Source organism: Massilia cavernae (assembly GCF_003590855.1).
Classification (GTDB): domain Bacteria; phylum Pseudomonadota; class Gammaproteobacteria; order Burkholderiales; family Burkholderiaceae_D; genus Telluria_A; species Telluria_A cavernae.
The window spans coordinates 1-57,284 of the sequence record NZ_QYUP01000119.1 but is presented as its reverse complement, the minus strand read 5'-3'; the positions used below and the strand labels follow the sequence as shown (position 1 = coordinate 57,284).

Annotated in this window: 54 protein-coding genes (1 of these 54 running past the window's edge); 21 read left to right on the top strand and 33 right to left on the bottom strand. The window is 63.5% G+C overall.

What is annotated here, in order from left to right; translation table 11 throughout:
• The 5 genes from fba to D3872_RS14050 form a co-directional block, all read right to left on the bottom strand.
• On the bottom strand, positions 1-876 hold the 5' portion of the coding sequence (gene fba / locus D3872_RS14070) for a class II fructose-bisphosphate aldolase (RefSeq protein ID WP_119811363.1). The gene continues 189 nt to the left of window position 1, outside the view; 876 of the gene's 1,065 nt are visible here — the first part of the coding sequence; the start codon lies at positions 874-876; the stop codon falls past the left edge of the window.
• Between the two features lie 124 nt (positions 877-1,000).
• On the bottom strand, positions 1,001-2,449 hold the full coding sequence (gene pyk / locus D3872_RS14065) for a pyruvate kinase (RefSeq protein WP_119811362.1): 1,449 nt from the start codon (positions 2,447-2,449) through the stop codon (positions 1,001-1,003).
• Between the two features lie 46 nt (positions 2,450-2,495).
• Positions 2,496-3,701, bottom strand: a complete 1,206-nt coding sequence (locus D3872_RS14060) for a phosphoglycerate kinase (protein ID WP_119811361.1) — start codon at positions 3,699-3,701, stop codon at positions 2,496-2,498.
• Between the two features lie 70 nt (positions 3,702-3,771).
• Positions 3,772-4,104 (bottom strand): AzlD domain-containing protein, encoded by a 333-nt coding sequence (locus tag D3872_RS14055; protein WP_119811360.1) that lies wholly within the window; start codon positions 4,102-4,104, stop codon positions 3,772-3,774.
• Positions 4,097-4,846 (bottom strand): AzlC family ABC transporter permease, encoded by a 750-nt coding sequence (locus D3872_RS14050; protein WP_119811477.1) that lies wholly within the window; start codon positions 4,844-4,846, stop codon positions 4,097-4,099. Before D3872_RS14050 ends, D3872_RS14055 begins: the two co-directional genes overlap by 8 nt.
• Positions 4,847-5,064: 218 nt before the next feature.
• Here D3872_RS14050 and D3872_RS14045 point away from each other — a divergent pair, with 218 nt between their 5' ends.
• The 4 genes from D3872_RS14045 to D3872_RS14030 are packed head-to-tail and all read left to right on the top strand — an operon-like array spanning position 5,065 to position 7,280.
• Positions 5,065-5,259 carry a zinc-finger domain-containing protein gene (locus D3872_RS14045; protein ID WP_119811359.1) on the top strand — a complete coding sequence of 65 codons (195 nt, stop codon included), beginning with the start codon at positions 5,065-5,067 and terminating at the stop codon, positions 5,257-5,259.
• A gap of 21 nt (positions 5,260-5,280) precedes the next feature.
• Positions 5,281-5,703, top strand: coding sequence for a YybH family protein (locus D3872_RS14040; RefSeq protein ID WP_119811358.1), 423 nt, complete (start codon positions 5,281-5,283; stop codon positions 5,701-5,703).
• A 7-nt stretch (positions 5,704-5,710) separates the two neighbouring features.
• Positions 5,711-6,700 (top strand): YheT family hydrolase, encoded by a 990-nt coding sequence (locus tag D3872_RS14035; RefSeq protein WP_119811357.1) that lies wholly within the window; start codon positions 5,711-5,713, stop codon positions 6,698-6,700.
• Positions 6,693-7,280, top strand: coding sequence for a DUF2946 family protein (locus D3872_RS14030; protein ID WP_119811356.1), 588 nt, complete (start codon positions 6,693-6,695; stop codon positions 7,278-7,280). The genes D3872_RS14035 and D3872_RS14030 overlap by 8 nt, the downstream gene beginning before the upstream one ends.
• A gap of 53 nt (positions 7,281-7,333) precedes the next feature.
• On the opposite strand, the gene D3872_RS14025 is transcribed toward D3872_RS14030, so the two are convergent.
• A complete protein-coding gene (locus tag D3872_RS14025) occupies positions 7,334-8,854 on the bottom strand; it encodes a M48 family metallopeptidase (protein WP_370660969.1) in 1,521 nt (506 codons plus the stop codon).
• Positions 8,855-9,013: 159 nt separating this feature from the next.
• On the opposite strand from D3872_RS14025, the gene moaC reads away from it, so the two are divergent.
• Positions 9,014-9,520, top strand: a complete 507-nt coding sequence (gene moaC, locus D3872_RS14020; RefSeq protein ID WP_119811355.1) for a cyclic pyranopterin monophosphate synthase MoaC — start codon at positions 9,014-9,016, stop codon at positions 9,518-9,520.
• Between the two features lie 108 nt (positions 9,521-9,628).
• On the opposite strand, the gene D3872_RS25285 is transcribed toward moaC, so the two are convergent.
• The 12 genes from D3872_RS25285 to recA all read right to left on the bottom strand — a co-directional run bounded on the left by D3872_RS25285 (position 9,629) and on the right by recA (position 19,537).
• The gene (locus D3872_RS25285; RefSeq protein WP_147373883.1) at positions 9,629-10,057 is read right to left on the bottom strand and encodes a hypothetical protein; all 429 of its coding nucleotides are present in this window, start codon (positions 10,055-10,057) and stop codon (positions 9,629-9,631) included.
• Between the two features lie 230 nt (positions 10,058-10,287).
• Complete coding sequence (locus tag D3872_RS14015; protein ID WP_147373882.1) at positions 10,288-10,704, bottom strand: hypothetical protein; 417 nt, start codon at positions 10,702-10,704, stop codon at positions 10,288-10,290.
• A gap of 45 nt (positions 10,705-10,749) precedes the next feature.
• Positions 10,750-11,007 (bottom strand): hypothetical protein, encoded by a 258-nt coding sequence (locus D3872_RS14010; protein WP_119811353.1) that lies wholly within the window; start codon positions 11,005-11,007, stop codon positions 10,750-10,752.
• An 8-nt stretch (positions 11,008-11,015) separates the two neighbouring features.
• Entirely contained in the window at positions 11,016-11,312 is a 297-nt protein-coding gene (locus D3872_RS14005) for an ArsR/SmtB family transcription factor (RefSeq protein ID WP_119811352.1), read from the bottom strand.
• A gap of 371 nt (positions 11,313-11,683) precedes the next feature.
• Positions 11,684-12,130, bottom strand: coding sequence for a pilin (locus tag D3872_RS14000; protein ID WP_274381721.1), 447 nt, complete (start codon positions 12,128-12,130; stop codon positions 11,684-11,686).
• A gap of 189 nt (positions 12,131-12,319) precedes the next feature.
• Positions 12,320-12,892 carry an FHA domain-containing protein gene (locus D3872_RS13995; protein WP_119811350.1) on the bottom strand — a complete coding sequence of 191 codons (573 nt, stop codon included), beginning with the start codon at positions 12,890-12,892 and terminating at the stop codon, positions 12,320-12,322.
• 196 nt (positions 12,893-13,088) lie between these two features.
• Positions 13,089-13,970, bottom strand: a complete 882-nt coding sequence (gene sucD, locus D3872_RS13990) for a succinate--CoA ligase subunit alpha (RefSeq protein ID WP_119811349.1) — start codon at positions 13,968-13,970, stop codon at positions 13,089-13,091.
• 15 nt (positions 13,971-13,985) lie between these two features.
• Positions 13,986-15,155: an ADP-forming succinate--CoA ligase subunit beta gene (gene sucC / locus D3872_RS13985; RefSeq protein ID WP_119811348.1), complete on the bottom strand. Its 1,170-nt coding sequence runs from the start codon at positions 15,153-15,155 to the stop codon at positions 13,986-13,988.
• An 84-nt stretch (positions 15,156-15,239) separates the two neighbouring features.
• On the bottom strand, positions 15,240-15,809 hold the full coding sequence (locus D3872_RS13980; protein WP_119811347.1) for a DUF2889 domain-containing protein: 570 nt from the start codon (positions 15,807-15,809) through the stop codon (positions 15,240-15,242).
• 191 nt (positions 15,810-16,000) lie between these two features.
• The gene (locus D3872_RS13975) at positions 16,001-17,641 is read right to left on the bottom strand and encodes a methyl-accepting chemotaxis protein (RefSeq protein WP_119811346.1); all 1,641 of its coding nucleotides are present in this window, start codon (positions 17,639-17,641) and stop codon (positions 16,001-16,003) included.
• Positions 17,642-17,998: 357 nt separating this feature from the next.
• On the bottom strand, positions 17,999-18,448 hold the full coding sequence (gene recX / locus D3872_RS13970) for a recombination regulator RecX (protein WP_119811345.1): 450 nt from the start codon (positions 18,446-18,448) through the stop codon (positions 17,999-18,001).
• 6 nt (positions 18,449-18,454) lie between these two features.
• On the bottom strand, positions 18,455-19,537 hold the full coding sequence (gene recA, locus D3872_RS13965) for a recombinase RecA (RefSeq protein WP_119811344.1): 1,083 nt from the start codon (positions 19,535-19,537) through the stop codon (positions 18,455-18,457).
• Positions 19,538-19,725: 188 nt separating this feature from the next.
• Between recA and D3872_RS13960 the strand changes: the two genes are divergently transcribed.
• The 7 genes from D3872_RS13960 to D3872_RS13930 all read left to right on the top strand — a co-directional run bounded on the left by D3872_RS13960 (position 19,726) and on the right by D3872_RS13930 (position 29,703).
• Positions 19,726-20,436 (top strand): response regulator, encoded by a 711-nt coding sequence (locus D3872_RS13960; protein ID WP_119811343.1) that lies wholly within the window; start codon positions 19,726-19,728, stop codon positions 20,434-20,436.
• Positions 20,433-21,956, top strand: coding sequence for a sensor histidine kinase (locus tag D3872_RS13955; protein WP_370660968.1), 1,524 nt, complete (start codon positions 20,433-20,435; stop codon positions 21,954-21,956). The genes D3872_RS13960 and D3872_RS13955 overlap by 4 nt, the downstream gene beginning before the upstream one ends.
• The gene (locus D3872_RS13950; protein ID WP_370660967.1) at positions 21,953-22,270 is read left to right on the top strand and encodes a DUF4212 domain-containing protein; all 318 of its coding nucleotides are present in this window, start codon (positions 21,953-21,955) and stop codon (positions 22,268-22,270) included. Before D3872_RS13955 ends, D3872_RS13950 begins: the two co-directional genes overlap by 4 nt.
• The gene (locus tag D3872_RS13945; RefSeq protein ID WP_119811342.1) at positions 22,267-24,315 is read left to right on the top strand and encodes a VC_2705 family sodium/solute symporter; all 2,049 of its coding nucleotides are present in this window, start codon (positions 22,267-22,269) and stop codon (positions 24,313-24,315) included. The genes D3872_RS13950 and D3872_RS13945 overlap by 4 nt, the downstream gene beginning before the upstream one ends.
• A 63-nt stretch (positions 24,316-24,378) precedes the next feature.
• The gene (locus D3872_RS13940) at positions 24,379-26,409 is read left to right on the top strand and encodes an alpha/beta hydrolase family protein (protein WP_119811341.1); all 2,031 of its coding nucleotides are present in this window, start codon (positions 24,379-24,381) and stop codon (positions 26,407-26,409) included.
• An 11-nt stretch (positions 26,410-26,420) separates the two neighbouring features.
• Entirely contained in the window at positions 26,421-28,427 is a 2,007-nt protein-coding gene (locus D3872_RS13935) for a S9 family peptidase (RefSeq protein ID WP_119811340.1), read from the top strand.
• A 61-nt stretch (positions 28,428-28,488) separates the two neighbouring features.
• Positions 28,489-29,703: a 6-phosphofructokinase gene (locus D3872_RS13930; RefSeq protein ID WP_119811473.1), complete on the top strand. Its 1,215-nt coding sequence runs from the start codon at positions 28,489-28,491 to the stop codon at positions 29,701-29,703.
• A 308-nt stretch (positions 29,704-30,011) separates the two neighbouring features.
• On the opposite strand, the gene purM is transcribed toward D3872_RS13930, so the two are convergent.
• Positions 30,012-31,055, bottom strand: a complete 1,044-nt coding sequence (gene purM, locus D3872_RS13925; RefSeq protein WP_119811339.1) for a phosphoribosylformylglycinamidine cyclo-ligase — start codon at positions 31,053-31,055, stop codon at positions 30,012-30,014.
• 263 nt (positions 31,056-31,318) lie between these two features.
• Between purM and hda the strand changes: the two genes are divergently transcribed.
• The 6 genes from hda (at position 31,319) to thpR (ending at position 35,977) form a co-directional block, all read left to right on the top strand.
• Complete coding sequence (hda, locus tag D3872_RS13920; RefSeq protein ID WP_119811338.1) at positions 31,319-31,990, top strand: DnaA regulatory inactivator Hda; 672 nt, start codon at positions 31,319-31,321, stop codon at positions 31,988-31,990.
• Positions 31,987-32,661, top strand: a complete 675-nt coding sequence (locus D3872_RS13915; protein ID WP_119811337.1) for a histidinol-phosphatase — start codon at positions 31,987-31,989, stop codon at positions 32,659-32,661. The genes hda and D3872_RS13915 overlap by 4 nt, the downstream gene beginning before the upstream one ends.
• On the top strand, positions 32,654-34,018 hold the full coding sequence (pcnB, locus tag D3872_RS13910; protein WP_119811336.1) for a polynucleotide adenylyltransferase PcnB: 1,365 nt from the start codon (positions 32,654-32,656) through the stop codon (positions 34,016-34,018). The genes D3872_RS13915 and pcnB overlap by 8 nt, the downstream gene beginning before the upstream one ends.
• On the top strand, positions 34,015-34,488 hold the full coding sequence (gene folK / locus D3872_RS13905; protein ID WP_119811335.1) for a 2-amino-4-hydroxy-6-hydroxymethyldihydropteridine diphosphokinase: 474 nt from the start codon (positions 34,015-34,017) through the stop codon (positions 34,486-34,488). The genes pcnB and folK overlap by 4 nt, the downstream gene beginning before the upstream one ends.
• A gap of 103 nt (positions 34,489-34,591) precedes the next feature.
• A complete protein-coding gene (gene panB / locus D3872_RS13900; RefSeq protein WP_119811334.1) occupies positions 34,592-35,458 on the top strand; it encodes a 3-methyl-2-oxobutanoate hydroxymethyltransferase in 867 nt (288 codons plus the stop codon).
• 9 nt (positions 35,459-35,467) lie between these two features.
• On the top strand, positions 35,468-35,977 hold the full coding sequence (thpR, locus tag D3872_RS13895) for an RNA 2',3'-cyclic phosphodiesterase (protein ID WP_119811333.1): 510 nt from the start codon (positions 35,468-35,470) through the stop codon (positions 35,975-35,977).
• Here thpR and D3872_RS13890 read toward each other — a convergent pair.
• Together D3872_RS13890 and D3872_RS13885 are read right to left on the bottom strand one after the other, a co-directional pair.
• Positions 35,974-37,452 (bottom strand): aldehyde dehydrogenase, encoded by a 1,479-nt coding sequence (locus D3872_RS13890; RefSeq protein ID WP_119811332.1) that lies wholly within the window; start codon positions 37,450-37,452, stop codon positions 35,974-35,976. The genes thpR and D3872_RS13890 overlap by 4 nt on opposite strands.
• A 193-nt stretch (positions 37,453-37,645) precedes the next feature.
• Positions 37,646-38,692, bottom strand: coding sequence for an RNA-guided endonuclease InsQ/TnpB family protein (locus D3872_RS13885; protein WP_119811331.1), 1,047 nt, complete (start codon positions 38,690-38,692; stop codon positions 37,646-37,648).
• A gap of 122 nt (positions 38,693-38,814) precedes the next feature.
• Here D3872_RS13885 and D3872_RS13880 point away from each other — a divergent pair, with 122 nt between their 5' ends.
• Positions 38,815-40,251, top strand: a complete 1,437-nt coding sequence (locus tag D3872_RS13880) for a high affinity choline transporter 1 (RefSeq protein WP_119811330.1) — start codon at positions 38,815-38,817, stop codon at positions 40,249-40,251.
• Here the strand turns inward: D3872_RS13880 and D3872_RS13875 are convergent.
• The 4 genes from D3872_RS13875 to acnA all read right to left on the bottom strand — a co-directional run bounded on the left by D3872_RS13875 (position 40,248) and on the right by acnA (position 46,814).
• The gene (locus D3872_RS13875) at positions 40,248-41,687 is read right to left on the bottom strand and encodes an aspartate aminotransferase family protein (RefSeq protein ID WP_119811329.1); all 1,440 of its coding nucleotides are present in this window, start codon (positions 41,685-41,687) and stop codon (positions 40,248-40,250) included. The two genes, D3872_RS13880 and D3872_RS13875, sit on opposite strands and share 4 nt — an antisense overlap.
• Positions 41,688-41,713: 26 nt before the next feature.
• A complete protein-coding gene (locus D3872_RS13870) occupies positions 41,714-43,084 on the bottom strand; it encodes a glutamine synthetase family protein (RefSeq protein ID WP_119811328.1) in 1,371 nt (456 codons plus the stop codon).
• A 120-nt stretch (positions 43,085-43,204) separates the two neighbouring features.
• Positions 43,205-43,966, bottom strand: a complete 762-nt coding sequence (locus tag D3872_RS13865) for a gamma-glutamyl-gamma-aminobutyrate hydrolase family protein (RefSeq protein ID WP_119811327.1) — start codon at positions 43,964-43,966, stop codon at positions 43,205-43,207.
• 211 nt (positions 43,967-44,177) lie between these two features.
• Positions 44,178-46,814, bottom strand: a complete 2,637-nt coding sequence (gene acnA / locus D3872_RS13860) for an aconitate hydratase AcnA (RefSeq protein ID WP_119811326.1) — start codon at positions 46,812-46,814, stop codon at positions 44,178-44,180.
• A 71-nt stretch (positions 46,815-46,885) separates the two neighbouring features.
• Between acnA and D3872_RS13855 the strand changes: the two genes are divergently transcribed.
• Together D3872_RS13855 and D3872_RS13850 are read left to right on the top strand one after the other, a co-directional pair.
• Positions 46,886-47,629 carry an ABC transporter substrate-binding protein gene (locus D3872_RS13855; protein ID WP_119811325.1) on the top strand — a complete coding sequence of 248 codons (744 nt, stop codon included), beginning with the start codon at positions 46,886-46,888 and terminating at the stop codon, positions 47,627-47,629.
• Between the two features lie 20 nt (positions 47,630-47,649).
• A complete protein-coding gene (locus D3872_RS13850) occupies positions 47,650-48,750 on the top strand; it encodes an ABC transporter substrate-binding protein (protein WP_119811324.1) in 1,101 nt (366 codons plus the stop codon).
• A gap of 400 nt (positions 48,751-49,150) precedes the next feature.
• Here D3872_RS13850 and D3872_RS13845 read toward each other — a convergent pair whose 3' ends face one another.
• From D3872_RS13845 to D3872_RS13810, 8 genes are all read right to left on the bottom strand, one after another.
• Positions 49,151-49,882 (bottom strand): hypothetical protein, encoded by a 732-nt coding sequence (locus tag D3872_RS13845; RefSeq protein ID WP_119811323.1) that lies wholly within the window; start codon positions 49,880-49,882, stop codon positions 49,151-49,153.
• A gap of 24 nt (positions 49,883-49,906) precedes the next feature.
• Positions 49,907-50,458: a cytochrome b gene (locus D3872_RS13840; protein WP_119811322.1), complete on the bottom strand. Its 552-nt coding sequence runs from the start codon at positions 50,456-50,458 to the stop codon at positions 49,907-49,909.
• Positions 50,459-50,490: 32 nt separating this feature from the next.
• The gene (locus D3872_RS13835) at positions 50,491-51,282 is read right to left on the bottom strand and encodes a hypothetical protein (RefSeq protein WP_147373881.1); all 792 of its coding nucleotides are present in this window, start codon (positions 51,280-51,282) and stop codon (positions 50,491-50,493) included.
• A gap of 151 nt (positions 51,283-51,433) precedes the next feature.
• Entirely contained in the window at positions 51,434-52,477 is a 1,044-nt protein-coding gene (gene astA, locus D3872_RS13830) for an arginine N-succinyltransferase (RefSeq protein ID WP_119811320.1), read from the bottom strand.
• Between the two features lie 7 nt (positions 52,478-52,484).
• On the bottom strand, positions 52,485-53,513 hold the full coding sequence (locus D3872_RS13825) for an arginine N-succinyltransferase (protein ID WP_182915807.1): 1,029 nt from the start codon (positions 53,511-53,513) through the stop codon (positions 52,485-52,487).
• A 138-nt stretch (positions 53,514-53,651) separates the two neighbouring features.
• Positions 53,652-55,424, bottom strand: a complete 1,773-nt coding sequence (locus D3872_RS13820; protein ID WP_119811318.1) for an ABC transporter ATP-binding protein — start codon at positions 55,422-55,424, stop codon at positions 53,652-53,654.
• Positions 55,424-56,248, bottom strand: a complete 825-nt coding sequence (locus tag D3872_RS13815) for an ABC transporter permease (RefSeq protein ID WP_119811317.1) — start codon at positions 56,246-56,248, stop codon at positions 55,424-55,426. The genes D3872_RS13820 and D3872_RS13815 overlap by 1 nt, the downstream gene beginning before the upstream one ends.
• 326 nt (positions 56,249-56,574) lie before the next feature.
• Positions 56,575-57,284 (bottom strand): ABC transporter permease (locus D3872_RS13810; RefSeq protein ID WP_147373880.1); only part of this gene is annotated, 710 nt, incomplete at its 5' end.

Genomic DNA, 57,284 nt, shown 5'->3' with positions numbered 1-57,284 from the left:
CAGGTACTTGCGGATCGCAGCCGTCATCGCCAGGCGGATGTCGGTGTCGATGTTGATCTTGCGGACGCCGTGGCGGATGCCTTCCTGGATCTCTTCGACCGGCACGCCGTAGGTTTCCTTCATGTCGCCGCCGAATTCGCGGATGATCGCCAGCAGTTCCTGCGGCACCGACGAGGAGCCGTGCATCACCAGGTGGGTGTTCGGGATGCGTGCGTGGATTTCCTTGATGCGGTCGATCGCCAGGATGTCGCCGGTCGGCTTGCGCGAGAACTTGTAGGCGCCGTGCGAGGTGCCGATCGCGATCGCCAGCGCGTCGCACTGGGTGCGCTGCACGAAGTCGGCGGCCTGGGCTACGTCGGTCAGCAGCTGTTCGCGGGTCATGGTGCCGTCGGCGCCGTGGCCGTCTTCCTTGTCGCCCTTCATGGTTTCGAGCGAACCGAGCACGCCCAGTTCGGCTTCGACGGTCACGCCGATCGAGTGCGCGAACTTGACCACTTCACGCGACACTTCCACGTTGTAGTCGTAGGAAGCGACGCTCTTGCCGTCGGCTTCGAGCGAGCCGTCCATCATCACCGAGGTGAAGCCGGAGCGGATCGCCGCCATGCAGACCGCCGGCGACTGGCCGTGGTCCTGGTGCATGACGACCGGGATGTGCGGGTAGGATTCGACAGCGGCGTCGATCAGGTGGCGCAGGAAAGCTTCGCCGGCGTATTTGCGCGCGCCTGCCGACGCTTGCATGATGACCGGGGAACCGACCGCGTCGGCGGCAGCCATGATGGCCTGCACCTGTTCGAGGTTGTTGACGTTAAATGCCGGCAAGCCATAGCCGTTTTCGGCGGCATGGTCCAGCAGCTGACGCATGGATACGAGGGACATGGTAGTACTCCAAACAATAGAAAAAACTGTGTTGGCCAACTGCGGTGAGAAAAATCGGGGTCAGACCCCAATCAAGCAAAATCGGGGTCTGACCCCAATTTTTCCCACCTCTGCGGCGCCGTCTCTAATCGAATTCTCCAACACGCACGATCTTCAGTGCGTTGGTGCCGCCAGCCTGGCCCATCGGCGAACCCCAGGTGACGACGATGGTGTCGCCCTTGCGCACGACGCCGTGTTTCATCAGCAGTTCCTCGGCGTGGCGCAGCACGGCGTGGCTGCCGCCTTCCTGTAGCAAATGATAAGCCTGCACGTTACGATACAGCGATGCCTTGCGCTGCGTCGCTTGCGACGGGGTCAGCGCGAAAATCGGGGTGTCGATGCTGTGGCGGCTCATCCACAGCGCGGTCGAGCCGGATTCGGTCAGCGCCACGATCGCCTTCACGCGCAGGTGGTGCGCGGTGAACAGCGTGCCGTAGGCGATCGACTGGTCGATGCGGGTGAATTGCACGTTCAGGAAGTCGGCGTCGAGCTTGTTGTATTCGGATTGCTCGGCTTCGGCACAGATCGCGGCCATCATTTCCACCGTCTCGATCGGGTATTTGCCCGACGCGGTTTCGGCCGAGGTCATCACCGCGTCGGTGCCGTCCAGCACCGCGTTGGCCACGTCCGATACTTCGGCGCGGGTCGGCACGGCGTTGACGATCATCGATTCCATCATCTGGGTGGCGGTAATGGCCAGCTTGTTCGATTCGCGCGCCATGCGGATCATGCGCTTCTGCAGCGCCGGTACCGCGGCGTTGCCCACTTCAACGGCCAGGTCGCCGCGCGCGACCATGATGCCGTCGGAGGCGTCCAGGATTTCCTGCAGTACAGGAATCGCTTCGGCGCGCTCGATCTTGGCGATCATCATCGGCTTGTGGTGGAACGGCTCGCCGGCGATGTTGGCCAGCTGGCGCGCCATTTCCATGTCGGTCGCGCTCTTCGGGAACGAGATCGCGAGGTAATCGGCCTGGAAGGACATCGCGGTCTTGATGTCTTCCATGTCCTTCGAGGTCAGCGCCGGCGCGGTCAGCCCGCCACCCTGGCGGTTGATGCCCTTGTTGTTTGACAGCTCGCCGCCGATCTTGACGGTGGTGAAGATCTCGTGGCCGGCCACGCGGTCGACGACCAGCACGATCAGGCCGTCGTTGAGCAGCAGCTTGTCGCCGGGACGCACGTCGCGCGGCAGCGCCTTGTAGTCGAGGCCCACGCGTTCCTGGTTGCCCAGCTCGCCGTTGTCGCCCCACTTGGCGTCCAGGATGAAGCGGTCGCCGTTGTTCAGGAATATCTTGCCCTCTTCAAACTTGCCGACGCGGATCTTCGGACCCTGCATGTCGGCCATGATCGCCACTTCCTTGCCGCACTCGGCGGCGGCGCGGCGTACCAGGGTGGCGCGGTCGATGTGGTCCTGCGCTTTGCCGTGCGAGAAGTTCAGGCGGACGACGTCGACGCCTGCGCGGATCATCTTGACGAGGATGTCGAAGTCGGTCGAAGCCGGTCCGATGGTTGCAACGATCTTGGTGCCACGATACATGGTTGTCCTTGAAGAAAAAGCGCAGCCGGTAGGGCTGCGCTGGTTGTTACTTCGAGCTGCGTTGCAACAGGATGTCTACGGCAGGCAGGGTTTTACCTTCGAGGAATTCGAGGAAGGCGCCGCCGCCGGTAGAGATATACCCGATTTTATCGGTAATGTCGTATTTTGCAATCGCCGCCAGGGTGTCGCCGCCGCCTGCGATCGAGAAGCCCTTCGAGCCGGCGATGGCCAGCGCCAGCGTCTTCGTGCCTTCGCCGAACTGGTCGAACTCGAACACGCCGACCGGGCCATTCCAGACGATGGTGCCGGCCGCCTTGATCTGTTCCGCCAGCATGGCCGCCGTTTTCGGGCCGATGTCGAGGATCATGTCGTCGTCGGCCACGTCGGCCACGTCCTTGGTGGTGGCAGCCGCGGTCGGCGAGAATTCCTTCGCGCACACCACGTCGACCGGAATCGGCACCTGGGCGCCGCGCTCGGCCATCATGTCGATGATGGCTTTGGCCTCGCCTACCAGCTCGGCCTCGACCAGCGACTTGCCGATGTTCAGGCCAACTGCCTTCATGAAGGTGTTGGCGATGCCGCCGCCGACGATCAGATTATCCACCTTACCGGCCAGCGCCTTCAGGATCGACAGCTTGGACGACACCTTGGAGCCTGCCACGATGGCCAGCAGCGGACGCGCCGGGGCGCCCAGCGCCTTGCCCAGCGCATCGAGTTCAGCGGCCAGCAGCGGGCCGGCCGCAACTACCGGCGCGAACTTGGCGATGCCGTGGGTGGTGGCTTCGGCGCGATGCGCGGTGCCGAAAGCGTCGTTGACGTAGACGTCGCACAGCTTGGCCATCTTCTGGGCCAGTTCGTCGGAATTCTTCTTTTCGCCCTTGTTGACGCGGCAGTTTTCCAGCAGCACGACCTGGCCCGGCGCCACGTCGACGCCGTCAACCCAGTTCTGTTTCAGTTCGACCGGCTGGCCCAGCAGCTCGGACAGGCGCGCGGCGACCGGCGCCAGCGTGTCTTCCGGCTTGAACTCGCCTTCGGTCGGACGACCAAGGTGGGAAGTGACCATGACGGCGGCGCCGGCCTTGACGGCGGCGGCAATGGCAGGCACCGAGGCGCGGATGCGCGTGTCTTCGGTGATGTTGCCGGCGTCATCCTGCGGTACGTTCAGGTCGGCGCGGATGAACACGCGCTTTCCCTGCAGGGCGTTTTGGTCGATCAGGTCTTGCAGTCGGGTAAAGTTGAGAACGGAGTGCATGGCTGCCTAAACGGTCGAAGGTAAAAGAAGATCGCTATTTTAACTCATGAACAATACAGCTTCGCCACCGTCATTGCTGGAGCCACAGTCTCAGACCGGTAAAGAACAGCATGCCGAAGATGATGGTTTCCAGCATGCTGCGGCGCCAGAGGTAATAGCCGACAGCGGCGACGCCTGCCACCAGCCGCAGGTTGGTGAACGAAAGCTGCAGGTCGCCCTGGGTTCCCAGCAGCAGGTCGGGCGCGATGATCGCCGCCAGCGCGCACGACGGCGCGTAGCGCAGCATCTCCTGCACCCGCTTCGGGATGTTGATGTGGTGGCCGACCAGCCAGAAGGTGCTGCGGGTGGCGGCGGTGGCCACAGCCATCACGATGATCGTGATCCAGATTTCCAGGTCAGACATGGCTGCCCTTCCGGCGTTCCAGCGATTCCTCGACGAACATCGCCGTCACCATGCCGGCCAGCACGGCCGCGAGCAGGCCCAGCTTGTAGGGCAGCCCGTAGGCCAGCACCGCCGTGGCCGACGCCACCACTACCCCGCACAGCGCGGCGCTGTTGATGACCATCGGTACCGTGATGCAGATGATGGCCAGGGTGCCGGCAAAGCCAAGGCCCCATTCGGGCGGAACGGCGCTGCCCAGGAAGATGCCGGCGATCGAGCCGACCTGCCACGCGGCCCAGTTCGGATACAGCAGGCCCTTCAGGTAGGACAGCTTGCCCAGCGCCGGCGCTTCGGTCGGGAAACGCTGCAGGAACAGCGCCACCGTCATGTCGCCGGACACATAGCCCAGCGCGAGGCGCTGTTTCCACGGCAGGTGGGAAAAGTGCGGCGCCAGCAGTGCGGAGAAGATAACGAAACGCAGGTTGACCACCAGCGAGGTGGCGAACACGACCCAGATCGGGGCGCCGGCGGCAATCAGCGGCAGCGAAGCCAGTTGCGCGGAGCCGGCGAACACCAGCAGCGTCATCGCCAGCGATTGCGGGACGGTCAGCCCGGTCTTGACCATGGCGATACCGACCACCAGGCCCCAGGCGCCGATGCCGAAAAGGGTGGGAATGCCGACCTTGAAGCCTTCGCGGTAAATCGCGGGATCTTCATCCGCAGGAAGGACGTGGGCTTGCGCGCCCGGTGCGCCGCCGCTCATGTTGTTTTCTTGCCACAGCATGCGTGTGGAGTCGCGGCGGGGAGTACGGGGCGGTCGGCCATGAAGCGCAATTCTTTGTGAGGCGCCGCGGCCTGTCTTCGGGGGAAAACTTCGGGCACGGCCGGGATGGTCAAGCCGCTATTTTAGCGGCCATTTCGGATGCCTGCCCGAATCCGCTAAAATCGAGGTCTTGACCCATAGCGTTATTCGGAGAATTCATGAATCACAAGAAAGTGCCTGCTGTCGAACTTGAAGCGAAAGACCTGCCGGCCCACTGCCCAAACCCGGCAATGCCGCTGTGGTCGTCGCATCCGCGCGTGTTCCTCGACTTCGGCCACGACGGCTTGGCCAAGTGCCCGTACTGCGGCACCGAGTACATGCTCAAGCCGGGCACCGTGGTGTCGCATCACTAATTCCGAACCTGGCGACAGGCCATGAAAAGCAAGCTACACCTGGGAACCGCTGCGGACGTCGAAGCTGCCTTCTATGACGCCCTCAATCGGGGCGACGTCGACGCGCTGATGGACCTGTGGGCAGATGACGACGAGATCTACTGCATCCACCCGGGCGGCCCGCGCCTGTGCGGCCACGCCGCCATCCACGCCTCGTGGCAGGCGATCCTGGAGCGCGGCGGCTTGCAGATCCGGCCTTCGCAGCTGCACGAAACCCACAACATGATGTGCGCCGTGCACAGCATGGTCGAGGGCGTGACTTCCAGCGCCGAAGAACCTGCGCACCTGGTCGCCACCAATATCTACATGAAGACGCCGCAAGGCTGGCGCATCGCCTCGCGCCATGTGTCGGTGGCGCCGGGCCCGGCCAGCGCCGGTGCAGCCATGCCCTCGAACCTGCATTAAGGCCCCGATGCACTACACGGCCCCGCTCTGGCTGCCCAGCGGACACCTGCAGACGATCTACCCCGCGATTGCGATACCCAAGCCGCCGGTAAAGTTCCGCCGCGAGCGCTGGGATGCGGCCGACGGCGACTTCGTCGACGTCGATTTCGTCGACGGCGACCCGGGCAAACCTTTCCTGGTGATGTTCCACGGACTGGAAGGGTCGTCGAGCAGCCACTATGCGCGCGCGATGATGGCCGCCGTCGCCGCGCGCGGCTGGTCGGGCGCGGTACCGCACTTTCGCGGCTGTTCGGGCGAGCCGAACCTGGCGCCGCGCTTCTACCATTCAGGCGACGCCCAGGAAATCGACTGGATCATCCGGCGCCTGCGCCCGCGCGCCCAGGACAAGTTTTATGCGGTCGGCGTTTCGCTTGGCGGAAATGCATTGTTACGCTGGCTGGGAGAATCGCAGCACCAGGCCGAGATTGTTGACGCAGCCGTATCAATCTCTGCTCCGCTCGACCTGGCGCGTGGTGGCGAGTCGCTGGGGGCCGGCCTCAATATGCTGTACACGCGCATGTTCCTGCGCTCGCTGAAGCCCAAGTGCCTGGCCAAGCTGGACCAGCATCCCGGTCTGTTCAACCGCGACGCGATGATGGCCGCGCGCGACCTGTACGACTTCGACAACGTGGTGACGGCGCCGCTGCACGGCTACAAGGACACCGACGACTACTGGAACCGCGCCAGCGCCAAGCACATCCTGCAAGACATCACGGTGCCGACCCTTGTACTCAATGCGCAGAACGATCCCTTCCTGCCCGGCCGCTACCTGCCGCGCAAGGCCTCGCCGTACGTCACCCTGGAGTATCCCGCGCATGGCGGCCACGTCGGCTTTGCCACCGGCGGCATGCCCGGCCGGCTGGACTGGCTGCCGCAGCGCGTGATGCATTTCCTCGAAGGCGGCAATTCTGTGCGGGCGACAGCGCCCGAATTGTGCGAAGCTGGCGACCATGGATGACATTGTTAAACAGGCCATCGCGAAATGGCCCAACGTACCGCACTGCTACGGCTGGCTGGCGCTCGACGCGCGCGGCGCGTGGCGCATGCGCGACGAACGCGCGCAGCAGCTGAACCTCCCGGGCGACAAGCTGAACCAGCCCGCCCTGCTTGGCTTCATCAACCGCAACTACGCGGCGGACGAGCGCGGCTGCTGGTATTTCCAGAACGGTCCGCAGCGGGTTTACCTGAATTTGGAAGCGACGCCCTTCATCGCGCGCACCGATCCGCTGCAGGGGCTGGTGGTGCAGACAGGTGAGCCGCTGGGGACCATTGAACGGGCGGCGCTGACGGAAGCGGGCGAGCTGATACTGGCTAGTGATGGCAAGGTCGCGCAGCTTGACGACCGCGATATGACGCAGCTGATGGATGCGATGGAGATTGACGGACATCGTGCGTCCGACGATGCCTTGATGGCGTGGCTTGAGGGTGGCGCAGGAAAACTGACACTGCGCACCGGCGGCGCCGAGGTGGCGGTGGAGCGCGTCCATCGCGACGAAGTCAACGCGACATTCGGCTTCCAGCGAATTCCTCATCCGTAGGGCGGACAAGGTCGAAGACCGCCTCCGCGCGATCCGCCAGCGACGCCAACGGACTAATTCTTCTTAGCCTCTTCCAACTCTTCCCTGCGCTTGGCCTGCCACTCCCGCTCGCGCGCATCGATCAGCGACATGTCATAAAACGACGCATCCTTCGACTTGCGCGCGATATTCAACTGGTCCAGCGCCGCCAGCATGCTGCCCCCAAGCGCATACGACTCCGCCAGCGCGATGTGCTGCAACGTGATCTTCCCCTGCGCCGCATAAGTCCGTGCCAGCAAATCATGCAGCTTCGGCTCCTCCCGATACAACTGCGCCTGGTCGCGCAAGAACTTCGCCGCATCATCCAGCTTGCCATTGACGATCATCGCATCCGCATACTGCCGCGCGATGCCACGCGACAGCGGGAACTGCAGATGCGCCAGTTCCGCATCCTTCAAGCCCTGCAGCTTCATTTCCGCACTCTGCGATGGCGCCAGCTTGATTTCGATGCCAAGGCTGGCGAACATCGCCGCACCGTTGCTGTCCTTGTGCGCGGCCGACAACACGCCCTTTTCGGGCGGCTTGAGCGTGGCGCGCGCCTTGTCCAGCCACGCCTGCGCCTTGGCGGGGTCACCACGCTTCAGTTCAAGGAAGGACAAACCGTATTGCGCCCCAGCCTTCTGCTGGCGACTCAACTGATTGAGCTGACTTTCGAACGCCGCGTAAGTATCGCGCAAGCCCTGCGTGCTCTCGTCCTGCAGCACGCGCACGCGGGCACGTACCAGGTGGAACTCGATGCTGTCCACGCGCTGCTTGTACGGCGTTTCGCGGATGCGCGACTGGATGTCCGAAATGCGTTCCGAGGTCAGGGGGTGGCTGCGCAGGTAGGCCGGCATGAGATCGGAATAGTTGCGGCTGGCCGACTGCAAGCGCTGGAAGAATTCCACCATGCCGGTAGTGTCGTAGCCGCCCTTGCCCATGATCTGGAAGCCAACCCGGTCGGCCTCGCGCTCGGCGTCGCGCGAGAAGTCGAGTTGCCGCTGGATGGCCAGGCCCTGGCCGCCCATGAACACGCCCATGGCCGCATCGGTGCTGGCCTTGGATGCCAGCGCGGCCAGCAGCATGGCGGCCAGCGGGATCAAGGCATCCTGTTTCTGCTTCCCCAGCATGCGCGCGATGTGGCGCTGCGTGACGTGGCCAATTTCGTGCGACATGACTGAGGCCAGTTCGGACTCGCTCTGGGCCGCGATCAGCAACCCGGAGTGCGCACCGATGAAGCCGCCCGGAAGCGCGAACGCATTGAGCAGCGGGTCGCGAACGGCAAAGAAGTAAAAGTCGGCATTGGTCTCGCCGCGCGCGCCGGGATAGGCGGCGACCAGCGCATTGCCAAAATTGTTCATGTACTCGAGGACGGCGTCGTCGTCGAGAAAATCCTTGTCGCGCCGGATATCGCGCATGATTTCCTCGCCAAGCTTGCGCTCGAACACGGGTGAAAGGTCTTCGCGGGCGGCGTCGCCGAGCGTGGGCAAGCTGGGCGAACCGGTGGCCTGAGCATAGCCGGCGGGCGTGGCCGCCAGCAGGGATGCGATGGCCACGACGGAAACGGCCGTGAAGGTGCGCCGCACGCGGACTGTGAGCCGCCGAAGAGCTGGAGCTGGATTCGTTTTCACGATGCTATGATACCTGCATCCGCAGAACCTGCATCAGTGCCCGTGGAATGAAACATTTTGTTACCACCTATCAATTCCCTACCTATGACGACAAGCGATACCCCTGCCGGCTCCGGCGGCCTGACCCATTTCGACGCCGGCGGCCAGGCACATATGGTGGACGTAGCCGCCAAGAACGAGACCCACAGGATTGCGGTGGCGGCCGGCACGATCCGGATGAAGCCGGAAACGCTGGCCCTGGTGGTGTCCGGCACGGCGAAGAAAGGCGATGTGCTGGGGATCGCGCGCATCGCGGCCATCATGGCAGCCAAGCGGACCAGCGACCTGGTGCCCTTGTGCCATCCGCTGGCGCTGACGCGGGTGGCGGTCGATTTCGAGGTCGATGAGGCGGGGTCGAAGGTACATTGCCGCGCGCAAGTCGAGACTGTCGGCAAGACCGGCGTGGAGATGGAGGCACTGACTGCTGTGCAGGTTGGGCTGCTGACCATCTACGATATGTGCAAGGCCGTCGACCGGGGCATGGTGATGACCGACGTCAGGGTGCTCGAAAAGCATGGCGGCAAGTCGGGAGATTGGTCGGCTGACGTGTAAGCGGAACCATAGCTTGGCCCACCAAGTCCATTTTTCGGTTTTCCACTTCAGGGAGAGGCGCCCGCGACATCACCGCTCAAACGGGACCAGACCAAGAGCTGTCGGTGATCAGGAAGGATTAGTTTCAATGTGACAACTGACTTCCCATTCACCCTGCGCCATTTCCTCGAATACTCGGGAGGAAGTCTTGTACTCGATTGAGAACACGTGACCATTTACGCACCATACTCGGGCTCGTAACTTCGTTGCACTTCTCTTTGCCATGAGATCGACCACAGCGACTTTGAATTCGCCGTCCTTTTCAAAGCATAATTCGCGAGGGAACTCTGACTTACCATTACGCATCACAAACAAATTCACTTCGCGTTTGTCTGGACTTCGGTGAATCTTATTGATGACTTGGAGCTGCTTTGCCCAAAGTTCAGCATCCGGAGTCGACAGCTTCACCCGTACCGCGTCGAAAATAACCCGCTCAAGCGGTGACAACTTAGCGCTTGGGAGAAGTAAGCATTTTAGTGCATCAATCAGCGACGACATTCGCACTCCGCCTGTCCAGCACCGCCGGCTCCATATGCAGCACCGGACGAGTCCGTTGCTGGCGCTCTTGAGACGCCCGCGGTCGTTGTAGACATAAGTGTTCACGCCGTCGCCAACAAGATTGCCGGCCGCGTCGTAAGCATTACTGGTACTTTGATCGGGTCGTGCCGTGATCATCAGCCGGTTGCTGGTCGGGCTGATCGAGTTTGCGTAAGGAATAGCGCCCAATTTTAGCTGGGTGCGGTTTTCGCTGGCGTCGAAGGTGCCTTGAAGTAATGGCGAAGTATGTAACCAAACGGCAGCACCAGCGGAACAAGGATCACGCCCATGGCGGTGGCGAACAAGGTTTCGCTGGCGTAGGCATCGAGGCCGGGCCCCATCCACATTGGCAAAGCGAACGCGACGATCCAGATGACTTTCCAGACCAGCTCGAACATCAGTAACGGGAGCATCTGGAGGGGATAGCGCAAGCCAAGCAAGGACATCAGCGCGAGCGCGCCGAGCAGCGAGCGGACCACCGTGCTCGAATTGGCGGTGACGGACGGCGGGAAGATGATCGATGGCCAAATGCTCAGGGCCAGGCCCACCGCGATTAACAGATACATGGCTCTCAACAGATAGAGCCTCAAGGTGCTGACTTCAGACACGGCATCACTTCCTTTCCGGTTAGTTAGACGGTAGACGGCCAAGTACTACTCAACTTCGCGCAGCATCTTTTCCACTGCCGCCAGGCGGGTCTTGAGGTCCGCGAGCGTTGCATTGACGGCAGCCAGCGTCGCCGCGGTTTCAGCCTGTGCCGCTACCGCTTTTGCTGCGATATCGCGGTAGGCCTCATCTCTCGCACTGCGCGCCTTGGCCTGCTGGATGGCCGAGAAATACTTCATGCCGAAGATGAGCAAGATCGTGCCGAAGAAGATACTGAGGGTGATGAAGAACACATGTTCAGGCATAGGAACTCCTACTTCTCAAGGTTGATGGTCAGGGTCTTCACGGCTTCCGCGATGGCGGTTGGCGTGAGCTCGAAATTGAAGTTGCTTACTTCGAAGTAGTTAAACGCTTTGCCACCGTCCGACAGTTCAAGCTGGCTGGTGACGAGGCCGACGTTCTGGAGCTTTTGCAGGTGCAAATGCAAAAGCGGCCGGCTGATGCCGATCTCGCGCGCAAGCTGGCTGACGTAGTTGCGTCCGCCCTCCGCCAGCGCCGCGATGATGCGCAGCCGGTGCGGATTGGCAAGCGCCGACAGCATCGCCAGCATTTGATCTCCTTCGGGTGGTTGGGGTTTTACTTTCACGTGTAAAGAATAGTTTACACGTGAAAGGAAGTCAAGAGCGACCTCGCTCCAGTCGGGTCATCACGATAGCGGCGAGCGGCTGGTTGAAGCCGTTACCTGCTGACTTCATCAGCAAATGGCGTGCCAGCAATTTGTGGAATCGCTCTGCCTTTACGGATGGCCATATCGCCAATTCTCGTCGCCGACATAACATTTTTTGTCGGTATCGCGGCCAAATTTCCGCACGTCGTGGTTGCAAGATACGCCGAACATCAAAAACCGTTCGCCCATAGAAAAATCCCGCGTGTTTGCGCACGCGGGATTTTCAGGATGGCTGCGTGAGCAGCGGGCTGATATTAGCCGTTGGCGGTGCAGACAGCTGCTGGGCCGATGATCTTGGTCTGGTCTGCAGCCAGGACGTTAGCTGCGCAGGTCCATGCGCCAGCAGCCGTACGGGTCAGGGTGATAACCTTGGTTGCGACAGCAGTTGGACCGCCGACGATCGTGCACGTGAGGCCGCCATTTGCAGCAACAAGTGCCAGGGTGCAGTTAGCGGTCGATGCCTGGACTGGCAGATCGCCGATTGCAGCGGGTCCCGCGCCGTCGTTCATCATGACATCGAACGGAGTCTTGGCCGCCGAGACTTCACCCAGTGCTGCAGCGAACTTCGACTTGGCGACGTAGTTCTGGTATGCAGGAATTGCTACCGCTGCCAGGATACCGATAATTGCAACAACGATCATCAGTTCGATCAGGGTGAAGCCGGCTTGTGCTTGTTTCTTCATCATTTTCATCGATTTCATGGTGGTCTCTCCGTCAGGGGTTAATTTGTGTTGTGCAGTGCTACCGCTCTTCCATATGAGCAATTGGCGTGCCAGCTCGTTTCAACCCGTTTTTATTAGCTCGGCGATATCAAAACCGATCAAAACCGCCATTTTTCGTCCGGTTTACTGACATTTTTTGTCAGTTGCCGAGGCGCAATTTGTCACGGATCAAGATGTGACAGAAAATTTCATCTGGGTTCCGGAGAGATCAATCGTATCTCCGTCGAGAAGCTCGCGTTGCTCAGTGGGCAGCCCATTGACGAGCAGCGCTGCAGTACCTTCGACCTGGTCGACAAAAAATCGTTCCGCCTGGCGGCCAATCACTGCGACCATTACCCCGGGGGTGCCGAGGGTGGTAAGTGGTTTCACCAGTTTCAGGGTTTTGCCGGCGTTGGGGCCGTTCATAACCTCGACCGACGCCTTCAGCGGGGCAGCAGGGGCTTGCGGGGGAGCTGCGGTGCCGACATAGCTCAAGGTGTGCAGTGCCAAGGTAATAACGTCGCGGTCGGCCAGGGTCTGGCGCGCGATCCGCTGGCCATTGACCAAGGTTCCATTGGTGCTGCCCAGGTCTTCTACCTGTGTAACGCCGCCATCGAAAGTAATGGCGGCATGCTGGCCGCTGATGGCGCGGTGGTCGATCACGATGTCGTTGTGAGGATGGCGTCCGATGGTCATGCGCGGCTTGGTCAGCTCGACCTCCTGCTCCACTGTGTCGCCGTGCGAGATGATGATTTTGGGCACTTCAGGTCTCCAAGGGCCGGGCGCCATGCTGTGTCTTTCGCAAGCGCTACTACATAGCAGTCTCAGCATGGGCTCCCGCGTGCGCGGGAACGACGGAATAACGTGTAGCAATTCAGTTCACACATACCGACACAGAAAAAACGGGGAGCGAAAACGCTCCCCGTTATTATTGACTACCTTTGTACCTGGTTACAAATTACAGCATTGCTTTCAGCAGCTTCGCCATTTCCGACGGGTTCTTGGTGGTCTTGATGCCGCAGGCTTCCATGATGTCCAGCTTGGCTTGCGCGGTGTCTGCGCCGCCCGAGATCAGCGCACCGGCGTGGCCCATGCGCTTGCCCGGAGGTGCGGTTACACCGGCGATGAAGCCAACCACCGGCTTCTTCATATTGTCCTTGATCCAGTACGCCGCGTTGGCTTCGTCCGGGCCGCCGATCTCGCCAATCATGATAACCGCGTCGGTATCAGGATCGTCATTGAACATCTTCATGATGTCGATGTGCTTCAGGCCGTTGATCGGGTCGCCGCCGATGCCCACTGCCGAAGACTGGCCCAGGCCCAGTGCGGTCAGCTGGCCGACTGCTTCATAGGTCAGGGTGCCGGAGCGCGATACCACGCCGATGCGGCCCTTCTTGTGGATGTGGCCCGGCATGATGCCGATCTTGATTTCGTCAGGGGTGATCAGGCCTGGGCAGTTAGGGCCCAGCAGCAGGGTCTTGGAACCTGCTTTTGCCATGCGGTCCTTCAGGGCCATCATGTCGCGGACAGGAATGCCTTCGGTAATGCAGATCGCCAGGTCCAGCTCGGCTTCGACAGCTTCCCAGATCGCGGCAGCCGCGCCTGCTGGCGGTACGTAGATGACTGACACGTTCGCGCCGGTTTCTTTTTTCGCTTCGGTGACGTTGGCGAAAATTGGAATGCCTTCGAAGTCTTCGCCGGCTTTCTTCGGGTTCACGCCAGCAACGAATGCGGCCTTGCCGTTCGCGTAGTCGCGGCACATGCGGGTGTGGAACTGACCGGTCTTGCCGGTAATCCCTTGGGTGACAACTTTTGTATCTTTATTAATCAGGATCGACATGTTATTTCCTTCGAATTAGGCTTTACCAGCAGCAGCGGCAACCACGGCCTTCGCTGCGTCTTCCATCGTATCGGCCGAGATGATCGGCAGGCCGGAGTCGGCCAGCATCTTCTTGCCGATGTCTTCGTTGGTGCCCTTCATGCGCACGACCAGCGGCACTTGCAGGGAAACGGCCTTGGATGCGGTGATCACGCCTTCGGCGATCACGTCGCAGCGCATGATGCCGCCGAAGATGTTAACCAGGATGGCTTTCAGGCCAGGGTTCTTCAGCATGATCTTGAATGCTTCGGTCACTTTTTCTGCCGTCGCACCGCCGCCCACGTCGAGGAAGTTGGCTGGCTCGCCGCCGAACAGCTTGATGGTGTCCATGGTGGCCATAGCCAGGCCGGCGCCGTTGACCAGGCAGCCGATGTTGCCGTCGAGCGAGATGTAGGCCAGGTCGAACTTCGATGCTTCGACTTCAGCCGGGTCTTCTTCGTCCAGGTCGCGGAAAGCGACGATTTCTGGCTGGCGGTACAGCGCGTTCGCGTCGAAGTTGAACTTGGCGTCCAGTGCGATGACCTTGCCGTCGCCGGTCAGGATCAGCGGGTTGATTTCAGCCAGCGATGCGTCGGTTTCCCAGTACGCCTTGTACAGGCCTTGCAGCTGCTTGCGCGCGTCGGCGATCGAAGCGGCAGGCACGCCGATCTTGGCCGAGATGTCGTCCGCTTCCGCGTCGGTCAGGCCGACAGCCGGGTCGATCGCGATCGAGTGGATTTTTTCCGGGTTCGAGTGGGCGACTTCTTCGATGTCCATGCCGCCTTCCGACGACGCCATCAGCACGACCTTCTGGCTGACGCGGTCGGTAACCAGCGACACGTACAGTTCTTTCTTGATGTCCGCGCCTTCTTCAACCAGCAGGCGGCGTACTTTCTGGCCTTCAGGGCTGGTCTGGTGCGTTACCAGCTGCATGCCCATGATCTGGTCAGCGTATTCCTTGACTTGTTCCAGCGACTTGGCAACCTTGACGCCGCCGCCTTTGCCGCGGCCGCCAGCATGGATCTGCGCCTTGACTACCCATACCGGGCCGCCCAGCGTTTCAGCAGCTTTGACAGCTTCTTCCACGGACATGCACGGGATGCCGCGCGGTACCGTCACTCCGAATTGCCGGAGGATTTCTTTGCCTTGATACTCATGGATTTTCATGCTGGCTTCCCTTCTTATGTTGCTGATTTGTAGAAATACGGTTGAGATGCAAAATGGGACTTCGGAAAAACGGTGAATCTGACGCTAATTTGCCGCCGGCTTGACGTACCAGCGTGGGTAATATTTTTCGACCGCAGGGCCATCGGCGCGCAGGCCGTGGCACTTGTCGATCTGGAATGGGCGGTTCGGCAGCAGATCGTCGTCGCTGTCGCCGTCGCGTGTCTTGATGACATCGTTGGCATAGGCCTGGATGGCGGCGGTCGGCAGCACCTGGGCCAGCTCGGTCAGGTGGGTGCAGCCCAGCACGCCCGACAGGCGTTCCTTCAGGCCGGCGCGGAAACCCTTCATCAGGCATAGGCCGACCAGCTGCTTGTAGGCAGGGCCGATCACGTCGCAATAGCCGGGATAGGGAACCGCGTCAGACGCGGCTTCGGCGTCGACGATGTTCAGGTTCAGGTCGATGGTGATGCGCAGGCGCAGGTCGTGCAGCGGCGTTCCCGCTTCGCGGACACCCGAGGCGAGCGTGACTTCCTTGTCCTTGATGTCGGTGATGCGCGCGTCGAGATCCCATAGGCCATCGTCGCGTTTGAACGCTTCGACTTGGATGGCGCGGGTGTGCCGTAATACGCGCGCGACGGGAGGTGACAGGGGCATAAGAACCGGATGCCGCAAATACGGCAATAAATAGTATGCAGCTAGTGTGCTGATGCACGTCGCCGCAGCTTCTGCGGACGAACACCGCTCATGCGGCGCTGCTTAAACCCCAAAAGTTTATCACATGTAGGACCGCCATTGCGGCCGAACATGCTTTTGCCCCTGCCGCCTTTGGCATAATTGCAATGCCGTCAATATTGCATCGCGGTGGCCAGGCGCGGCGTTTGTGCGCTGCGGCGCCGGCGTGGCACCGGTGCAGCGCCTTCGGTTGGCTGCGCCTGCGGGGCCGGCTCGCCCAGTTTGAAGACGCTGATTGCCTGGGCCAGCGAGTGGGCCTGGTCGCGCAGCAGTTCGGCCACCGCGGCGGCTTCCTCCACCTGGGCCGCGTTCTGCTGGGTGGCTTCGTCCATCAGGGCGATGGCGCGGTTGACCTGCTCGATGCCGGAACTCTGCTCGGCGCTGGCCGACGTGATTTCGCCCATGATGTCGGTGACGCGGCGCACGCGCTCGACGATCTCCGCCATCGTGGCACCAGCTTCGTCGACCAGGCGAGTGCCGCTTTCGACCTTGTCCACCGAATCGCCGATCAGGGTCTTGATTTCGCCGGCGGCCGCCGCGGAGCGCTGGGCCAGGTGGCGCACCTCGGAGGCGACCACGGCAAAGCCCCTGCCCTGTTCACCGGCGCGGGCGGCCTCCACTGCCGCGTTCAAGGCGAGGATATTGGTCTGGAAGGCGATGCTGTCGATTACCCCGATGATGTCGACGATCTTCGTCGACGACGCGTTGATCGAGCCCATGGTGGTGACCACCTGCGCCACCACCTCGCCGCCCTTGAGCGCCACGTCGGACGCGGACTGGGCCAGCTGGTTGGCCTGGCGGGCGTTGTCGGCGTTCTGGCGCACGGTGGAAGTCAGTTCCTCCATCGACGCCGCGGTTTCCTCCAGCGAGCTGGCCTGCTGCTCGGTGCGGCCGGAGAGGTCGGCGTTGCGCGAGGCGATCTGGGTCGAGGCGGACGAGATTTCGTCGGACCCGGCATGGACCTTGCGCACCATGGCCACAAGATTGGCGTTCATGTCCTTCAGTGCGGCCATCAGCTGGCCGGTTTCATCCTGGGTGCTCACTTCGATTTGCTGGGTCAAGTCGCCCTGGGCCACGCTGCGGGCAACCTTGACTGCCTTGCCGACCGGGCGCGAGATAGCGCGGATCAGCCACAGGCCGACCAGGCTGGAGATGATGACGCCGAAGACGATGCCGGTGATGCAGCTGATGCGCACCAGCTTGTAGATGCGCTGGCTGTCCTCGAATTCAGCGCGGGCCAGTTCGATCTGGTGGCGCAGCAGCAGGTCCATGTTTTCCTGCACGGGTTTGAACAGCTGCTTCATCGGGCCGTGCAGCACCTGGCGCGCGGCTTCGATGTCGCCGGCGCGCAGGGCGGCGAGTGCGGGGTTCAGGCCCTGCGCCACATACCTGCTGCGGCTGGCGATGAATTTGTCAGCGACTTCCTTCTCCTCGCCAACAGGGGCGATGGCCTGGTAACGCTGCCAGATCTGGCCGACCAGGGCGGCGCGCTTTTCGATGTCGGCGACTTCACGCGCGATGGCGGCGGGGTCGCTGGTCAGGGCCAGCGCCACGGACAGCTGGTTCTTGTCGACGATGCGGATCACCTGGTCGAGGTATTCCACGGGAACGAGGCGGTGTTCGTAGTTGGATTTCATCGCCTGGTTGGCCATGCCGAGGCTGAAAATGCCGATGACGCCGCCGCTGACGAGCAGGATCGACATAAATCCGATGACGAACAGCAGGCGGGATTTGATGGTGAGGTTGCGGAGCATGGGTCTATCCTGTCTTTGATCTTAGTCAATAGGCAGGATAGGGATTTGGGTGCGGGAAATCTTTGATGTAGCTCAAAAATTTCCGTAAGCCAACAAATTCAGAGGCAGGACATCGAAGTTCGGCGGATGCGCGCAGGCGCTTATCCGCCCTACAGTTTCCTAACCGAAATACCTGTAGGGCGGATAACGCGGCTGCCGCCGAGGCCGCGCATCCGCCGAATCGACTTCCCGAAACGGGAAAACATCGGGAACGTGGTCGTTGCCGCCGGCGGGGCCGCCCGCTGTTGGTGAGGAGATGGGCGGCGCGGGCTGCCCATCAACAACGGAAGGCGGCCTCGCAGGAAGCCTCGGGCGCTTTCAGTCGTCGTCCTCTTCACCCTTCAGCGCGGTAAAGATGGCGCGCTGCGAGAAACCGCGCTGCATCAGGAATCGCATCTGCTTGTTGCGCTCGGCCGGGTCGGTCGCGACCTCGCCAAACCTGCGCCGCCATAAATCGCGCGCGCGCTTTAATTCGGTGTCGGCCAGCTCGGCCTTCACTTCCTGCAAGGCTTCGCCGCCCACGCCGTGGCTTTGCAGCTCGGCCATGATGCGGCTGTTGCCGAAGCGCGCGGACCGCCGGTGTACCAGCGATTCGGAAAAACGCTCCTGCGACAGCCAGTTGTTCTTCTCTAGAAAATCCAGAAGGGCGTCGACGTCGTCGCCCTCTTCCGCATACCGCGACAGCTTGCGCCCCAGTTCCAGCCGGCTGTGCTCCCGCATCGACAGGTAGCGGAGGGCACGGCCTTTCAGGCTAAGCTTGGGCCGCATCGCCGATTACTCGGCAACCGCTTTCAGCTTGGCTGCCTTTGGTGCAGCTTCTTCGCCCACTGGCGGCGGCAGTTCGCGCACGCCCAACGCGGCGCGTACCTTGTTTTCGATTTCGCGCGCCAGAGCCGGGCGTTCCTTCAGGAAGATGCGCGCGTTGTCCTTGCCCTGGCCGATACGTTCGCCGTTGTAGCTGTACCAGGAACCGGACTTCTCGATGACCTTGTTGTCGGCGCCCAGGTCCAGGATTTCGCCTTCGCGCGACGTGCCTTCTCCATAAAGAATGTCGAAGTGCGCTTCCTTGAACGGCGGCGCGATCTTGTTCTTGACGACCTTGACCTTGGTTTCGTTGCCGATCACTTCGTCACCCGACTTGATCGAGCCGGTGCGGCGGATGTCCAGGCGTACCGACGCGTAGAACTTCAGCGCGTTACCGCCGGTGGTGGTCTCCGGGCTGCCGAACATCACGCCGATCTTCATGCGGATCTGGTTGATGAAGATGACCAGCGTGTTGGTGCGGTTGATCGAGCCGGTCAGCTTGCGCAGCGCCTGGGACATCAGGCGTGCCTGCAGCCCCGGCAGCGAGTCGCCCATGTCGCCTTCGATTTCGGCGCGCGGGGTCAGTGCCGCCACCGAGTCGATGACCACCAGGTCGACCGAACCCGAGCGCACCAGCGCGTCGGTGATTTCAAGCGCCTGTTCGCCGGTGTCCGGCTGGGAAATGAGCAGCTCGGACAGGTTGATGCCCAGCTTTTGTGCGTAGGTGACGTCGAGCGCGTGCTCCGCGTCGATGAAGGCGCAGGTGCCGCCCAGCTTTTGCATTTGGGCGATGGTCTGCAGGGTCAGCGTGGTTTTACCCGAGGATTCAGGGCCGTAGATTTCGACGATGCGGCCACGCGGCAAGCCGCCGACGCCGAGGGCGATGTCGAGGCCCAGCGAGCCGGTCGACACGGTCTGGACTTCCTCGACCGGGGTGCTGGCGTCCATGCGCATGACGGAACCCTTGCCGAACTGCTTTTCGATCTGCGCCAGGGCGGCGGCCAGCGCCTTGCCCTTTTCAGCGGCATTCAACACGTTTTTTTTGTCGTCCATAATCTTCTTTCAGTCTGAAAAAGGGCGGGTTCACTCGAATCAGTCGATACTGTATAAAAAAACAGTGTTCTTTGCAAGCGCTACTTGCATATATCGCGGAATAGGTCAAAAATCATGATTACTCTCGCAGGGTTGGGGAAAATGAAACACAATAGACCTCCCTGCCAGCCCGACTGTTCCGGTGCCTCATGCGTATTTTACTTGCCGAAGATGATAGTGTACTTGCCGACGGACTGACCCGTTCCCTGCGCCAGTCGGGCTACGCGATCGACTGCGTGCGCAACGGCCAGGAGGCCGACACCGCCCTGTCCACCCAGGAATTCGATCTGCTGATCCTCGACCTTGGCCTGCCGCGCATGTCCGGCCTCGAAGTGCTGCGCCGCCTGCGCGCGCGCTCGTCGCTGCTGCCGGTGCTGATCCTCACCGCCGCCGATTCGATCGAACAGCGCGTCAATGGCCTCGACCTCGGCGCCGACGACTACATGGCCAAGCCGTTCGCCCTGTCCGAGCTGGAAGCGCGGGTGCGCGCCCTCACCCGGCGCGGCGCCGGCGGCGGCCCCACCGTGATCCGCCATGGCCCGCTGGTGTACGACCAGGTCGGCCGCAGCGCCTACGTCAACGACCAGATGCTCGACCTGTCGGCGCGCGAACTGGGCCTGCTCGAGATTCTTTTGGCGCGTACCGGCCGGCTGGTGTCGAAGGAGCAGCTGGTCGACCACCTGTGCGAATGGGGCGAGGAAGTGTCCAACAACGCCATCGAGGTGTACGTGCATCGCCTGCGCAAGAAGATCGAGGTGGGCGGCGTGCGCATCGCCACCGTGCGCGGGCTGGGCTACTGCCTTGAAAAATACCCCGATGCCGCGCGCGCCGGCACGGACCTGCCTCCCGATTCGAAGTGAACGAGCGCGACGCCGGGCTGTCCGGCGCCACCGAGCCGCCGCTGCCGCCCGAGCTGTACCAGCCGCCCGGCGCCGAACCCGAAGAGAGCATCCAGCATTCGCTGTTCGGCGAAATCCTCGACTGGATGCTGGCGCCGCTGCTGCTGCTGTGGCCAATGAGTATCGCGATCACCTACCTGGTGGCCAAGTCGATCGCCAACCAGCCTTTCGACCACGCGCTGGAAGACAGCGTGACAGTGCTGGCGCAACAGGTGCGCGAGGTGGACGGCCGCACTGTGGCGCGGCTGGCCGGCAGCGCGCGCGACATCCTGCGCGCCGACGACACCGACAGCATCTACTTCCAGGTGGCTGGCCCGCGCGGCGAATACGTCGACGGCGACCGCGACCTGCCGCGCCCTCCCGACCCAGAGAACTACCGCAGCGGCGGCGTGCACTTCCGCGACGACGTGATGCACGGCGCCGAGGTGCGAGTGGCGTTCAGCTACGTCAACCTGCGCCCGGCCGCGCAGGACACCGCACCTCACGCCGCGCTGGTGCAGGTGGCCGAAACGCTCGACAAGCGCGCCCACCTGGCCAACGAAATCATCAAGGGCGTGATCCTGCCCCAGTTCATCATCCTGCCGATCGTGCTTGCGCTGGTGTGGTTCGCGCTGGCGCGCGGCCTGTCGCCGCTGGCCGAACTGCAGGCGCGCATCCGCGCGCGCCGGCCGGACGACCTGTCGCCGATCGATTCGCGCCAGGTGCCGGAAGAGATCTCGCCGCTGGTCGGCTCGCTCAACGACATGCTCGGGCGCCTGTCGCAGACCATCGACATGCAGAAGCGCTTCATCGCGGATGCCGCCCACCAGATGAAGACACCGCTGGCCGGCATGCGCATGCAGTCGGAACTGGCGCTGCGCCAGCTCGACCCGGACGAAATCCACCGCTCGCTCGAACAGCTGGCCAAAAGTTCGGAGTCCGCCACCCGCCTGGTCAACCAGCTGCTGGCACTCGCGCGCGCCGAGAACCAGCCGCACACCGGCCTGGCGTTCGAGCAGATCGACCTCAACGAACTGGCGCGCGGCGTGGTGCAGGATTGGGTCCAGGCCTCGTTCGCCAGCCGGATCGACCTCGGCTTCGAAGCCGGCGACACCAGCGTCAACATCGACGGCAACGCGATGATGCTGCGCGAGCTGCTGTCCAACCTGATCGACAACGCGATCCGCTACACGCCGGCCGGCGGCAGCGTCACGGTTCGGGTGCGCAGCGACGCCGGCCAGGCCATCCTGGAAGTGGAAGACACCGGCCCCGGCATCGCGCCCGCCGAACGCGCCAACGTGTTCGAGCGCTTCTACCGCATCCTGGGCAGCAGCGCCAGCGGCAGCGGGCTGGGGCTGTCCATCGTGCGCGAGATCGCGCAGCAGCACGGCGCCGAGGTCGACGTGTTTTCCAATCCGCGCGGCTTCGCGCGCAAGCTGCCGGGCTGCCTGATGCGGGTTACCTTCCCGCCGCCGCCCGCCGCCATCGAGGACGCCGAATGACCGAAGCAGCAGAACACGAAGACGCGGGCCTCGCCGCCCGCCGCATGCACGAACTGGTGACCGCGCGCGCCGCCCACTGGCGCCGCACCCGCCGCGTCACCGGACTGCTGCTGGCGCTTTGGTTTGCCACCACTTTCGGCACGGTGTTCTTCGCGCGCGAGCTGGCCGGGCTGTCCATCCTTGGCTGGCCGCTGTCGTTTTACCTCGCCGCACAAGGCGCCTCGCTGGCCTACCTCGCCATCATCGGCGTGTACGCCGCCGTGATGCTGCGCGCCGACCGCGAATTCGAGCAGCGCCAGCGGGAAATCGCATGATCACCGCCTCTCCCTATTTCCTCAAGCTGCGCCGCTACTATCTCTGGTACACCGCCGGCTTCGGCGGCTTCATTGCCGCGATCGCGCTGCTGGAGCAGGAAGGCATGCCGCGCCTGTGGATCGGCTATTCCTTCATGTTCGCCACCATCATGCTGTACGCGGCGATCGGCGTCATCAGCCGCACTTCCAACGTGTCCGAGTACTACGTGGCGGGACGGCGGGTACCGTCGCTGTTCAACGGCATGGCCACCGCGGCCGACTGGATCTCGGCCGCCAGCTTCATCAGCCTGGCCGGCGGCCTGTACCTGCACGGCTTCGACGGCCTGGCCTACATCATGGGCTGGACCGGCGGCTACTGCCTGGTGGCGCTGCTGATCGCGCCCTACCTGCGCCGCTTCGCCCAGTACACCATCCCCGACTTCCTGGCCGCGCGCTACGGCGGCGGCGCGGGCGGGCGCGGCGGACCGGTGCGGGCGATGGCGGTAGGCGCCACCATCATCGTGTCGTTCACCTACGTGGTGGCGCAGATCTACGCGGTGGGGCTGATCGCCTCGCGCTTCACGGGCGTCGACTTCTCGGTCGGAATTTTCCTCGGCCTGGCCAGCATCCTGGTGTGCTCCTTCCTGGGCGGGATGCGCGGCATCACCTGGACCCAGGTGGCGCAGTACATCATCATCCTGGTCGCCTTCCTGATACCGACCATGTGGCTGTCGGTGAAGCACGCGGACAACCCGCTGCCCCAGCTGGCCTACGGCTCGGTGATGCCCAAGCTGGCGCAGCGCGAGGCGGCGCTGGCCGTCGATCCGAAGGAGCTGGAGGTGCGCGCGGTGTTCCGCCAGCGCGCCGACGACTACGGCGCCCGGCTGGCGGCGCTGCCGGCGTCGTGGGAAAGCGGCAAGGTGGACGCCCAGCGCAGGCTTGACGAAGTCCGCCTGCGCGATGCCTCGCTGGCCGAAATCCGCGCCGCCGAACGGACGCTTGCCGCCTACCCGAAGGATGCCGAGGAGGCGGCGGAATTGTGGACCGCCAGGCGCGCCGCCAACCTGGCCCGCTCGCGCGCGCCGGTGCCGCACGCCACGCCCTTTCCCGGCGAAGACCGCGAACAGTCCGATATCCGCCGCAACAACTTCCTCGCCTTGGTGTTCTGCCTGATGCTGGGCACGGCCGCGCTGCCGCACATCCTGATGCGCTCCTACACCACGCCGTCGGTGCGCGAAACCCGCGGCTCGGTGTTCTGGACCCTGTTCTTCATTTTGCTGGTGTACCTGACCATCCCGGCGCTGGCGGTGCTGGTCAAGTACGACATCTACAGTTCGCTGGTGGGCGCCGAATTCGCGCGCCTGCCCGACTGGATCTCGTACTGGGCCAATGTGGACAAGGTCAATCCCCTGATCAGCATCACCGACATCAACCGCGACGGCATCCTGCAGCTGGCCGAAATCGCCATCGACGGCGACGTGCTGGTGCTGGCCACGCCCGAAATCGGCGGCCTGCCGTATGTGATCTCGGGGCTGATGGCGGCGGGCGGGCTGGCTGCCGCGCTGTCGACCGCGGACGGCCTGCTGCTGGCGATCTCCAACGCGCTGTCGCACGACGTCTATTACAAGATGGTCGACCCGGCCGCATCGACCCAGAAGCGGGTGACGATTTCCAAGCTGCTGCTGCTGGCGGTGGCCTTCATCGCGGCCTACGCCGCTTCGCAGAAACCGGCCGACATCCTGTCGCTGGTGGGGGCGGCGTTCTCGCTCGCGGCGTCGACGCTGTTCCCGGCGCTGGTGCTGGGCGTGTTCTGGAAACGCGCCAACCATCAGGGCGCGATCGCCGGAATGGCCGCGGGCTTCGTCGTCTGTGTGTATTACATGCTGCACACGCTGCCGATGGCGGGCGGCTCGGCGGCCGGCCAGTGGTTCCACATCGCGCCGATATCCGCGGGCATTTTCGGCGTACCTGCCGGGATCGCGGTGATGATCGTTGTCAGCCTGCTGACGGCACCGCCGGGGCGCCGCTCCGACGCGCTGGTCGACCACATCCGCTCGCCGGAGTAGCTGGCATATACAACCGGGGCAATGTTATTCTGAGAGTTATTCATTTATTAATAACTCATACTTATGCGTACAGCATTCTTGTTGACCGTGAGCGCCGCCGTGCTTGCCCTGGCATCCTTGTCCGCGGCCCATTCCCAATCGCCGGCACCGGCTGCGGCGCCGGTACCGATCGAATACTTCTTCGACAATCCGGAATTCAGTTCGGCCGCGCTGGCGCCTGATGCACGTTCGCTGGCGGTCCGCTTTGGCGGCAAGGGAACGCGCGACCGCCTCGCCGTGGTCGACCTCGACAAGAATGCGATCAAGGTGGTGGCGCAGTTCCAGTCTGCCGATATCGGTAACTTCTACTGGATCGACAACGAGCGGCTCGTGTACGACACCAACGACAAACGGCTCGGCCCCGGGGCGCGCCAGTTTGCGCCCGGCCTGTTCGCGGTGAACCGCGACGGCAGCGGCTTCATGCAACTCATCGCCGTCAGCGATGGGCCGCGCGATGCCTCCCGTCGCACCAATACGATCCTGCGGTCGGACCACTACCTGGTACAGCAGTTCGGCAGGCAGGATTCGAAATCGGTCTACATCACCAACGCGAAGTTTGGCAACGGCAACAATGACGAAGTCGAATACATTAACCTGATGCGCCTTGACACCCTGACCGGACGCACCGAGCACGTGAAGCGCCCGGGACTGGTCAAGGGATGGACGCTCGACCACAAGGGCGAACCGCGCCTGGCCACGCTGGTCGACAAGGACATCCAGACCCTCATGTACCGCGACCCGGCTGACGGCAACTGGCGCAAGCTGGCCTCGTTCAACCTGTACAAGGACAATGAGAACGTCTTCAACCCGGTTGCCTTCGGCCCGGACGGCACGCTCTATGTCAGCGCCTGGAGTTCCGATGACAAGTCCGGCTTGCATACTTTCGACTTCGCCACTGGCCGCGTGAGCGCACAGCCGGTCATCAAGCTTGCCGACTTCGATTTCAGCGGCAGCCTGGTCACCAGCCGCGACAAGCTGCTGGGCGTGCGCTACCTGAGCGACGCACGCGCGACCGCCTGGTTCGGCCCCGACATGAAAGCGCTCCAGGCCAAGGTGGATGCCCTGCTGCCATCGACGGTGAACCTGCTCGACGTCGCCGCCCGCGCGGAGACGCCGTGGGTGCTGGTCACCTCGTATTCCGACGTGCAGCCGACCACTATTGCGCTGTTCAACGCCGAGACCGGCAAGCTGAACAAGGTCGGCGACTTCCATGAAAGGATCGTGGCATCGCAGATGGCAAGCCAGGAACTGGTGCGCTACAAGACGCGCGACGGCATGGACATTCCCGCCTGGCTGACGATACCGAAGGGAGGCAAGCGCAAGGACCTGCCGATGGTCGTGCTGGTCCATGGCGGCCCACATGTGCGCGGCGGAGAATGGGGCTGGAAATCCGATGTGCAGTTCCTCGCCTCGCGCGGCTATGCTGTGCTCGAACCTGAATTCCGCGGCAGCAAAGGCTACGGCGAGAGGCACTTCCGCGCCGGCTGGAAGCAATGGGGCCTGGCGATGCAGAACGATATCGCCGACGGCACGCGCTGGGCCATCGCACAGGGCATCGCCGATCCGAAGCGCATCTGCATCGCCGGCGCCAGCTACGGCGGCTACGCCACGCTGATGGGCCTGGTGAACGATCCTGACCTGTACAAATGCGGCATCAACTGGATTGGCGTCACCGACATCAACCTCCTCTTCACCGGCCACGGCAGCGCCATCGACGACGCAGGCCAGACCTACAAGCAGTACGGCATGCCGGTCCTGATCGGCGATCCCAAGGAAGATGCGGCCCGCTTCAAGGCCACATCGCCACTGGAACAGGCGGCGCGCATCAAGCAGCCGCTGTTGATGGCCTACGGCGGCGTCGACCAGCGCGTCCCGCATTACCACGGCCGCAAGTTCTACGATGCGGTCAAGCCAGGGAATCCAGATGTGGAACTGATCGTGTACGACGACGAAGGCCACGGCTGGACCCAGCCGAAGACCCGCGTGGACTTCTGGTCCCGCGTCGAGAAGTTCCTCGATCGCCATATCGGGCCATCCGGCACTCAATCCAAGTAACCGGAGAATCCATGTCCCTGCCCTTCACCCGCGCCATCGGTCTTTGCGTGTTTGCCCTTGTCGCCGGTGGCTTCCCTGCCGCGTACGCCGCCGACGCACGTTCTCCGGTCGAACGCTTTTTCGAGAACGCAGAACTTGACGGCGCGGTGCTGTCGCCCGATGGCCGTTCGCTGGCCATGCGCGTCGCCAAGCGGGGGCAGCGGTCGGCGCTGACCGTGATCGACCTGGCCACCGACAAGGTGATCAGCAGCACGCGCTTCACCGACGTCGACATCGGCAAGGTGCGCTGGGTGAACAAGGGACGCCTGATCTTCGACACCATCGACCTGACCGTGGGACAGGCGGACTGGCAGTATGGCCCGGGGCTGTACGCTGTCGACCGCAACGGCGGCAAGCTGCGGCTGCTGGCGGAGCGGCGCAGCTACCCGGGCCCTTCCAACAACTCCGGCCGTCCGCAGAAGGTGCAGAAGGTGACGACCTTCATGATGAACCAGGACGGCGCACAGGATTCCGACAGCGTGTACGTCTACAGCCCGAACTTCGCCGGCGTGGACGGCATCAGCCACGTCAACCTGATGCGCCTCGATACCTATTCCGGCAAGACGGCGCTGGTGCCGCGGCCGGACCATGCCCAATCGTGGCTGCTGGACGAACGCGGCGAACCGCGCCTGGCCGTCGCCGCCGACGACGGCATCGCCAGCATCCATTACCGCGACCACGCCAGCGGCGAATGGCGCAAGAGCGCCAGCTTCGGCACCTTCATCGGCAAGCAGGACGTCATACGCCCGCTCGCATTCGGTCCGGACGGCATCCTGTACGTCGTTGCCGCCGCCGGCAAGGACAAAACGGCCGTGCACGCCTTCGACCTCGCCGCCGGCAAGGTAAGCGGCAAGCCGCTGGTGGTGACCGAGGACCACGACTTCAGCGGTCGACTCATCATCGGCCAGGGCAAGCTGCTGGGCGTGCGGGTGACCACTGATGGTGAGAATACCGTGTGGTTCGACGAGGGCATGAAGGCGATGCAGGCCAGGATCGACCAGCGCCTGCCGGACACCGTCAACCTGGTGTCGCTGCCGGCGCGGCCGGAAACGCCATGGGTGCTGGTGGAATCGTATTCCGACGTGCAGCCGAAGGCCTGGTCGCTGTTCAATTCCGAGACCGGCGCGATCAAGCCGGTAGGCGCCAGCCGGCCGGGCATCAAGGCCTCGCAAATGGGCCGCCAGCAGACGGTAAGCTACGCAGCGCGCGACGGGCTGCAGGTGCCGGCAGTGCTCACGTTGCCGCCGGGTGGACAGCGCACCGGCCTGCCGCTGATCGTGCTGGTGCACGGCGGCCCGTTCATCCGAGGCAGCAGCTGGGGATGGACCCAGGTGCCGCAGTTCCTCGCCTCGCGCGGCTATGCCGTGATTGAGCCGGAATTCCGCGGAAGCCGGGGCTTCGGCCATGCGCACTTCCGCGCTGGCTGGAAGCAGTACGGCATGGCGATGCAGGACGACCTGGCCGACGGCGCGAAATGGGCAGTGGCGCAGGGCGTGGCAGATCCGAATCGGGTCTGCATCGTCGGCGCCAGCTACGGCGGGTATGCGGCGCTGATGGGACTGGCGAAGGACCGAGACATCTTCAAGTGCGGCATCGCCAGTTACGCGGTGACCGAGATGAGCATTCTGACCGAGCCAGGCTGGTTCACGGAGGGAGAGACGATGGAGCGCTACCGCAAGTATGTAGTGCCGCAACTGATCGGCGACCCGGACAAGGAGGCGGCGCTGTTGAAGGCGGCGTCGCCGCTCGAACACGCCGGCCGGATTACCCAGCCGCTGCTGTTGTCCTTCGGCGGCGCCGACCGGCGCGTGCCGCTGCGCTACGGCGAACGCTTCCACGCGGCCGTGAAGAAGAACAATCCGAACGTCGAATGGATCGCGTACCCGAGGGAAGGACACGGCTGGGTGGTGCCGGAAAATAAGTACGACTATTGGACCCGTGTCGAAAAATTCCTCGACAAGCATATCGGCAAGCCGTAACACAGCGGCAGTTTTGCGGTAATCTGGACGGCATCGCCAACACTTGTCCAAGGAGCTGCGCATGTCGTCCGGAAAAATCCTCGTCGCACAGGGAGGCGGGCCTACCGCCGTGATCAACCAGTCGCTGGCCGGCGTCGTGCTCGAAGCGCGGCGCTTCCGCCACGTGACGCGGATCTATGGCGCACTGCACGGCGTGCGCGGCATCGTCAACGAGGATTTCGTCGACCTGACGCAGGAGACCAGCCACAACCTGGAGCTGGTGGCCAATACACCGTCTTCGGCGCTTGGCTCCACCCGCGACAAGCCCGACCTGGCCTATTGCCACAAGATCTTCGAGGTGCTGCGCGCGCACGAGATCGAGCACTTCTTCTACATCGGCGGAAACGACTCGTCCGACACTGTGCGTATCGTCAGCGAAGAGGCGCGCAAGGCAGGTTACCCACTGCGCTGCATCCACATTCCCAAGACCATCGACAACGATTTGGTCGGCAACGACCACACGCCGGGCTTCCCGTCGGCCGCACGCTTCGTGGCGCAGGCGTTCGCAGGTGCGAACCTCGACAACGCTTCGCTGCCGGGCATCTACGTCGGCGTCGTCATGGGCCGGCATGCGGGCTTCCTGACCGCCGCTTCCGCGCTGGGCAAGAAGTTCCCGGACGACGGGCCGCACCTGATCTACGTGCCTGAGCGCGTGTTCGACCTGGAGAAGTTCCTGGCCGATGTGAAGGCAGCTTACGAGCGCCATGGCCGTTGCGTGATCGCGGTGTCCGAAGGCATCCACGATGAATCGGGCGAGGCAATTGCGACGCTGCTGGCCAAGGAAGTCGAGCGCGATGCGCACGGCAACGTGCAGCTGTCCGGCACCGGCGCGCTGGCCGATTTGCTGTGCGACGAGATCAAATCGAAGCTGGGCATCAAGCGGGTACGCGGCGATACCTTCGGCTACCTGCAGCGCTCCTTCATCGGCTGCGTGTCGGACGTTGACCAGCGCGAGGCGCGCGAGGTCGGCGAGAAAGCGGTGCAATTCGCAATGTGGGGCGACCGCGACGGGTCGGTGGCGATCAAGCGCACTGGTTACTACTCGGTCGACTATGAACTGATGCCGCTTGAAGCGGTGGCAGGCAAGACCCGCGTGATGGAGGACGAGTTCCTGAGCGCCGAAGGCACCGACGTGACCGACGCGTTCCGCCTGTACCTGCGGCCTTTGCTCGGATCGCACATGCCGGATGCGTACCGACTGAGGCCAGCGCCGGTGGAAAAAATCCTCAACAAGTGAGCACTCACGAAACCGAAACGCTCGCTATGGAGAAAGCGTTCGCTGATCGTGCTAAGCGGCTCGCACGACTTCGATGAGTCAGCATGGGTTCCCGCGGGGCCGCCGAGGCTTCCGCGGGAACGACAAGTTTAGGACCCGTGGCACCAGGTCCGTCGTGCCCGCCATTGGCGGACCCGACTTCCCGCGCACGCCTCGGCGGCTCCGCGGGAATCCATGCTGAATATGCAATCTGATCGCTCGTGTTGATTGCCGAGCACCTAAACAAACGGCGCCACGAAGGCGCCGTTATGTTCATTGCTGCCGAAGACTTATTCGACAATGGTCTGGTGCTCGTCGCCCTGACGTTCGCGAATAGCGCCGACGCGGTACACAGTCTCACCAGCCGCCTGCAGCTGCGCAAACGCCGCATCCGCATTTTCCTTCGAGACGATGACGATCATGCCGATACCGCAGTTGAACACGCGGTGCATCTCGGCGTCGGCCACGCCGCCATGCTGCTGCAGCCACTGGAACAGCGGCGGCATGGTCCATGCCTTCGAATCCAGCACCGCGGTGACGTTCGGCTGCAGTACGCGCGGCACGTTTTCCACCAGGCCGCCGCCGGTGATGTGCACCATGCCCTTGACTTCCATCGAGGCCATCAGCGCCAGCAGCGGCTTGACGTAGATGCGGGTTGGCTCCATCAGCACGTCCGACAGCTTGCGGCCGTGGAAGTCGGCTTCCAGGTCAGGCTTGGCCACTTCGATGATCTTGCGGACCAGCGAGTAGCCGTTCGAGTGCACGCCCGACGATGCCAGGCCGAGAATGACGTCGCCCGGAACGATCTTGGTGCCGTCGATGATCTGCGACTTTTCGACCGCGCCGACCGCGAAGCCGGCCAGGTCGTATTCGCCGGCGGGGTACATGCTCGGCATCTCGGCGGTTTCGCCGCCGATCAGCGCGCAGCCTGCCTGCTCGCAGCCCTGGGCGATGCCCTTGACGACGGCGGTGGCGGTCGGCACGTCCAGCTTGCCGCATGCGAAGTAGTCGAGGAAGAACAGCGGCTCGGCGCCCTGCACCAGGATGTCGTTGACGCTCATCGCGACCAGGTCGATGCCGACCGTGTCATGGCGGTTCAGGTCGAAGGCGAGGCGGAGTTTGGTGCCGACGCCGTCGGTGCCGGAGACCAGGACTGGCTCCTTGTACTTCTTGCTGATCTCGAACATGGCGCCGAAGCCGCCAAGCCCGCCCATGACACCTTCGCGCATGGTGCGCTTGGCAAACGGCTTGATTGCTTCGACCAGGGCGTCGCCCGCATCGATATCGACGCCGGCATCGCGGTAGGAAAGGGAAACATTTGAAGGTTGGCTCATGGTGTATTTCGCAGCGGAGGCGGTAAAATAGAAGGCGGTGAATCAGCCCGGCCATTTCGGCGTGCCGCCGAGGCCAGGAACTGGTCAATCCGCTATTTTATCAAAATGCCCCGCCCGCAGCCGGTTTACCGAGATTACAACACATACATGCCCTTTTCATTCGCATCCTGCCAGCTGGGAATTCCACGGGCCAGGGCAACAGCTTTTATAATGCCGGATGCAAATGATGCGGAAAGCAGGGAATTCAGGATGAAACGAACGCCATGAAACAGCTGGTGCTCGATCTAGGCGCAGACCAGGCGCAAAGCCTCGATTCGTTCGAGGTGGGACAGAACGCCGAACTGGCGCATCTGATGCATCAGTTCGCCGAGCGTTCGTCGCGCGAACATTTCGCCTACCTGTGGGGCGAGGCCGCCGCCGGCAAGACCCACCTGCTGCAGGCGCTGGCCGCCACGCCCGGCTCGCGCTACATCGCCGCCGACGCCCCGGCCGCCGACTTCGCCTACAGCCCCGATATCTCCCTGTACCTGCTGGACGACTGCAACCTGCTCTCGAGCCGGGCCCAGATCGACGCCTTCGCCCTGTTCAACCAGATCCGCGAGCACGGCGCCTACATGGTCAGCACCGGCCCGGTGCCGCCGGCTGTGCTGCACGTGCGCGAAGACCTGCGCACCCGCATGGGCTGGGGCCTGATCTACCAGATCCACGGGCTGTCGGACGACGAGAAGATCGCCGCCCTCACCCATGCCGCCGAGTCGCGCGGACTGACGCTGTCGGCCTCCGTGTTACCCTACCTGCTATCCCACTTCAAGCGCGATATGCGCTCGCTATCGACGATGCTCGACGCACTTGACCAATATTCGCTGGAGACCCAGCGCCCGGTCACGCTGCCGCTGCTGCGCGATTTGCTGCTTCAATCGGAACCGAAAGAATGAAAAACCTGGCGCTGTTCGACCTCGACCACACCCTCCTTCCGATCGATTCGGATTACGAATGGGGCCAGTTCCTGGTCCGCACCGGCGCCGTAGATCCGGTGGAATTCAAGCGCCGCAACGACGAATTCTTCGCCCAGTACCAGGCAGGCACGCTGGACCCGGCCGAATACCTCGAATTCGCGCTCGGCACGCTGGCGCGCTTCCCGCGCACCCAGCTCAATGCGATGCACGAGCAGTTCATGGCCGAAGTCATCAAGCCGGCCATCCGCCGGCGCGCGCTCGACCTGCTGCTGCGCCATCTCGACCAGGGTGACCTGGTGGCCATCATCACCGCAACAAACCGCTTCGTCACCGCGCCGATCGCGCAGGCGCTGGGTGTCGAACACCTGATTGCCGCGATTCCCGAGGAAGACGCGCAGGGCAACATCACTGGCAAGCTGCTGGGCGTGCCGACCTCCGGCCCCGGCAAGGTGGTGCATACCCACGCCTGGCTTGAAAAAATCGGCAAGCCGCTTTCCGCGTTCGAACGCAGCCACTTCTACAGCGATTCGCATAACGACATCCCGCTGCTGTCCGTCGTCACCCACCCTGTCGCGACCAACCCGAACGCTGCCCTGGCGGCGCACGCGGCGAACCTTGGCTGGCCTTCACTTCACTTATTCAATGATTAAAAAATTAATCCGCAAGTTCCTTGGCGTTAAAGACCAGCGCGACCCGACCGAACCCCTGATCCTGGGCGCAGCCGAACACGGAATCGACCCGAAGCTGCTGTCGTCGAACGCGATCCGCGTGACGCAAACCTTGCAGGAAGCCGGCTTCAAGGCCTTCGTGGTGGGCGGCGCCGTACGCGACCTGCTGCTGGGGGTGAAGCCGAAGGACTTCGACATCGCCACCAACGCCACGCCGGAAGAAGTGAAGAAGCTGTTCCGCCGCGCCTTCATCATCGGGCGCCGCTTCCAGATCGTGCACGTGATGTTCGGCCAGGACCTGCTGGAGGTGACCACCTTCCGCGGCGCCGGCGCCGCCAACGCGCCCAAGGATGAACACGGCCGCGTCCTGCGCGACAATAGCTTCGGGCCGCAGCACGAAGACGCGATGCGCCGCGACTTCACCATCAACGCGATGTACTACGACCCTGCCACGCAGGAAGTGCTGGACTACCACGGCGGCATCGCCGACATCCGCGACAAGATCTTGCGCATCATCGGCCAGCCGGAAGCGCGCTACCGCGAAGACCCGGTGCGCATGCTGCGCGTGGTGCGCTTCGCGGCCAAGCTGCAGTTCACCATCGAGCCCACCACGCGCGAGCCGATTCCCGTGATGGCGCCGCTGATCGACAATGTGCCTGCCGCACGCGTGTTCGACGAAATGCTCAAGCTCCTGATGAGCGGCCACGCGCTGGCCTGCCTGCAGCAGCTGCGCAAGGAAGGCCTGCACCACGGCCTGCTGCCGCTGCTCGACGTCGTGCTGGAGCAGCCGATCGGAATGAAGTTCGTCACCCTGGCGCTGGAATCGACCGACAACCGCGTCAAGGCCGGCAAGGGCGTGTCGCCGGGCTTCCTGTTTGCCTCGCTGCTATGGCACCAGGTGGTCGAGAAGTGGACCGCCTACCGCGCCGCCGGCGAATCGCCGATCCCTGCCCTGCACCTGGCGGCGGACGACGTGCTCGATTCGCAAACCGAACAACTGGCGCTGCAGCGCCGCATCGCCTCCGACATGCGCGACATCTGGTCGATGCAGCCGCGCTTCGAGCGCCGCAACGGCAAGACCCCGTACAAGCTGCTGGAACACCCGCGCTTCCGCGCCGGCTACGACTTCCTGCTGCTGCGCTGCGAGTCCGGTGAAATCGAGATGGAACTGGGCGAGTGGTGGACCGCGTTCTACGAAGGCGACGCCACCGAGCGCGAACACCTGGTCGTCGCCGCCAACTCGGCGCCGGCGGGCGCCAAGCGCAAGCGCGCGCCGCGCCGCGCACCGCGCAACAAGGGCGCGGGCGCCGAGGCCGAAAGCGCGCCGAGCGAGGAATGATCGCCTACATCGGCATCGGCGCCAACCTGGGCGATGCGCTGGCCAACGTCGACGACGCGCTGGCGCGCCTTGCAGCGCTGCCCGGCACGCGCCTGCTTGCCAGCTCGTCCAAATACAGCACCGCCCCCATCGATTCGTCGGGGCCCGACTACATCAACGCAGTGGCCAGCATCGACACCGCGCTTGGCGCGCACGAGCTGCTGGCGGCGCTGAACGCCATCGAACTGGCGCACGGCCGCGAACGGCCGTACCGCAACGCGCCGCGCACGCTCGACCTCGACGTGCTGTTGTATGGCGACGAGATCATCGGCACCCCCACGCTCCAGGTGCCGCATCCGCGCATGCTGGAACGCGGCTTCGTGCTGATTCCCCTGCTCGAGATCGCACCCGGCATACAGGTTCCCGGCCGCGGCCCGGCGCAGCATTTTGTCGCCGCCGTCAATGGCCAGGGCGTCACCCGCCTCTCCTGACCATCAAGCCCGGATCCTTCGCCTTCCGCAGCCGATCCGGCAAGGTCTCGCGGTTGGCATTACACTAGCGCGTTGGCGTCAATTTCGATATCAAAGGATAAATATGAGCGGATACCTGCAGGGTAAGGACATGGCTGGCGGCGAGAACACTCCGGCACCTTCCAAGCCACCAGTGGTCAACAAGGCGGTCACGATCCCATCGCTGAACGCAATGCGCGCGGCGGGCACCAAGATCTCGATGCTGACCTGCTATGACGCCAGCTTCGCGTCCCTGATGGACCGCGTGGGCGTCGACATCCTGCTCATCGGCGACTCGCTGGGCATGGTCTGCGCGGGCCACCAGTCCACGCTGCCCGTCACGATGGCCGACATGGTCTACCACACCGCTTCGGTCGCGCGCGGGAACAAGAACGCGATGGTCATGGCCGACATGCCGTTCGGTTCCTACGGCACGCCGGAAGCCGCCTTTAACAATGCTGTCCAGCTGATCCAGGCCGGCGCGCACATGGTCAAGCTCGAAGGCGGTGCATGGCTGGCCGACACCATCCGCTTCCTGACCGACCGCGCCGTCCCGGTCTGCGCCCACCTCGGCCTGACGCCGCAGTCGGTGCACCAGATGGGCGGCTACAAGGTGCAGGGCAAGACCATCGAAAGCGCGGAACGCCTGAAGGCCGATGTGCTGGTGGTTGCCGAAGCCGGCGCCGCCATCGTGCTGCTGGAGGCGATTCCGACCGGCCTTGGCAAGGAAGTGACCGAAATGCTGGCGATTCCGACCATCGGCATCGGCGCGGGTCCTGACTGCTCGGGCCAGGTACTGGTCATGCACGACATGCTGGGCGTGTTCCCAGGCCGTAAGGCCAAGTTCGTGAAAAACTTCATGGACGGGCAGACCAGCATCGAGGCCGCGGTGACGGCGTATGTCGATGCGGTCAGGGACGGCAGTTTCCCGGCGCCGGAGCACTGCTTCTAAGGGATCGACATGCACGGCGACCCGCAGGCAAGGCTGTTTATCGCACTGTGGCCGGATGCGCAGGTGCGCCATGCGCTGCGCGAATGGCGCGATGCGTGGCAGTGGCCGCGCGGGTCGTCGCCGGTTAAGCCGGAACGCTTGCATATGACGCTGCATTTCCTGGGCAGTGTCAGCGTGGGGCGGATTCTGGAGTTGCGCGAGGCGCTAAGCCGGGTGCGGTCCGAGGCGTTTGAGCTGGAGTTTGGCGTGCAGAAGCTGTGGCCGCACGGGATTGCGGTGATGGAGCCGCTTTCCGCGCCGGAGCAGCTTTTACGCCTTCATCAGGATACTGGTGCTGCGCTCGAGTCGCTGCGGATGCCGGTGGAAGAGCGGGTTTACAAGCCGCATGTGACCTTGGCGCGGCGTGCCGTGAAGGCGGAGGTGCCGGAGCCAGGACCGGCCCTCAAGTGGGCTGTCGACGGCTTCGCGCTCATGGAATCCGCAGCGAGTGGATACACCGTCGTCGAACAATTCCGTTAGATCTGGATCCAGGTCGTTTTCAACTCCGTATATTTGTCGAATGCGTGCAGCGACTTGTCGCGGCCGTTGCCTGACTGCTTGTAGCCGCCGAACGGCACCGTGATGTCGTCGCTGTCGTACTGGTTCACGTGCACCGTCCCCGCCCGCAGCGCCCGCGACACCTTGATCGCCTTGCTGATATCCGACGTCCACAGCCCCGCCGCCAGCCCGTATGGCGTCGCATTCGCCTGCTTCACCGCCTCGTTCACGTCGGTGAACGACAACACCGACAGCACCGGCCCGAAGATTTCCTCCTGCGCGATCTTCATGCTGTTGTCGACCTTGTCGAACAGCGTGGGCGCCACATAGTAGCCGCCGCTTCCGAGCCGCGCAGCCTCGCCTCCGGCCAGCACCGTCGCGCCGCCGTCCTTGCCAGCCTGGATGTAGCTCATCACCGTCTTCATCTGCGTTTCGTCGACAATCGCGCCCATGATGGTCGCCTCATCCAACGGATCACCCGGCGCATAGCGCGGGATCAACGCCAGCGCTTTTTCAAGGAATTCTTCGCGGATCGATTCCTCGACAAACAGGCGCGAAGGCGCATTGCAGCTCTCGCCCTGGTTGAAGTAGATCGAACCTACCGCCGCACTCACCGCGGCATCGAGGTCGGGACAATCGGCGCAAACGATATTGGCCGATTTGCCGCCAAGCTCGGTCCAGGCGCGCTTCAGGTTCGACTGCCCGGCCATCTGCAGTATCAGCTTGCCGGTGCGCGTTGAGCCGGTGAAGCCGATCGCATCGACATCCATGTGCATTCCCAGCGCGCTGCCCGCCTCGTTGCCGTACCCCGGCACCACGTTGAACACGCCGTCCGGCAGCCCCGCCTCCATCGCGATCTCCGCCAGCCGCAAGGCCGTCAGCGGCGATTTTTCGGATGGCTTGAGCACCAGGCTGTTGCCCGCCGCGAGCGCCGGCCCGATCTTCCACGCGGCCATCAGCATCGGGTAATTCCACGGGACGATGGCCGCCACCACGCCAACCGGCTCGCGCGTGATCAACGCCAGGCTGGAATCGCCTGTGGGCGCGATCTCACCGTAGACCTTGTCGATCGCCTCGCCGTACCAGCGGATGCAGTTGGCCGCCAGCGGCACATCGATGCTCTGGCTATACTTGATCGGTTTGCCCATGTCGAGGGTTTCGAGCAGCGCCAGCTCCTCGCCGTGCTTCATCATCAGCTCGGCGAACTTGATCAGGGTGCGCTTGCGCGATGCCGGAGGCATGCCGGCCCAGCGCCTGTCCTCGAAGGCGGCGCGGGCCGCGGCAACGGCCGCATCCACGTCCTGCGCACCGCAGCGCGCCACCATGCCCAGCCGGCGTCCGTCGACCGGGGAGATGTCCTCGAACTGCTGTTCCGACTGCGCCCACACCCGGCGCCCGCCGATGAAGGCGCGTCCGTCGATTTTCAGCGCTTCCGCGCGCTCATGCCAAAGTGCCATGTTTCGCTCCTGAAGTTAGGATTACCCGCCCTCGCATTGTGATGCAAGTGCGACATTTTTCAGCCTACATCGTCATTCCACCCGGGTTCTACCGCTATAATCGCGGATTTTCCAGACGGGAAATTGCGTCCTGCCCGTGTTTTGTCCCGGTTATATTTTATAAATAGCAAAGATACTTGACGTCCCCCCCGACCTAGCGATCGGGGATTCCTACAGCTAGCGTCGCACGTCCGCGACGGAGAATGTTTAAAGCAGCATTGATATCACGATCATGTACCGCTCCGCAATCACAGCAACGCCATTCTCTTATTCCAAGATCTGCGATACCTTTCGGCCTCGAATCGGGAACTGCGCCGCAATTCGAGCAGATCTGGGTGGTAAAGCTCTCGTTCACTTCTTCAAACCAGGCGCCATGCTTAACAGCCTTGTACGCCAGTTGTGCTCGGAAGGACGACCAGCCGACATCGTAGACGGACTTCGCCATGCTGGTTCTGGCGAGAGCCGCTGCATTGATATTTCCAACCACAATATAGTCGAACGCGCCGACGATGGCGCTGGTGCATGTGTGCAGGTAATGGCGGCGGCGATTGGCGATCTTGGCGTGGAGCACCGCGACCCGCTTCTTCTTACGGGCGCGCTGGGCCACCGCCAGCGCCGCCTCGCTGGCACGGTAGATCTGAGGCGCCGCGATGCGGCTGCCGTCGCTCAGTGTGGCCAGGTCTTTCAGGCCAAGGTCGATTCCCACACCGCGCACCGGCAAGCGGGCAGGCGGCGCCGGTACTTCAAGGACGATATTGAGGAACCAGTTGCCGCACCGGTCGCGCGAGAAGTTGGTCCCGTCGGTGATTTTGCCCTCGGGCAGCGCGCGCGAATAGAACACGCGGAAGGTATTGCCGGCGAAGCGGAAAGCATTGCCTTCGCGTTTCAGCTCACGCCCTTTCAACGGCACCCAGCCCAAGGTCTTCCTGCCGCGATAGCGAAGGTAGGGCCGATGCGACTGGGAGCGCGACCTGGCGTACTGCTGGCACACGTCGTTGACCGTACCCGAGTGAAGGCCAAGCTCCTTGCTGCATCCCGTGGTGAGCTTGATCAGATCAAAACCGGTATGCCAGCGGCGACCGAAACGCAGCGCATCCTTTTGCCTGTCGTTGCAGTAGTTCCAGACAAAGTTGACTGCCCGGGCCTGCTTGTTCAGCAAGCCAGTCAGCGACTTGACGCGGTAGCGGTAAACCAGTTTCATCCAGGTTCGACAGCCATTGTCGACCATGGTTCCACTCTTAAATCCAAGGCATCGACTGCTGCGCAGTCGGCTCCTCTTTTCACTCCCCGTCCTGAAGGACAAGGTTTCTCGGACCAAATCTGATGAATTACACACTGATAACCTCTGTCGTAATCTACTTGCTCGGCACGCTCGCGGTGGGCGTATGGGCCGGAACCCGCATCAAAAACACCACCGACTTCGCGATCGCGGGCCGCAGCCTGCCGCTGGTCATGGTGGTCACCACCACCTTCGCGACCTGGTTCGGCGCCGAGACGGTGATGGGCATCCCGGCAAGATTCGTCGAGGGCGGCCTGAACGCGATTGTCGAAGATCCGTTCGGCGCCGGCACCTGCCTGATCCTGGTCGGCATGTTCTTCGCGGCCCGTCTATACAAGCTCCACCTGCTCACCATCGGCGACTACTTCCGCAAGCGCTATGGCAGCGGCATCGAGGTATTCTGCTCCGTCGCGATCATCCTCAGCTACCTTGGATGGGTCGCCGCGCAGATCACCGCCCTCGGCCTGGTGTTCACGGTGCTGACCAACGGCGCCATGTCCGAAGCCGTCGGCATGATCGTCGGTACGTTGGCGGTGCTGATCTACGTCGTCATCGGCGGCTTCCTGGCCGTGGCGTTCACCGACTTCATCCAGATGATCGTGCTGGTGATCGGCCTGACCATCATCGCCTTCGTCTCGGCCGACCTGGCCGGCGGCGCCGGCAACGTGCTGGCGATGGCCGAACAGCGCAACCTGTGGAACTTCCTGCCGCCGCCGACCTTCACCGACATCGCGATGTTCATCGCCGCCGGCGTGACCATGATGTTCGGCAGTATCCCGCAGCAGGACGTGTTCCAGCGCGTGATGTCGGCCAAGGACGCGCCGACCGCGCGCGCCGGCGCCATCATCGGCGGCGCCAGCTACATCATGTTCGCCTTCGTCCCGATGTTCATCGTGGCCAGCGCGGTGCTGGTGCTGGGCGACGCCGGCCTTGAGCTGGCCAAGAACGACTACCAGCGCCTGCTGCCGACCTTCGTGCTGACCAAGATGCCGCTGGGCATGCAGATCATCTTCTTTGGCGCGCTGCTCTCCGCGATCAAGAGCACCTCGTCGGCAACGCTGCTGGCGCCTTCCACCAGCTTCGTCGAGAACATTCTCAAGCACCTTCGTCCCGGCATGACCGACCGCCAGCAGCTGCTCGCCACCCGCATCTCCATCGTCGCCTTCGCGGCGCTGGTGCTGGCGTATGCCATCGCCATGAGGGGCACCTCGATCTACGAACTGGTATCGACCGCCTACCAGGTAACCCTGGTGGCCGCGTTCGTGCCGCTGGTAATGGGCCTGTACTGGAAGCGCGCCACCACCCAGGGCGCGATTGCATCGGTAACGCTGGGCATCGGCACCTGGATCCTGTTCTTCCCGCAGGTCTCGCCCCTGGGCGAACTGTTCCCGGGCCAGCTGGCCGGCCTGATCGCCGCTTTCATCGGCATCATCGCCGGTTCGCTGGCGCCTCAGGTGCTGCAGAACCGCCGGGAACTCTAGACCCAGCCCCGCTTTATCAGGTCCGCCAGGGTGTCATCCAGGCTCTGGCGGATCCTGTCCACCATCTCGTCCACCTGCGCCTGCGTCATCACCAGTGGCGGCGCGACGATCATGCGGTCACCCACCGCGCGCATGATGATCCCGTTGGCGAACATGTAGCCGCGGCAGATCATCCCCACATGCAGCGCCTGGTCGAACGGCACGCAGTCGTGCAGGTGCTCCGCCTTCTTGCGCACCAGGTTCAGGCCCGCCACGAAACCAAGGCTGTCGGCATGCCCCACCAGCGGATGGTCGGAGAGCGACGCGAACTTCTGCTTCAGGTAAGGTCCCGTATCGACCGCCACCGCGTTCACCAGCTGCTCGTCCTGGATGATGCGCAGGTTCTCCAGCGCCGCCGCGCAGGCGACCGGGTGGCCGGAGTAGGTGAAGCCGTGATTGAACTCGCCGCCCTTCTCGATCAGCACGTGCGCCACGCGGCTGCCCACCAGCACGCCGCCGAGCGGAACATAGCCTGAGGTGACGCCCTTGGCGAAGGTGATCAGGTCGGGCTGGATCTGCATCAGTTCCGAGCCGAACCAGGTGCCCAGCCGGCCGAAGCCGGTGATCACTTCGTCGGCGATCAGCAGCACGTCGTACTTGTCGCAGATGCGCTGGATTTCGGGCCAGTAGGTCGGCGGCGGGATGATCACGCCACCCGCTCCCTGCACCGGCTCGCCGATGAAGGCCGCCACCTTGTCCGGCCCCAGTTCGAGGATTTTCTGTTCCAGCCAGCCGGCAGCCACGATGCCGAATTCGGCCTCCGTCATGCCCTTCGGCGCTTCGGCATAGTTGGGCTGGCCGATGTGGACGATGCCCGGTATCGGCAGCCCGCCCTGCGCGTGCATTCCCGCCATTCCGCCCAGCGAAGCCCCGGCCATGGTGCTGCCGTGGTAGCCGTTGACGCGGCCGATGATGGTGTGGCGTTCCGGGTGGCCCAGCAGGTCCCAGTAGCGCCGCACCAGCCGCACGTTGGTGTCGTTGGCCTCGGAGCCCGAGCTGGTGAAGAATACGTGCTTGAACGGCGCCGGCGCCAGTTGCGCCAGCTGCGCCGCCAGGGTCACCGCCGGCACGTTGGTGGTGTTGAAGAAGCTGTTATAGAACGGCAGCGTCTCCATCTGGCGGTACACCGCCTGCGAGATGCTGGTGCGGCCGTAGCCCACGTTCACGCACCACAGTCCCGACATGCCGTCGAGGATCTTGTGGCCTTCCGAATCCCACAGGTAGATGCCTTCACCGCGCACCATCACGCGCGCGCCTTTTTCCGCGAGCGAGCCGTGGTCGGTGAACGGGTGCAGGAAGTGGGCCGAATCCAGTTGGCGAATCGCGGCCGTGTCGAAGTCCTGCTGTGGTGTCTTGATGGATGCGAGAAACGCCGCGTCGGGTGTATTCGTCGTCATGATTTCCTCCCATTGTTCTCGGTCCGTCAGACGTGCAGCAGCAGGTGCTCACGTTCCCACGGACTGATGACGGTCATGAATTCCTGGTGCTCCAGGTCCTTGATGGCCGCGTAGACGTCGATGAAGCGCTCGCCCAGCACGGTGCGCAGCTTGTCTTCGCCGCGCAGCAGCGCCAGCGCCTCGGGCAGGCCTTGCGGCAGCTCGAACGGCAAGTCGTAGGCACTGCCCCCCATCATCGGGGTCGGGTCGAGCTGTTCGGTCATGCCGAGGTAGCCGCAGGCCAGCGTGACGGCCAGCGCCAGGTAGGGGTTGGCGTCGGCGCCGATGATGCGGTTCTCGACGCGGCGGTCCTGCACGCCCGATTCCGGCACGCGGAAACCGACGGTGCGGTTGTCCAGGCCCCACTGGATGTTGATCGGCGCGGCAGTGTGGCGCACGATGCGGCGGTACGAATTGACGTAGGGAGCGACGATCGCCATCGCCGACGGCATGTAGCGCTGCAGGCCGCCGATGTAGTGCTTGAAGAGGCTCGATGCGGAACCGTCTTCGTTGCTGAAGATGTTCAGGCCCGTCGCGGCGTCCACCACGCTCTGGTGCACATGCATCGCGGATCCCGGCTCGCCCGCCATCGGCTTGGCCATGAAGGTGGCGTACATGTCATGCTTGAGCGCCGCTTCGCGCAAGGTGCGCTTGAAGTAGAACACCTTGTCGGCAAGGCCCATCGGGTCGCCGTGCAGGAAGTTGATCTCCATCTGGCCGGCGCCGATCTCGTGGATCAGGGTGTCGACGTCGAGGTTCATCATTTCGCAGTAGTCGTAGATGTCCTCGAACAGCGGGTCGAACTCGTTGACCGCGTCGATGCTGTACACCTGGCGGCTGGTTTCGGCCCGGCCGCTGCGCCCGATCGGGGCCTTCAGCGGCAGGTCGGGGTCGATGTTCTTGGCGGTCAGGTAGAACTCGAGTTCGGGCGCGACCACAGGCTTCCAGCCCTTGTCGTCGTACAGCTTGAGCACGCGGCGCAGCACGGTGCGCGGCGCGAAGTCGACCAGTTTGCCGTCGGCGAAGTAGCAGTCGTGGATGACCTGTCCGGTCGGGTCGGCGGCCCACGGCACCATCGTAATGGTGGTGGGATCGGCCTTCAGGATCATGTCGCGGTCGGTGGCGGAAATGGCGCGGTCGTAGGGGCCGTCGTTGACCGGGTAGTTGCCGGTCACGGTCATGCCCAGCACCGCTTCCGGGATGCGCATGCCGCGGTCCTGGGTGAATTTGGCGCGCGGCAGGATCTTCCCGCGCGCGACGCCGGTCAGGTCGGGGACCAGGCATTCAATTTCGGTGACTCGCTTTTCATTGAGCCACAAATCCATATCGGTGTAAGTGAAGTTCTCTCGTATTGCCATGATGCTCTCTCGATTGTCTTGCTCGGAGCGCCGGGAAAAACGGCCACGGGCGCGCGTGAAACGCAGGTCGGGAGCGGCGCTAAGGCACGCGGCAGGCGGCGAACTTCTGGCAGGGATTCATCATGCGGGCTCCGGGCGTTGTTTCTGATAGGCGCGGCAAGCCTCGCCGAAGGCGCGGAACAGCCGCAGCGAATCGGGGTTCTGCATCAGGTGCCACTCCGGGTGCCACTGGACGGCCAGCGCAAACGGCACGCCGGGTACGGAAAACGCCTCCACCAGTCCGTCGTGCGCGGTGGCTTCGATGGCGATGCCCTTGCCTTGGCGGTCGATGCCCTGGCCGTGCAGGGAGTTGACGACGATCTCACTGGCGCCGTCGAGGATGCGCTGCATCAGGCCGCCGGCAACCAGGTCGACCGGGTGCTTGGGCCGGTACTGGTTGTCGAGCGTGTCGGCCGGATTTTCGCGGTGGTCCATCATGCCCTCGACCTCCTGCACCGCCTGGTGCAGGCTGCCGCCGAGCGCCACGTTCATCTCCTGGAAGCCGCGGCAGACAGCAAAGATCGGCACGCCGCGCTTGAGGGCGGCACGGATCAGGGGCAAGGTGGTGGCGTCGCGCGCCGGATCGAGCGGCAGCGCCGGGTCGCGCAGGTCCTGCTGATAGTAGCTGGAATGGACGTTCGACGCAGAGCCGGTCAGCATGATGCCGTCGGCGACCGCAAGCGCGGTTTCAAAGTCGGATGCGTCGCCCAGCGCCGGCATGATCAGGGGCGCGCAGCCAGCTCCCTGGACGACAGCGTCGATGTACTTGCACTGCACTGCGTGGTAGGGGTGGTTCCCCAGTTCGCGGGTGCAGGCAGGAACGATAACGATTGGGCGGCGCATGATGTCTCACCTTCCGTTTGTAACGTATTCGAATCCATCTTAAATGCTATCTCATCCGAATGCGAGTGACTCTTAACCCATTTTTGTCCTAGGGAACAATAAACATGTACTAAATCAACAACTTATATTTCCAAAGGATGCGTTATGGCACAACATAGAATTGAGGTTCACTCATTAGGACCCGGCATGCGGCACATCTGCTGGATCTCCGTCACGGCCGTGTGATTCCCTGAATGCCCTGTTTGAGTATGGAAGGCATAACCCCGCCATCGCCGAGCAGCTTCAGCTCAAGCAAAGTCTCGATGGCCGCGACCGCCTCGACGATGTCCGTCCTGCCATCGCGCCTGTGAAGCCGGACCTGGACAGCCATGCGCGGCCGCAGCGAGGCCGCCTCGGCACTGAGCGCAATCCGGTCGCCCGGCCTTAATGCGGCCGCGCCGGACAGGGCGCCGGCCGGCACCCGCAGCGGCAGGATGCCCATGCCGATCAGGTTCGAGCGGTGGATGCGTTCGAAACTGACGGCCAGTACCGCGCGCACGCCGAGCAGGCGCAAGCCCTTCGCGGCCCAGTCGCGCGATGAGCCGGTGCCATACCGTTCGCCCGCAACCAGCACCACGGAATCGCCTTCGTCGCGATAGCGCTGGGCTGCTTCCCAGATCGGCAGCAGCTGCCCGGACGGAACATGCAGCGTATGCGCCAGCGGTATCCCGCCTTGCAGATGATTGACCAGGGTGCGATTGTGGAAGGCTGCGCGCAGCATGACCTGCCAGTTCCCGCGGCGCGATGCGAATACATTCAGGTCGCCCCGGTCCTCGCCACGCTGTACCAGGTAGTCGGCCACCAAGCTGTCGGGCGGGATCGCGCTGGCCGGCGAGATATGGTCGGTGGTAACGTCGTCGCCCAGCACCAGCAAGGGATACGCGGTATAGGCGCCGAGCAGGCTGCCCTGCGATGCAGCGGCAAACGGCGGACGCTGCAGGTAGTTCGACGCCGGATCCCATGGGTACAGTGGCGAGTCCGGCGCTTCCATTGCATGCCACACCGGGTTTAGCGATGCATTCTCGAAGTCGCGCCTGAAATCGCCGGGGTCGCCGGCCAGCCGCACGTAGCGATCCAGCTCGTCGCTATCGGGCCACAGGTCGCCGAGGTAGACCGGCGTGCCGTCCGGAGCGAACTGGACCGGATCGCTGCTCAGGTCGAGCGCCGCGTCGCCGGCGAGCGCAAACGCAATGACCAGCGGCGGCGACATGATGAAGCCAAGGTCGAGATCGGGATGCACCCGCCCCGGGAAATTGCGGTTGCCCGACAACATCGCCACCGGCTTGCCGCTGCCGGCCCGCAGCATGTCGCGGATCGGCGCCGTGAGCGGTCCCGAATTGCCGATGCAGGTCGTGCAGCCGAAGCCGACGATGCCGAATCCCAGTGCGTCGAGCTCGTCCAGCAAACCGGCCCGCTTGAGGTAGGAGGCCGCCGCCGGCGATCCCGGCGCCAGCGAGGTTTTCACCCACGCCGCCGGTTTCAGTCCAAGCTGGCGCGCCTTCCTGGCAAGCAGCCCGGCGGCAATCAGCAGCCGTGGGTCGGAGGTATTGGTGCAACTGGTGATCGCCGCGATGGCGACCGGATGCAGCGGCAGCGCGCCGGATGCCGATTGCGCCACAAAGCCAAGCGCGTGCAATGCTGCCGCGGTCTGCGCATAGTGAAGCCGGTCCTGCGGCCGCGCCGGTCCCGCGACCTCGATGCCGATCTGGTCGAGGCAGATCTCGACCACCCTGGTGTAGCGCGCTTCGCCGGCCGGGTCGTTCCACAGCCCCACCTGCTGTGCATAGGCACGCACCAGCGCGATCTGCACTTCGCTGCGGCCGGTTGTACGCAAGTAGTCCAAGGTTTGCTCGTCGATCGCAAAGTAGCCGGTGGTAGCGCCATATTCCGGCGCCATGTTCGCCACCACCGCGCGATCGCCGGCACTCAGCCCGGACACCCCAGGACCGAAGAATTCAACGAAGTCGCCGGCCACGCCCAAGGCCCGCAAACGCTGCGTGACGGTCAGCGCCAAGTCGGTCGACATAGCCGGGGCACGCAGCGTCCCGCTCAGCCGCACGCCAACGACGGCGGGAATGCGCAGCATGGTCGGCATGCCGAACATGACGGTCTGCGCCTCCAGCCCCCCGACTCCCCAGCCCAGCACGCCGATGCCGTTGATCATCGGCGTGTGGCTGTCGGTGCCGATCAGCGTATCGGGCACCAGCCAGCCGGGCCGACTCTCATTGCCCGGTTCCGTTGCGACCACGGTGGCCAGTTGTTCCAGGTTGATGGTGTGCATGATGCCGGTGCCGGGCGGGTGGATGCGCACGCCATCGAGTGCCTTCGAGGCCCAGCGCAGGAAGCGATAGCGCTCGGCGTTGCGGCGCATTTCATAGCCCAGGTTGACACTGGCGGCGTCCGCCTGCGCGTACGCTTCCACCGCCAGCGAATGGTCGACCGACACGTCCACCGGCAGCATCGGGTTCAGCAACGCGGGATCGGCCCCGGCCTCGGCCAGCGCATCGCGCATCGCGGCGATGTCGACCAGCGCGGGAGTGGCGGTCGTATCGTGCATCAGCACCCGGCCCGGCTGGAAGGCGATCTCGGCTTCGCTGCTGCCGTGCTCCAGCCAGCCGAACAGCGCCGCCACGGCATGATCCCGCTCCGCCCCCTCTCTATTGCGGATTGTATTCTCCAGCAATATACGTAGCACGACCGGCAGGCGGTACAGGCGCTCGCCGAACAAGGCGGGCAAGTCGACCAGCTGATAAGTCAAGCCGTTCAACGCCAGCTGGGCGGCAGGGTAGATGGGATCATTTGTTCGCATGGTACGATCATTATTGCATTTAATCTCCAAAAAGTGCAATAATGAATTCGCATAATCGAACTGGAGATAAAATGGAAACCACCAGCGACAAGCTGGTCAGGGAATTCGCAAGCGCCGGCAAGCTGCGCGCTTCGATAAACCTTGGCAACCCTATCCTGGCCAGGCAGCCGGCCCCCTCGGCCAAGCCAGCCGGCGTATCGGTCGACCTTGCCACCGAATTTGCCAGACGCCTTGGCGTCGAGATCGAACTGGTGCTGTTCGACGCAGCCGGAAAGGCGGCCGAGGCGCTGAAAAACCGCGACGTCGATATCGGCTTCGTGGCGCTCGACCCGTTGCGCGGCGAAGGCATCCGCTTCTCGCATCCATATGTGCAGATCGAGGGCAGCTACCTTGTGCGCGCCGGCTCGCCGGTCGCCAGCAACGACGATGTGGACCAGTTGGGCAACCGCGTCACGGTCGGCGCGGGCAGCGCCTACGACCTGCACCTGAGCCGCTCGCTGAAACACGCGCAGATCGTGCGCGCCCCTACCTCGCCCACCGTGGTCGACACCTTCATCGAGCAGCAGCTCGAAGTGGCCGCCGGCGTGCGCCAGCAACTGGAACACGACGCGCAACGCTTCCCCGGCCTGCGCGTGCTGGACGGCCGCTTCATGGTGATCAACCAGGCCATGGGAATTCCAGGACAGTACAGCGACGAAGCATGGCGCTTCCTGTCCGCCTTCATCGAAGAAATGAAACAGACGGGTTTTGTCGCCAGGTCGCTGGCGCACCACCGGATCGACGGCGCAGTGGTTGCGCCGGCCGCTCCTTTATGACACCACCAGGAGACAACATCATGACATCCCCGAAACTGCTTGCCACGCTGCTCGCGTCGGCCTCCATCCTGGCCGCGCCGTTCAGCGCGGCCCAGGTCCCTGCGGGCTATCCCGCTGCCTACGCAAAGACCGTCGAAGCGGCGAAGAAAGAAGGCCGCCTGGTCATCTACGCCACCACCGACACCAAGATTGCCGGCTCGCTGCTCAAGGACTTCAAAGCCATGTACCCGGACATCAAGGTCGAGTACAACGACATGAACTCGACCGAAATGTACAGCCGCTTCATCTCGGAAGCGGCAGCCGGCGGCAGCTCCGCCGACTTGCTGTGGAACTCGGGAATGGACCTGCAGATGAAGCTGGTGGCCGAGGGCTTCGCGCTGCCCTACAAGTCACCGGAAGCGGCTGCGATTCCAGCCTGGGCCAACTACCAGGACATGGCATTCGGCACCACGTTTGAACCCGCGGTGATCGTCTACAACAAGCGCCTGGTGCCGGCCGGCGATGTGCCGGCGTCACACGCCGCCCTGCTGGCGCTCCTGAAGGCAAAGCCGGACAAGTACAAGGACAAGGTCACCACCTACGATATCGAAAAGTCGGGCGTCGGCTTCCTGCTGACCACCCACGATTCGATGGAGAACAAGCAGTTCTGGGACTTGGCGGCGGCAATGGGCAAGGCCGGCGTGCGCGTGCAGTCCTCGAATGGGACGATGATGGAGCGCATTTCGTCGGGCGAGCAGCTGATCGGCTATAACATTCTGGGTTCGTATGTCCACGCTCGGGCGAAGCAGGATACCTCGCTGGGCTATGCGGTACCGTCCGACTATGTGCTGGTGCTGTCGCGCGTGATGTCGATCAACAAGACAGCGCGCAATCCGAACGCCGCCAAGCTGTGGCTTGACTACACGCTGTCGAAACGCGGACAGACCATCATCGCCAACGACGCGCAGCTGTTTTCGATTCGCGCGGACGTACTAGGCGAAGCAACGGCGGCCGGACTTGTCCGCTTGCACGGCGCCAGGCTGAAGCCGATTCCAGTCCATCCTTCCATCCTCGCTTCGATGGAGCAGTCCAAGCGGCTGGCATTCATCAAACGCTGGAAAGAAGCTACGGGTAAAAAATAAGGATCCGATTCGGCGGCACGATCTCGGGATACATCGGGGACAGACCCCACGTCTGGGGTCTGTCCCCGATGTTGGGGTCTGTCCCCGGGTCTGTCCCCGAACTTGTGTCCCCGAACTTGAGCGGCTTAACTTAGCGGCATTAGCAGCAGACCCCGGCCTTCGTCGTCGAACGGGAGCAGCGCATCCTGGGTCCACGCGGCATGGTCAGCGGTTCCGGCTGCAGGAGCTCGTCGAGCTGCGCTCCGCTCACCCATCCTTTTTCAAGCACAAGTTCGGCAATACCGCGCCCCGCTGCCGGGACCTGGCGTTCACCCAGCAGGTCGCATTCGGTCCGGAAAGCCCGGCGCCGTGTTTGTCGTTGTCATGTTTTGTCGCCGTATCCGCCGCCAGGCGGAGCTAGTCAGCGCAACAGCTGGATGCCGATATACACAACCACCTGATTTTGGGTGGCGTCGTGCGGATGCAGGTCGCGCCCGGCGCTCGCCTGCAGGATCAGGTTCCCGGAAAGGCTCCACTTGAAGCCGGCGCTGGCCTCGGTGTGGCCGAACTGGCGCCGCACGACGCTGTGCTGCAGCTCGACCCTGCACTCCACCGACGGCAGGCAGGCGTGCGTGACCTTGAACCCGGCCAGCCATTCATCGTCGCCGTCCTCGATCAGGTTGCGGCCGGCCTCGGCATACCAGCCGGTGCCGCCGCGCCTGAACCCGACGACCAGCGGCAGCACCAGGCTGCGCCCCGGTTCCACCAGGCCGCGCCGCTCCGCACTGGACGACGGGTTCCAGCTGAAGGCCGGGAACAGCGCCAGGTCGATCCCGCTCTTGTCCTGGTCGGCGAAGCGCCATTTGACGCCCGCCGTCGCGCTGCCCCAGCCGCGCACCGGGTCCTGGCCGCGTTCGCGCAGTTGCACCCGCTGCAGTCCCAGCACCAGCTGGGCATTCTCGCCCCAGCCGTAATTGAAGTCGGTTTCGGGCGCGGTCAGCTCCCACATGCCGCTGCTGCGCTGGCCGCCGATGCCGACATTTATTTCCCACATTCCATTGCCCGGGGTCCCGGTGTCCTCGGTGGCCGCCGCGCTGCCTGCGAGGGCCGCCAGCAGAAGCGGCGCGAGTGCCTTCCACTGAACTGCGCGCATCAGAAGTACCTCACCCACGCCACCTTATTTTTTCCCGGTCGATGGAAGCATGCGTTCCATCAGGCGGTCACGCAGTGCGTACTGGTGGAAGAACGCAATCACCGCGTGCACGCCGGCCAGCGCCAGGATCGCATACGCCGCGATCAGATGCACCTGGCCAGCCGCCTTGCGCAATTCCTTGTTGCCGGGGTCGAAAGCCGGAATCTTGAAGAAATTGAACACCCACTCGCCCCGTACCCACGTATTGGCAAACCCCAGCACGATGGCAACAATCAGGATCACATACAGCAGCGCATGTCCGGCGCTGGCCAGTCTGGACGATACCGGCTGCGGCCCCAGGCCGCGCGCATTCCTGGCCATGCTCTTCCAGCGCAGGCGGCAGGCCAGGATAACTGCCAGAGCAACACCCATGGTCAGGTGCACGCCCAGCATATTCCAGCGGGATGGCCCCTTCGGAAAATAGTCGATGAATTGCGCGCTCAGCCAAAGCAGCACGACAAGCACCGCAGTCACCCAGTGAAACCAGATCGTCTTGCGGTCGTAATGCAGCGCTGCGGCAGGGGTGGTCGTTTTCATGCGTATCTCCTCAAATTTGCGGCGTGGATTGCTTACTTAGCCTTGAGCTCGTCAGCGATGATGTACTGGCGGTTGATGCGGTACTGGCCCTTGTCCTTGCTCCAGTTGACCCAGTCGGGATTGGTTTCCACCAGCGTCGCGCGTACTTTCGCCTGGGTTTGCTCGCGCAGGCCCAGGCCTTCGTCGCCGTTGTACTCGTAGATCATCAGCGCGGACCAGTGGCGGCCCACCACATAGCGGCCGAAATAGACGCTGTACTGGTTCAGCACCCCCTCCTTCAGCCAGCCGTCCAGCTGGGGCGTCAGATAGCCGCGCAGGTAGCTCAGGTATTTATCGGTGGGGACCAGGTAATCGTACGGAATCACCACATACACGCCGGAACCCTTGCTGGTGCCGCCCTGGAGGTAGAGGTCGCCCGGATTGGTGTCGATCTCACTGACCAGTGCCAGTGCCTGTGGCGGCAAGCCGGCAGGCATGTTGGCCTCGACTTCCTTCCACTTGGCCGCGGTTTTGGCATCAGGGAAATTCAGCAGGGTCAGCATGTCCCAGTTCTTGTTATCGACAAAGCGGTTGAACAGCACCTTGTACTCGCGCAGGAAGCCTTCGCGCTTCCAGCGTTCCAGCTGTTGCAAGCCTTCACCCTGCATGAACTGGCGCAATGCCAAGCGGTTCGCAGGCGCCGCATGGTATTCCAGCACCAGCGTCGTGGTGCCCGCGTCGGTGGGCGATGCGGCCGGCGCAGCCTGGGCCGACGCGCACAGGGCGGCAAGGATGGTCATGCACATCAGCGCCAGCTTGCGCCACAAAGTCATTGATTGGTTCACTGTCGTTCCTTCGGTAAACAGGGTTATGTATTATTGGCTCAATAAATTCACTTCAATCGTGCTGCGGTTCCTTCATTTGGTATTTACGGAATGTTTTTATTCACGATTTAATACAATATAGACCGAGTGCAGGATATTTGCAATGCCCGTATCAGATTTTTTGCGCGACGCTCGCCATGGCGTCAATCGGCATCGTGCGCACTGGGTCGCCTGCGCTGCAAGCGAGCGCATCCAGATGGCCTTGCGGCAGGACCAGGCGCCCGCTCTCCGGCCCGGCAGGCGCGGCGATGACGCGGAAGTCTTGCATCGCGGTGGTCGCGATCAGGCGCGTCGCAGCGGGCGGCGCCGCCCTATCCCCCGCTTCCAGTATCGCCAAGGCGCTTTCCCTGCTGGCGCGCAGCGCGCTCACCCGCGCCTGCAGCACCGGGCCGCCGTCGAAGATATCGACGTAGCCCTCGTAGCACAAGCCCTCCTGTTCCAGCAGGCGGCGCGCGGGCGCGGTATCCACATGGGTTTTGCCGATCGCCGCGCGCGCTTCGGGCGTGAGGAAGGCGGTGTACAAGGGGTGTCTCGGCATCAGTTGCGAGATGAAGGATTTCCCGCCCTGCCCGCACAAGTCGTCGGCCGCATGGAAATCCATCTTGAAGAAGTGCCGCCCCAGGCTCTCCCAGAACGGCGCGCTGCCATCGGGATCCTGAAAGCCGCGCATCTCGGCGAAGATTTTCTCGGAGAATAGTTCGGGAAATTGTGCGATGAACAGGAAGCGGCTCTTCGACAACAGTTTGCCGTTCATGCCCTTGCGGTAGTCCGGATGCAGGAACAGCGAGCACAGCTCGGCGCAACCGGTCATGTCATAGCACAGGTACAGCGCCTGCATACTTGCAAGGCGATTCGCCTCCACGCTCGAATGGACCAGGGTGCCAAGGCGGTAGCTGTAGAACGGCTCATCGAGGCCGACCGCTCCCTTGATCGCGCACATGCCGGCCACGCGCTGGTTGGCGCTGTCTTCCATCACGAACACGTAGTCGCACTCGCTCGCGCTTGCCGTGCCGTCAAACGAAGCGGATGCGATTTCCAGGCGCCGTTCGAGCGCGCCCCGATCCGCTTTCAGGGTGGTCATGCCGGGGCCAACCTGGCGCGCAAGTTCAAGAACGGCGTCGAGGTCAGCCGGCCCGGCGTTTCGTACGATTAACATGGTGATCTCATAATTGAATGCAAACGACCTCGTCGCCAGCGCCAACGTCCAGCAAGCGCCGTTCTTCAAGCGTCAAGGTGATAAATTCCTGCTGCTCGACCGGATCGGAGGCAGCGGCAATCGCACGGAAGCCCTGTTCGCGCGCATTGCAGACCAGGTAGCGCCGGGCGCCTGCCGCGCTGGCGTGTTCGCGCTGCGACACGCCTCGCCGCATCGACGACGAGTACGATTTGAGTGCGTGCCGGCTGGCCTGGAGCAAGGGTCCACCGTCGCAGATATCGACGTAATCGTTCGCTTCGAAACCCTCGTCGCACAGCATCTCGAACCCGCCCCGTGCAAGCGGATCGACCGTCGCCAGCGCAGCCCTTGCGTCGGCCGGCAACAGCGAGACATACACCGGATAGTGCGGCATCAAGCCGGCGATCAGCGCGCGATTGCGCGCGCCGCCGAGCAGCTTCTCCACCTGCATGAAATCCATGTGGAAAAAGTTACGGCCGATTGCATCCCAGAACGGCGAGCGCTTGCTGCCGTCGGTCGCTCCCGGCAAGGACGCGAAAAACTTGTGGGCGAAACGCTGCGGCGCCAGCGCGGCATACATCAGGCGGGCACGCCCGAGCAGGCATTTGTGCTCATGGCCGATGGCGGGGCCAGGCGCATGGTAGCCGGCCAGCTGCGAGTACCCGCTCAGGTCCGAACACAGCATCAGCATGTCGACATTATTGCTCACATCCAGATCGGGCGAGACCTGTTGCATCATGTCCTGCCTGAACGCGAGGAAGCTCGCGCCCCCGCCGGCTTGCGCCACCAGCGAGGCGGTGCCCGCGAGCGCGCCATCGGCGGCCGATTCGAGTACGAAGGTATAGCGTTCGTCGGCCGGCAGCGCCGGACGGCTCTGGAACGAGGCGACCGACTGCTCGACCAGCGCGGCAAGCCCATGGCGCGATTGCGGCAGCGTGTGCACGCGCTGGTTGTCACGCCGGCATAGCATCTCCAGCCGCGGCAAGTCTGCCATCTCTACGGGACGTACTACATACATGATGTTCTCCTCGGACGGGTTGGCGCAGGGCGCAGGATTCCAGGCGCGGCAGCTGGCTGCGATTGCGCCTGTGCTTCGACAACCCGAAGCTGGAATGAAAGTGCGTGGCTGTGTGGCTGGGTCGTGCGACGCTGCCATTCAGGCAAGCACCGCCGCGCGGTGCGGCGGGTTGCCTCCGCCGGGCTCGGGGCGGGTAGCGACTGGAACCAGGCTGCGGGCGCGATCGCCGTCCGCCTCCGGCTGAAAATACTGCAGGTCGCGGCGCGCCGGCGGCAGCTTGCGCGTCTCGACGCGGAAACCGTCCTCGCGGTTGCCATACAGTTCAGGCACGGCCTGCAGCAGGCGCTGGGTATATGGATGGCAGGGCGCATCGAACACCTGGTCGCGCGTGCCCTCCTCTACCACGTGGCCGCGCAGCATGACGATCACGCGGTCCGCGATCTGTTCCACCACGCCGAGGTCATGCGAGATCAGCAGGCAGGCAAAGCCATATGCATCCTGCAGCGAGACCAGGATATCGAGCACCTGCTTTTGCACCGTCACGTCCAGCGCGGAGACCGGCTCGTCGGCGATGATGATGTCCGGCCGTACCACCAGCGCACGCGCGATCGCAACCCGCTGCCGCTGCCCGCCGGACAGCTCGTGGATGTAGCGCTCAGAAAAATCGCCACCCAGCTGGACATCATCCAGCGCTTTCCTGACGCGCGCCCTGCGTTCGGCCGCGCTCAGGCTGCGGTCCAGCCGCAGTCCTTCCGCGACCAGGGCGCCTACTTGCATGCGCGGATCGAGCGACGAGTACGGGTCCTGGAACACCATCTGGATGCGGCGCCGCGCGGCCCGGATTTCATCCTTGCTGGCGGCCAGCAGGTCCTTGCCCTCGAAACGGATAGCGCCGCCCGATGGCTTGAGCAGGCCGAGGATGGCCTTGGTCAGGGTGGTCTTGCCGCTGCCGGATTCGCCGACGATGGCCAGCGTCTCGCCGGGCGACACCGAGAACGAGGTCGCATGCACCGCACGCAGCATGCGCTTGCCCCACCAGCCGTGGCGCGACTCGTAGTCGACGGTCAGGTTGTTCACTTCCAGGATGGGAGGCTTCGGCAGCGGCGGCACGGCATCGGGGTCGCGCTTGGGCAGCGCATCGAGCAGCTTGAGCGTGTACTCGTGGGCAGGGCGCGACAGGACCTGGCGCACCGGGCCGGTTTCCACCGCATCGCCGCGCCGCATGACCAGCACGCGCTCGGTGTATTCGGCCACCAGCGACAGGTTGTGGCTGACAAAAATCAGCGCGGTGCCTTCCTGCACCGTCAGCTCCAGCATCAGGTCCAGCACTTCTTTCTGGACCACGCAATCGAGCGCGGTGGTCGGTTCGTCGGCGATCAGCAGCTTCGGCTTGAGCAGCATCACCGCGGCCAGCATGATGCGCTGGCGCATGCCGCCCGAAAACTCATGCGGAAAGCGCTGCATGCAGTCGCGCGGATTGCGCACCAGCACCCGTTCCAGCATCGCGATCGCTTGCGTACGGGCCTGCTGGCGCGACAGCCCGCGCCGGCAGACCAGGCCTTCGGTCAGCTGGTCGCCGATCCGGAACGCAGGATTCAGCGACACCATCGGTTCCTGGAACACCATGCCGATTTCGGTGCCGCGCAAGGCGCGCCATTGCGCCGGCGTATTCTGGAACAAGTCGCGGCCGTTGAAGCAGGCGCTGCCGCGCTGCACCGTTGCCGCATCCGGCAGCAGGCCCAGCAGCGCTTTGCCGATCATCGTCTTGCCGCTGCCGGACTCGCCGACGATCGCCAGCGACTGGCCGGCGGCGAGGTCGAAGCCGATCTGGTTGACCACGGCCCTAGAACCGTTTTGCGGGCAGGGAAACGCGATCGTCAGGTCGCGCACGCTCAATAACAGCTCGCTCATCACATCGCTCCTTTCATGCGCGGATCAAGCAGGTCGCGCACTGCATCGCCCAGCATGTTGATACCCAGCAGGGCAAACGAAATCATTGCACCGGGGAACACCGACAGCCAGATCGCCTGCTCCATCGAGTTGCGGGCATCGGACAGCATGCCGCCCCAGGACGGCGCTGGCGGCGGCACGCCGAGTCCGAGAAAACTCAGTGCGCTCTCCGACAGCAGCGCCGAGCCGAACAGCGAGGTCGAGAAAATGATCAGCGGCGCCACGCAGTTGGGCAGGATGTGGCGCGCGACGGTCCACAGGCCGCTGTTGCCCATGGCCTGGGACGCGATCACGAAATCGCGCTGGCGCAGGGAGAACACGGTAGCGCGGGCGATGCGCGCCACCGACGGCGTGTACGCCAGGCCCAGCGCCAGCACCACGCCGAGTTTGGACGGGCCGATGATGGCCATGATGCCCAGCGCCAGCAGCAGGCCCGGAAATGCCATCAGCGACTCGAGGAAGATCATCACGATGCGATCGGTCCAGCCGCCCAGGTAGCCGGTGAGTACGCCGATGAAGGTGCCGGCCAGGGTAGCGAACAGCACGGTGCCCAGGCTGACCGCCACGCTCACGCCGGCCCCGGCCATGATGCGCGACAGCACGTCGCGCCCGAACTCGTCGGTGCCCAGCAGGTGATCCCATGAGGGCGCGCCAAACTTGGCCATCAGGTCGCCATCGACCGGATCATAAGGCGTGTAGATGAAACCGGCGATTGCCAGGAACAGCACCAGGCCGACGAACAGGACGCCGATGACAAGGTTGACGCGTTTGAAGTTGAGTTTCATCAGAATTGCTCCGAGAAACCCTGTACTTCAGGGCAGGGAGTGAAAGGAGCCGGGCGCGTAGCGCCCGCAGCCGTCCAAGTAAAAAAATGTTTTGAACTTTGGTGTTGGTTCACGGTCAAACTCCATAAGTGCTTCAGTATGCGATTACGCGCTGGGCATGATTTACCAGTACCGCTTTTTCCAATCCGCAGTCGCCTTAGGCGAGGTCGAGAGATATCCTGCGGATTGAATAAGAAGCTGGGCTCTTTCAGTCCGGCTTCCGTCTGGGGCATCAGACGCCAGCAGTGGGAATCCCCTTTCGTTCACGAAGGGGAGGATGTCAAGGCCTAGAGCTTGATGCGTGGATCGAACAGCGGATACAGCAGGTCGATTACCAGATTGACGAAGACATACAGGAGGGCCACGAACAGCAGGCAACCCTGCACCACCGGATAGTCGCGCGCATAAATGCTCTCGACCAGCAGGCGCCCGATGCCGGGCAGTGTAAACACGGTCTCGATCACGGCCGCGCCCGACAGCAGGTGGCCGAGCACCAGCCCGATCACCGTCAGCGTCGGGCCGAACGCATTCGGGAATGCATGCCGCAACATCACGCGGCTTTCCGGCAGTCCCTTGGCGCGGGCATGCGCGATATATTCGAGCCGCAGGACGTCGATCGTGCTCGCGCGCATCATCCGCGACAGGGCGGCAATCTCGGTCAGGGTAATCGCGATGACCGGCAACACCATGTATTGAATGGCAGGCCAGCCAACCGTGGCGAACGATTCAAAGCCGAATGTGGGCAGCCAGTTGAGCTTTACCCCGAACAGCCAGATCAGCATGATGCCAGCCCAGAAGCTCGGGATCGACACCATGAAAATCGCGCTCGAGACGATGGTCAGGTCGGGCCAGCGGTTCTGCCGCCATGCGGCAAACATGCCGGCCGGGAGCGCGATCAGGCAGGACAGCAAGGTGGCCGCGAGGACGATCTGGGCGGTCACCGGGAAGTGCTGCAGGATCAGGTCCAGCACCGGCTCGCCGCTCTTGACCGAAGTGC

Coding starts and splice junctions, on each gene's coding strand:
- D3872_RS13815 (WP_119811317.1), bottom strand. CDS start 56,248: ATGAAACTCAACTTCAAACGCGTCAACCTTGTCATCGGCGTCCTGTTC.
- D3872_RS13935 (WP_119811340.1), top strand. CDS start 26,421: ATGTCCCTGCCCTTCACCCGCGCCATCGGTCTTTGCGTGTTTGCCCTT.
- D3872_RS14005 (WP_119811352.1), bottom strand. CDS start 11,312: ATGCTGGCGATGCTGTCGGCGCTTGCCAATCCGCACCGGCTGCGCATC.
- D3872_RS14030 (WP_119811356.1), top strand. CDS start 6,693: ATGGATGACATTGTTAAACAGGCCATCGCGAAATGGCCCAACGTACCG.
- D3872_RS13855 (WP_119811325.1), top strand. CDS start 46,886: ATGGAAACCACCAGCGACAAGCTGGTCAGGGAATTCGCAAGCGCCGGC.
- hda (WP_119811338.1), top strand. CDS start 31,319: ATGAAACAGCTGGTGCTCGATCTAGGCGCAGACCAGGCGCAAAGCCTC.
- moaC (WP_119811355.1), top strand. CDS start 9,014: ATGACGACAAGCGATACCCCTGCCGGCTCCGGCGGCCTGACCCATTTC.
- D3872_RS13875 (WP_119811329.1), bottom strand. CDS start 41,687: ATGACGACGAATACACCCGACGCGGCGTTTCTCGCATCCATCAAGACA.
- sucD (WP_119811349.1), bottom strand. CDS start 13,970: ATGTCGATCCTGATTAATAAAGATACAAAAGTTGTCACCCAAGGGATT.
- recX (WP_119811345.1), bottom strand. CDS start 18,448: ATGCGGCCCAAGCTTAGCCTGAAAGGCCGTGCCCTCCGCTACCTGTCG.
- D3872_RS13940 (WP_119811341.1), top strand. CDS start 24,379: ATGCGTACAGCATTCTTGTTGACCGTGAGCGCCGCCGTGCTTGCCCTG.
- D3872_RS14045 (WP_119811359.1), top strand. CDS start 5,065: ATGAATCACAAGAAAGTGCCTGCTGTCGAACTTGAAGCGAAAGACCTG.
- D3872_RS13950 (WP_370660967.1), top strand. CDS start 21,953: ATGACCGAAGCAGCAGAACACGAAGACGCGGGCCTCGCCGCCCGCCGC.
- folK (WP_119811335.1), top strand. CDS start 34,015: ATGATCGCCTACATCGGCATCGGCGCCAACCTGGGCGATGCGCTGGCC.
- D3872_RS13820 (WP_119811318.1), bottom strand. CDS start 55,424: ATGAGCGAGCTGTTATTGAGCGTGCGCGACCTGACGATCGCGTTTCCC.
- D3872_RS13880 (WP_119811330.1), top strand. CDS start 38,815: ATGAATTACACACTGATAACCTCTGTCGTAATCTACTTGCTCGGCACG.
- pyk (WP_119811362.1), bottom strand. CDS start 2,449: ATGTATCGTGGCACCAAGATCGTTGCAACCATCGGACCGGCTTCGACC.
- sucC (WP_119811348.1), bottom strand. CDS start 15,155: ATGAAAATCCATGAGTATCAAGGCAAAGAAATCCTCCGGCAATTCGGA.
- D3872_RS13850 (WP_119811324.1), top strand. CDS start 47,650: ATGACATCCCCGAAACTGCTTGCCACGCTGCTCGCGTCGGCCTCCATC.
- D3872_RS13980 (WP_119811347.1), bottom strand. CDS start 15,809: ATGCCCCTGTCACCTCCCGTCGCGCGCGTATTACGGCACACCCGCGCC.
- D3872_RS14000 (WP_274381721.1), bottom strand. CDS start 12,130: ATGAAATCGATGAAAATGATGAAGAAACAAGCACAAGCCGGCTTCACC.
- astA (WP_119811320.1), bottom strand. CDS start 52,477: ATGTTAATCGTACGAAACGCCGGGCCGGCTGACCTCGACGCCGTTCTT.
- D3872_RS14055 (WP_119811360.1), bottom strand. CDS start 4,104: ATGTCTGACCTGGAAATCTGGATCACGATCATCGTGATGGCTGTGGCC.
- D3872_RS13975 (WP_119811346.1), bottom strand. CDS start 17,641: ATGCTCCGCAACCTCACCATCAAATCCCGCCTGCTGTTCGTCATCGGA.
- D3872_RS14035 (WP_119811357.1), top strand. CDS start 5,711: ATGCACTACACGGCCCCGCTCTGGCTGCCCAGCGGACACCTGCAGACG.
- D3872_RS13890 (WP_119811332.1), bottom strand. CDS start 37,452: ATGGCACTTTGGCATGAGCGCGCGGAAGCGCTGAAAATCGACGGACGC.
- thpR (WP_119811333.1), top strand. CDS start 35,468: ATGCACGGCGACCCGCAGGCAAGGCTGTTTATCGCACTGTGGCCGGAT.
- pcnB (WP_119811336.1), top strand. CDS start 32,654: ATGATTAAAAAATTAATCCGCAAGTTCCTTGGCGTTAAAGACCAGCGC.
- D3872_RS14040 (WP_119811358.1), top strand. CDS start 5,281: ATGAAAAGCAAGCTACACCTGGGAACCGCTGCGGACGTCGAAGCTGCC.
- purM (WP_119811339.1), bottom strand. CDS start 31,055: ATGAGCCAACCTTCAAATGTTTCCCTTTCCTACCGCGATGCCGGCGTC.
- D3872_RS14060 (WP_119811361.1), bottom strand. CDS start 3,701: ATGCACTCCGTTCTCAACTTTACCCGACTGCAAGACCTGATCGACCAA.
- D3872_RS13915 (WP_119811337.1), top strand. CDS start 31,987: ATGAAAAACCTGGCGCTGTTCGACCTCGACCACACCCTCCTTCCGATC.
- recA (WP_119811344.1), bottom strand. CDS start 19,537: ATGGACGACAAAAAAAACGTGTTGAATGCCGCTGAAAAGGGCAAGGCG.
- D3872_RS13945 (WP_119811342.1), top strand. CDS start 22,267: ATGATCACCGCCTCTCCCTATTTCCTCAAGCTGCGCCGCTACTATCTC.
- acnA (WP_119811326.1), bottom strand. CDS start 46,814: ATGCGAACAAATGATCCCATCTACCCTGCCGCCCAGCTGGCGTTGAAC.
- D3872_RS14050 (WP_119811477.1), bottom strand. CDS start 4,846: ATGAGCGGCGGCGCACCGGGCGCGCAAGCCCACGTCCTTCCTGCGGAT.
- D3872_RS13840 (WP_119811322.1), bottom strand. CDS start 50,458: ATGAAAACGACCACCCCTGCCGCAGCGCTGCATTACGACCGCAAGACG.
- D3872_RS25285 (WP_147373883.1), bottom strand. CDS start 10,057: ATGTCGTCGCTGATTGATGCACTAAAATGCTTACTTCTCCCAAGCGCT.
- D3872_RS13865 (WP_119811327.1), bottom strand. CDS start 43,966: ATGCGCCGCCCAATCGTTATCGTTCCTGCCTGCACCCGCGAACTGGGG.
- panB (WP_119811334.1), top strand. CDS start 34,592: ATGAGCGGATACCTGCAGGGTAAGGACATGGCTGGCGGCGAGAACACT.
- D3872_RS13930 (WP_119811473.1), top strand. CDS start 28,489: ATGTCGTCCGGAAAAATCCTCGTCGCACAGGGAGGCGGGCCTACCGCC.
- D3872_RS13845 (WP_119811323.1), bottom strand. CDS start 49,882: ATGCGCGCAGTTCAGTGGAAGGCACTCGCGCCGCTTCTGCTGGCGGCC.
- D3872_RS13960 (WP_119811343.1), top strand. CDS start 19,726: ATGCGTATTTTACTTGCCGAAGATGATAGTGTACTTGCCGACGGACTG.
- D3872_RS13885 (WP_119811331.1), bottom strand. CDS start 38,692: ATGAAACTGGTTTACCGCTACCGCGTCAAGTCGCTGACTGGCTTGCTG.
- D3872_RS13870 (WP_119811328.1), bottom strand. CDS start 43,084: ATGGCAATACGAGAGAACTTCACTTACACCGATATGGATTTGTGGCTC.
- D3872_RS13825 (WP_182915807.1), bottom strand. CDS start 53,513: ATGTATGTAGTACGTCCCGTAGAGATGGCAGACTTGCCGCGGCTGGAG.
- D3872_RS14010 (WP_119811353.1), bottom strand. CDS start 11,007: ATGCCTGAACATGTGTTCTTCATCACCCTCAGTATCTTCTTCGGCACG.